Raw genomic sequence first — 57,450 nt, forward strand, 5'->3', positions numbered from 1 at the left:
ATATCGATACACTATCGCGGCTTAAGGCGGCGCATGATCCTTTGGTGATCACCCCATTGGGCAATGACGCGATCATCGCCAAAACCGGTTTGCGCTGCAGGGTGCTGGATTGGGGGCAATCGGTGCGCATTGGCGAGATGGGTATCCATTGCACCCCCTGCCATCACTGGGGCGCGCGAGGGGTGTCTGATCGCTCTATGGCGCTTTGGGCGGGTTTTATGATGGAGACTTCACAGGACAGGCTGCTGTTCATCGGGGATACTGGATTTGATCAGGGTCGGCCCTATCACCATCTGGCCAAAAACTTCGGTAAGATCCGCTTGGCGATGTTGCCGATCGGAGCCTATGATCCGCGCTGGTTTATGGCCGATCAGCACCAAAACCCTGCCGAAGCGGTGACCGGTTTTCAGATACTGGATGCGCAATATGCAATCGGTCACCATTGGGGCACGATCCAGTTGACCAACGAGGGCCGTAACGATCCTAAGCTGGATCTGGCAACCGCCCTTGCGGCTGCGCAAATTGAGTCAACTCGGTTTTGGGCAATGGAACCTGCCGATACGTGGAGCATCCCGGCTTAACGTCGACCCAATTTGAGGCGGATCTTGACCCTTAGGGCAATGGCATGGTGAGCGGCGGGTCAGGGCCAAGACCAACCGTTCCAGACGGTGGTCTCGGGTTCTTGTCGCCGCATTACAGATGGTCCGCTCCCAGTGCTCTGTGTACCACCAGCGGTCGAAATTCCTTCAGCGAGCACGTGCCGGATCAAAAGTCCGAGCGTAACTCCATCGTAACCGCTTGCGCGCCCGTTGCATCCGTGCCGCCGCCGATACGGATTGATCCGTTGATTGCATCAATCCTACGTTCCCATGACAGCTGTAGCGAAGCAGTTTTGCCGTGACGTGTCGCCGTTCCGTCGATCTCGGCCGCCCATGCGGTATCTCCATCGCGGCTGGTCGCTGTCAGCGCCATGGCCAAGCCAATCCCGCACTCTGCCTGTCTGTCGCCGAACGTACCTTCGCACAGAAGGGAAGGTCGGAATTTGAAGTCGGACATCCAGTCGGCCGCGACCGTAGCGGGATCGTCGGTACCAAATGGTCGGCGATATTCCGTTTCGAGAAACACGTTCCTCGTTCCGACATCGTCCAAGGCAAAAACATCATTCTCTGTTTTCGATCCTTGAGTGGCTGTAACAGACACATGCGTTCCCGGCGCATAGGCCAGATCGAAACCGAAGCGTGGCGTCAACGATCCGGATTGCAGCTGATATTCACGGGATACTGATGCGCCGGCGAACAACGCCTTGTATGAATAGTCGCCCTTTGCCTTGATTGTGATCGCGCGTGGGAAATCTAATGTGAAACTGTGACGTCCAACGGCACCCGCGAGGTAGTAGTCAAACATGCCTTGCCCCGACAGCCGCTGCGCACCGTAGATGCCCCCGTATAGCCCAATGCCGTCGATGCGACCCGTTGCGGTTCCGGTATCTACGTCGCTGCGAGAGCTGTAGCCGCCCCAGAAGAAGGCGCTGATCGCGTCCTCGCCGACAAGCCGTTCGCGGCGATGCGTAAAGCTCAACATGGCCTGCGTGCCGGTGTCGTTTGCCCGCGCATAGGACGCTTCGAGATTTTCAATGCGCCATTCGCGACGCATGCAATTGTAGGTTTCACGGTGATATGTACCATCGGCGCTGACGGCACTATCCTTGATGGTCAGTCGCGCAGAGCCGTCTGATGAGACCGTGTCGTCACAGTCGTCAGGGTTACCGTCTTGCAGGCGCCTCGCGGCATCTCGGCCGTATCCTGAAAAGCTGTTTCCGAGGCGGCGCAGAACCAATTTCAGGTCATCTTCAAGGATGGCCTCCAGCTCTGGTCGGATCTGATCGATTAGCCCGTCCAGCTTGACCACGGTTGGCGTGCCGTTGCCCGCGCCGGTCCTGGCGTTGCCGGTCGGGCTGCTTTCAAGTGTTAGCCGCGCGTTCCACGCGTCCGTGGCCGACAAAGTGGCGAGGTTCGCGATGCTGCCGCTGTTCGCGCTGTTTGTGTCGAGTGTGATGCTTGCGGTCCAGATCCAGCTTTCGCCAGGATCAAGCACGCCATCGTCAGTCACGCCGGCGACAGCTTGCAAGGTTTCGTCCGGTGTTAACGGGTCGTCCAGCGAAACGGATGTGAGCGGCAACGAACCGGAATTCTCAGCCGTGATCGTGTAGCGGATCACGTCGCCCATCCGCGCCGGGCTGGAAAGTCCACTCGTGTCTGCAATCTTGGTCAGGGAAAGCTCGGTCGAGATTCCAACTGGATCCATCGGAACATGGTTGTGGACGACACCCTTCGAAAGACTTTCGGCATCGGTCCAGTCCGGAAAGCGCATGTCAAAGTAAAGATAGTGCGTCGTGTCCTGACCGGCTGCAGGTGCCGTTGCGAAAGGCACGACTTCGACAACCCCAAGACCTGTCTCAGGGGTCAAGGAACCGGGCTGAGCTGGGATAAGTGTCGACGCCGTGTAGCCTAAGGCCGTGATGCTCAGGCTGTAGGTGCCGCTTGGGGTAGGCGGTGATGTCCCTGTCGCCGCAGACGTCGATCACGTAGCCGCAGGAGCGTTCAGCTGCCCTGTGGAAGGTGACGGGACGTCCCTGGCCTTTCAGGCGTAGATAGATGGCTACAGCTTCTGACAGCTTCACCGCCGAGGTGGCAGGCCCTGCGAACGCGACTGCAGAAGGTGCAGTGTTGGCGTTCTGCGCCATGCGAAGCATGTGCTTCCCAGGCAACTCGCAGTCGTTGATCCTGAGAAAATACCAGTGCTCGTCGAGCCGTTGCGCCGCTCTAATGGCGCGAGAGGTAGCGACCGAAGCTGACCTCGTCCGAAGCGAGAACGAGATTTTCCGTGAGGTGTAGTGGTGTAGCAGGTCTTTGGGGACGCGCCTCACGAAGTAGTAGACGCCGTCTTTCAAGAATGAGTGGGGTGCAGTTTTGTTCTCCGCCATGTTCTACGCTCGCTCCATCCTGAGATAAAGCTGAGGCGTTACAGTAGCTTAGCGGGTTCTATGGTGCCCGGGGGCGGAATCGAACCACCGACACGAGGATTTTCAATCCACTGCTCTACCCCTGAGCTACCCGGGCACGGGTGAGGGTGTCTCCCTCGGGTGGAGGCGGAATAGCCGACGGGGAATCCGGTGTCCAGAGGGGTTTTGAATAATTTTTCACTTCTTTTTTAAAGCGCTGTCCCATCGGCAGGGTTTTGGTGTGACGACTTGGCTTTTCCTTTGGTCATTCAACAGCTAAATCAGCCAGATGGCCTTTAAACCGACATCGCTTCGCGACCTAATCGCTCATGGTTTTGACGACATCATTGATGTGCGTTCGCCGGCAGAGTTTGCCGAAGATCATGTGACCGGTGCGATCAGCCTTCCTGTTCTTGATAACGAGGAACGGGCGCGGGTCGGGACGATCTATAAACAGCAGTCTCCTTTTCTGGGCCGTAAGATTGGCGCGGCATTGGTGTTCAAAAATGCGGCCAGACATATCGAAGGTCCTCTGGCGCAGCACGAGGGTGGGTGGCGGCCCTTGGTTTACTGCTGGCGGGGAGGGCAGCGGTCGGGATCGTTTGCGTGGATGCTGTCGCAGATCGGCTGGCGGTCCGAGGTGTTGGACGGTGGCTACAAGACGTTTCGGCGTCTTGTGACAGCAATGCTTTATGACACGCCGCTGGAATACCGTTTGATCATGCTGGGTGGCTACACCGGAACCGCCAAGACAGATCTTCTTGCGCGATTGGCTGCGCGGGGCGTTCAGATTCTTGATCTTGAAAAACTGGCCGGACATCGCGGTTCATTATTGGGCGAGACCAAGGAAGGGCAGCCATCGCAAAAGATGTTCGAAACCCGTCTGGCCATGGCGCTGTCACAGCTGGATCCGGCGCATCCTGTGGTGGTCGAGGCGGAAAGCAGCAAGATCGGTCGCATTTTGTTGCCACCGTCGTTGTGGGCGGCGATGTGTTCTGCACCCTGGATCGATATCAGCGCGCCGATCGAGGCGCGCGCGCGCTATCTTGTGCAGGCCTACGACGACATTTTGTCTGACACGGATCGCTTGACGGAAAAGCTGAATGTGGTCCGCAGACATCGTGGTCATGCAATTGTTGATGGTTGGATGGCGCTGATTGCCGAGGGCGACAAAGTGGGGCTGACACGTGCGTTGATGCAGGAACACTACGATCCGTCCTACAACACGTCGATGAAGTCAGTTAAACGCGATTTCTTGGCGCAAATCAGCGTTCCCGATTTGAGTGAGCGCGGGCAGGAAGATGCGGCCGATCAGATTGCAGAAATCGTCGCTCAGGCCAATTCGATCTGATCTGGATTTTCTGTGATTTCCCCAATGATTGCGGCCTGATAGCCTGCGATCTTCAAGGCATTGAGCGTGCCTTCGGCGCTTTGTGCATCGATGACCGCCAGCAATCCTCCGGCTGTCTGTGGATCAAACAGAAGCGCTGTTTCGGGCGTGTCCGGAAGTTCCGGAAATGCGGCTTTGTTTTGGGGGTAGAGCGAACTGCGAACGCCGTTTTGCGCCAGCTCTGCCGCGCCTTCCATTAACGGGATGTCGGCTATCCGCAGAACCGCGCCGGTGCCGGATGATTTGCAGATGTTGCCAATGTGACCGGCAAGGCCGAAGCCTGTGACATCCGTCATCGCTTGGGCCTGTTTCAGGATGTCGGCAGCGCGGGCTTGTGACTGGCACATGAGGTCCAGTGCTTTGGTCACGATGTGCCCTTCTGCCTGACCTTGCATTTCGGCGGCCATAATGGTGCCCGACCCGATGGGTTTCGTCAGAATGATTGCAGCGCCGGCCTTGGCACCGGCCACGGTGATTGGCGGTTGGTGGCAAAGTCCGGTGATCGAAAATCCGATGGTCAGCTCGTCGCCAACGGAACTGTGCCCACCCACGATGGCAGCGCCTGCGTCGCTCAAAACCTCATGCGCGGTTTGCATGATCTCGTGCAGTGTGCGGCCCATCAATGTGTCGGACAGGCGGGGAAGGACAAGATTGACAGTGGCGCCCTGCGGTTCGGCCCCCATGGCCCAGATGTCGCCAAGCGCATGATTGGCGGCGATGCGGGTCATGACGACCGGATCGTTTGTAAAAGCTCGCAGGTGGTCTGTGGTCAGTACTTGTTCAACGCCGCCGACCACCATTGTTGCGGCGTCATCGCCGATGGTGCTGCGAATGTCTGTGCGCAGGGGGGCGGGCAAGTGGGATAGCACGGCGCTTAGCGTTGTCGGCCCGACCTTGGCCCCGCAGCCGCCGCACATCGGTTTGTCACCCAGGGCGTCTTTCATGCCGTGGGCGATCTCGGCTGGCACCGTGGGCTGTTCCATTTGGGGCAGGTCACGGAACTTCTCCATGAATTTCTGGTCGATCCGGTTTTTCCATTGCCAAAGTAGCGGGCCGGTAAACGTCAGTCCGAACTTTTCAGCGAGCGCCGATTTCTGTCCGAGCGAGACCAGCTTCAAATAATCGCTTTGCGGTTTGTACTCTGCCCACTTGTCCGTGCCCAATGCCGCGCGCAGGTTCTGGAACAGCACGGGCGCTTGTCTGACGGCAAAAACGCCTGCCTTGGGGCGAGGTGTGTCGATCATATGGGCGCAGTCGCCGGTGGCAAAGACGTTGTCGACCGATGACTGCAAGCGCGGATTTACGGAGACAAAACCATTGTGCAGGTTCAATCCGGATGTACCCAGCCAATCGTAGGCCTTCGCGCCCGCGGCCCCTGTTATGAACGATGCCTGAATTGTGGTGCCATCAGCTAGAACAAGCGCTGTGGCATTAATCTCCGAGATTTGCACATTCTCATGTAGTGTGATGCCCAAGTCCGCCATAGATTTGCGGATTTTGCGCTGTGCGCTTTCGCTGTTGTCGGACAGCAGGATGCCGCGTTCCAACAAATGTACTGGCGCGTCCGAACCTTTGACGCGCAAGGCATGGGCCATCGCCATAGATAGTTCACAGCCCGCAATACCCCCGCCGATGACGGCAACTGGTTCAGACGGGTTGAACGCCAGATGCTTGGTCCATGCATCTGCAAAAGGGCCAAGGGGTTTCGCGGGAACACCATGTTCCGAAAAGCCTTTGAGCGCGGGCATCGCGCTGGTGATGCCAATGTCGATCGAAGCCACATCGTAGGCGACAGGCTCGCGGCCTGGAACGGTGACGGTCTGGTCGACCGGATCAATCGCAACAGCCGGTCCGGTGATCAGACGCGCACCGGCAAAGCGGGCCAGTTTGACCAGATCAATATCCAGTTCGCGGCGACTGTAGTGTCCTGCCACAAAGCCCGGCAACATGCCGGAATAGGCCGTTGCTGGCACCGGATCGATCACGGTGACACGCACACCGGCCAAAGGGTTCATGCCCCACATGCGCAGAACCAGCGCGTGGGTGTGTCCTCCTCCGATCAGAACCAGATCACGGGTCAGGGGCAGGGGGCTGGAATGCATGGTGTCCTCCGGTTGCCCCAACAGGGGTACGGAGGCCGCGTTAAAGGCTCAAGCCCAAAGCGACGGGATCACAGAAATGCTAGCGCGTCAGATCGACACTTTTTCAAGCAGGGCTTCCTTGGTGACTTCGCCCTGTTTGCCCTGCAACGACACCGCACCGCGTGTGATCGCCGTAAAGCTGTCGGCCAGACCCCATGTGAAATCGAAATATTGCTCGACCAGCACAATCGCCATGTCACCCTGATCGCGAAGTTGGGCAATGACACGCCCGATCTGCTGGATGATGTTCGGCTGGATGCCTTCGGTTGGTTCGTCCAGCAGCAAAACTTTGGGTCGTGTGATCAGGGCGCGCGCAATCGCTAACTGCTGCTGCTGACCGCCGGAAAGGTCCCCGCCACGACGATGCAGGAAATCCTTCAGGATCGGGAAGAGATCCCAGATGTGATCGGGGATTTTGTGATCCGCTTTGGGCAAACAGGCAAACCCCGTCATCAGGTTTTCTTCAACCGTCATCAACGGAAACACTTCGCGCCCCTGAGGGACATAAGCGATACCCGCCTGCGCCGCGCCATGTGCGCTAAGGTGATCAAGCTTTTGGCCGTCCAGAACAATGTCGCCGCCTGTGTAGGGATGGCGACCGGCGATGGCCTTAAGAAGCGAGGTTTTGCCCACGCCATTTGTGCCCATCACGGCAGTGACCTTGCCCTTTTCGGCTGAAAAAGAAATGCCGTGCAGGATTTGGCTTTGACCGTAGTGCAGTGTCAGATCGCGAACGTCGAGCATGGCTTATCTTCCCAGGTAAACGTCGATGACGTCTTGGTTTGCGGTCACATGTTCAAGGCTGCCTTCGGCCAGAACCGATCCTTCGTGCAGAACCGTCACGCGGCAATCCAGACGACGGACAAACTCCATATCGTGTTCGACGACAACGACGGCGCGGGTTTCGGCCGCGCGGCGCAGCAGGTCTGTGGTGTGTTCCCGTTCAGCAGGGGTCATGCCCGCCGCCGGTTCGTCGACCAGCAAAAGACGCGGATCTTGCGCCAGAAGCATGCCGATTTCCAACCACTGTTTCTGCCCGTGGCTGAGTTCACCTGCCACGCGGGTCAGTTCGTCGGTTAGCCCGATTTCTTCGGCCAAGGCCTCGATCTTCTCGGCACCTTCCTTGGTCTTGCGGTAGAACAGAACGCTGAACGGGCTGCGTTCGTTCTTCAACGCCATGGCCAGATTTTCGCGCACCGTTTGTGCCTCGAACACCGTCGGTTTCTGGAACTTGCGGCCGATGCCCGCGCGGGCGATCTGGCTTTCGGACAGTTTCAGAAGCGAGACCGATTTCTCACCCCAGATCACGCGGCCTTCATCGGGGCGCGTTTTGCCTGTGATGATGTCCATAAAGGTGGTCTTGCCTGCACCGTTCGGCCCGATGATCGCGCGCAGTTCAGGTTCGCCGATCTGGAAGCTGAGGTTGTTGATCGCCTTGAACCCGTCAAAGGACACCGAGACGCCGGAAAGCTCTAGAAGCGTGTTCATCATTTCGCGCCCTCGGATTTGGATTTCTTGCCGATCAGATCAAAGAGCCCACCGATACCCTGAGGGGCCAGCAAGGTGACCGCAACAAAGGACAGGCCCAGCAGTACCAGCCACCAGTCGGTCCACTGGATGGTGTAGAAACCCAGCGGAATGGACGGCGCGCCGCCGCCTGTAAACCAACTGGACAGAAGCGAGACGAAGGCCGCCCCGATCACAGCCCCATAGAGACGGCCACGTCCGCCGATGGCCACCCAGACCGCCAGATAAATCGAGGCGATGGGGGCAATTTCGGCGGGGTTGATGATGCCTGCTTGGGGGTAATAGAGCGCGCCGGCGATAGCGGCGATAACCGCAGTCAGGGTGAAGACAAAGAGTTTGTAGCTTTCAACATGGTAGCCGAGGAAACGCACGCGGCTTTCATTGTCGCGAATGCCGCGGATCACGCTGCCCATCTTGCCAGACACAACATAGGCGCAGAGCACGTAGCCCAATGCCAAAGCAAGCGCTGAAGCCCAGAAGAAGGCGATCGAGATCATGCTTTGCGGGACATCGCCCAGATAGGGGATGTTCTGAAGGCCGGAGAGGCCGTTGTTGCCGCGCAGGCCACTGTCGTTCTGGAACAGGTAGAGTGACAGGGCAAGCGTCATGGCTTGGGTCAGGATCGACAGGTAAACGCCCGTCACACGGCTACGGAAAGCGAGCCAGCCGAAGACCAGTGCCAGAAGGCCGGGGACGAGGATCACAAAGGCCAGTTGCATGAACAGGCTGTCGGCGAAAGCCCAGATCAGCGGGAATTCATTGGTACCGACGACACCGAAAATCTGTGTGGCGACCGCGTCATGGATTTCTTCCGGCGTTGGCGGGATGGCTGCGGCCGAGAGGCTTTCGGTTACGATGATCTCGGTCCGGGCGTACATCAGCCACATGCCGATGGCATAGCCGCCGAGACCGAAAAAGGCGAAGTGGCCGAGGCTGAGGATACCGCAATAGCCCCAGACAATGTCCATCGCGACGGCGATCAGGCAGAGGCAAAGGGTTTTGCCCAGCGTCTTGATGAAGGAGGTGGATACAACCCCGATGCCTGCGGCTTCGGACATCGCGGTGACAAAGATTGTGAACAACGCCAGCGCGGCGAGGAACCACAGGATCGAAGGGTTTTCGGCGACAAAGCTTTTGCGTTTCATGTCAGGCTCCGACCGGTGTGGATTTTGGCTGCGCGGGGCATTTTCGAGTATTTCTGGACAGATGAAGGCATAAGGGCGTTCATGATCAATCTCCTGCTGCGCGGCCTTTGAGGGCGACGATGCCGCGCGGCCGGAACTGGATGAACAGGATGATGAAGAGGATCATGTAGGTCTGTGCCGCCAGTGTGTTGGACGGGTTGAACCATTCGATGCCTTTTTGCAGGCCGCCGATCAGGGTCGCACCGGCGAGGGTGCCCCAAACGTTGCCGACGCCGCCCACGACCACTGTCATGAAGCTTTGGACGATATAATCGGCGCCCATTTCCGAAGTTACTTTGGCATAGAGGCCGATGGCGACGCCTGCGATGCCTGCGATGCCCGAGCCTAGGCCGAAGGTCAGCATGTTGATGCGGTCGGGGTTGATGCCCATGGAGGCAGCCATTCCGGGGTTTTGTGTTACAGCGCGGACCTCAAGTCCCAGGCGGGTCTTGTTGAGGACGAACAGGATGAGGCCAAGGAAGATCAGTGCGAGGACGAAGATCGCGATGCGGATGTTGGCGATCTGGACGACGTCGTTAATGACCCATGCACCGTCCAGCCAACCGGGCGAGGTCAGGGGGCGGGCTTGGGTGCCGAAGATGTTTTTGGCCAGTTGTTGCAGGGCAATCGAGATGCCGAAGGTTGCAAGCAGTGTTTCCAGCGGGCGGTGGTAAAGCCAGCGGATGACCAAACGCTCCATCGCGACGCCTGCGGCGAAGGTGACTGCGAAGGCCAGTGGCAGGGCCACGACCAGCGAGAGGGTGTAGTCGGGGATGATCTGCTGGACGACATAGCCTGTGTAGGCCCCCATCATGATGAATTCGCCATGGGCCATATTGATGACGCCCATCACGCCGAAGGTGATGGCAAGGCCGATGGCTGCGAGGAAATAGATCGACGCGAGTGAGATCGCATCAAGCGAGACGTCGAAAATCTGGTTGCGGGCGACGCGGGCTTCGACTTCGGACAGAGCTGTTTCTGCGGCTGTTGTGATTACCGCATCACTCTCGGCGTAGGTTTCAAAGAAAGCGTGTGTGGCGATTGCAGCTTGGACGGTTTCGTCTGTGACCAGCGGGGGAACTGTGCCGGCTTGGGCCAGAGCGGCATAGGCCCTTTCGCGGTTTTCTTCGCTTGAGAGCTGCCCCACAGGGATACCACCGACACGGCCATCGACGATATTGTCGCTGAGGCGGGCTTTGATGGTGTCTGCGGTTTGTCGTTCGGGGGCCAGACCTGCGTCGACCAATTGCGCATAGGCGTCCTGTTGCGAGATGTCCTCGCCAACTGTCAGAACGCGGGCGATATTGGCGTCTTGCGGCAACTCGGGAGCGACTGAGGCAGATTTGGTCAGAATCTGGTTCAGCGCCGCGCGGCTGTCGACGTCAATGGTGCCGGAAAGGGCATTGATGGCGGTGATACGGTCATCTGTCGAGGCACCGAAGCGGGCGGTCAGCAGATTTGCCAGACGTTCCTTGCGAGCGCGAAGCGCATTATCGGGTTCACCTTCGATCGAAGCACGCAACGGTTCGATCTGGCTTGCATCGGGGCTGCGCAGGATCGCGTCTAGCGCTGCGGTACGACGTTCTTTGTCGGGGTCGGACAGTTGGAACTGGACCAGCGCGCCGCCGATCACACGGCGCACGCCGCCGTTGGGTCTGATTTCGGTCAGCTCGTCTTTGGTGGCTGTGCCGACAGGGGTATCTGTGGCGATGTCGAACAGTTCGTACCCGTCACCTGATTTCTGGGCGTAGTAGAACAGACCGTCGGTTTCGTTCAGAAAAACGCCTTTGTTCTGCCAGCGTTCTAGGAAAAGGGCGGTGCCTTCGGGCGTTTCGGCAACCAGTGCGTCAATGACGACACCTACGGATCTACGACCGGGTTTGGCAACTTCGCCAGCTTGGCTTTGAAGAAGGGTTTGCAGGGGGCTGTCTTGTGCGGTGGCCATCTGGGCGGGCAGGGCAAGACAAAACGCGATCACGAGTAGGGTTGCGCGTAGCATAAGACAGGGCCTGTCATTTGGGGGAAGTCGGTAGAAAAAGGGCGCGGCCGGAAAAAGGGAGGACTGGCCGCGCCCCGTTTAGGTCAGATTAGTAGTTGGACTTGATCTGAACACATGTGCTGGTTTCGGTGTTGTACATACCGCAACCAAGGTCTTTCCAATCGGACTTCAGAACCGCGGATTCCGGCAGGAAATCTGTCCATGCATCGCCCGGAACTTCTTCTGTCTGGCTGATGATGTCGAACTGGCCGTCTTCGCGGATTTCACCGATCAGAACCGGCTTGGACAGGTGGTGGTTCGGCAGCATTGTCGCTGTACCGCCTGTCAGGTTCGGGAATTCCTGACCGTACATTGCTGTGCGAACTGCATCAACGTCGGTTGTGCCAGCGTCTGTGACCGCGTTCACCCACATGTTGAAGCCGATGTAATGTGCTTCCATCGGGTCGTTTGTCACGCGCTCGTCACCCATGCGGGCTTTCCACGTTTTGATGAACTCGGCGTTGGCTTCGCCTTCTGCGGACTGGAAGTAGTTCCAAGCTGCCAGGTGACCAACAAGGTTGGATGTGTCCAGACCAGACAGTTCTTCTTCACCAACCGAGAAGGCTACGACAGGGATGTCGTCAGCGGACACGCCAGCAGCGGCCAGTTCTTTGTAGAAGCCGATGTTCGCGTCGCCGTTGATTGTCGAGATGACACCAACCTGTTTGCCGTCCGCACCCAGTGCAACGACGTCAGCAACGATCGTCGCCCAGTCAGAGTGACCGAAAGGCGTGTAGTTCACGAAGATGTCTTCTTCCGCGATGCCTTTGGACTTCAGGTAGCTTTCCAGAATGTTGTTTGTTGTGCGCGGGTAGACATAGTCTGTGCCCAGCAGAGCAAACTTTTCGACGCCCAGTTCTTCAAGGAAGTAATCTGTTGCAGGGATCGCCTGCTGGTTCGGAGCGGCACCTGTGTAGAAGACGTTCTTGGAGCTTTCTTCACCTTCGTACTGAACCGGGTAGAAGAGCAGCCCGTTCAATTCTTCGATAACCGGCAGAACGGATTTACGGGAAACCGATGTCCAGTTGCCAAAGATGACGTCAACTTCGTGCACCGTCAGCAGTTCGCGTGCTTTTTCAGCGAACAACGGCCAGTCGGATGCAGGGTCAACAACAACGGCTTCCAGTTCGCAACCCAGAACGCCACCTTTTGCGTTCTGCTGTTCGACCAGCATTTCCATTGTGTCTTTAAGTGTGGTTTCCGAAATCGCCATAGTGCCCGAGAGCGAGTGCAGAACGCCGACTTTAATCGGGCAGGAAGCGTCCTGAGCGAAAGCGCCGGATGCGCCTGCGATCAGAGCCGAGGCCGCAACGCCGGCCAGCTTCAAGGTTTTGGTCATTTTCATTCGTTCGGTCCCTGTCTAGATCGGCACTCTAGTTGGTAGGCGGTCATCCTCCCCCCTTGGGCGGAATGGCGGCCAGGTGCCACGTTGGATTTGTTAGCGATGCTGACCGGAGGATGATCAGTGCGCTGTTGGGTGCCCGTTTCGGACAGGCCAATTTTTTGTCCAGCCCGACGCCAACACGTGAGTCCGCCCATAAATTCGAGCGACAAAATGCAGAAATTTGCCTCAATTATGGGCGAAAAAATTGGATGAGTTTAATTTTTGAGCGAATTTGGGCGTCACTTGCGACGCATTCTGCAGCATTGGCGTCATCCAGAATCAAAGTCTGCTCAATCTATGGGCGAATTCTGATTCAACATGAATCTATCCTAAGCTCTAGGGAACCACTGTGTATGCTTCTTCGTTAGGAAGGGAATGGATTGGGTGGGCCTGCAGCATCGAGCCGGTTGCTGAAAATAACGTCGCTTTTGGTTTGTGTGTTGAAAAAACATGCGCATGGGATTGTGCTTTGCGCTTTTGCCCAGTCTGATCAGGGATGGGACTGAGTGGGAGCCAAAAGAATGAATAACGCCGCCCCGAACTATTTTAACGAAATGCTACACGGTGCCGAGGTCCGCCAAGCCTACCAAAGCCTTGAGCGCTGGCATCGCGATATGCCTGACGATCTGCGCAGCCTGAAGCAATCCGAAGCCGAAGCCCTGTTCCGCCGTGTGGGCATCACATTCGCGGTCTACGGAGAAGGTGGCGATCCGGAACGCCTGATCCCCTTTGATATGTTTCCGCGCGTGTTCACCGCCGCGGAATGGCGCAAACTTGAAAAAGGCATCCGCCAACGGGCTATGGCGCTGAACGCGTTTATTGCCGACGTCTATGACCGTGGCGAAATCATCCGCGCAGGGATAATTCCGGAACATCTGGTGACGCGAAACGACGCCTATGAAATTGCCATGGTCGGGATACGCCCGCCCCGCAATGTCTGGAGCCACATTGTCGGCATCGATCTGGTGCGCACCGGTCCGGACCAGTTCTATGTACTGGAAGACAACTGCCGGACGCCGTCTGGCGTTAGCTATATGCTGCAAAACCGCGAAATCATGATGCGGATGTTCCCGCAGCTTTTCCACGAAAACCGGATTGCGCCGGTGGATGGTTATGCGGACCTTTTGAAAAAGACGTTGGCGTCGGTCGCGCCGCAAAAATGTTCTGGCGATCCGACTGTGGTGATCCTGACGCCGGGGCAGTTCAACTCGGCTTATTACGAACATTCTTTCCTTGCTGACCTTATGGGCGTCGAATTGGTCGAAGGGCAGGACCTTTTCGTGGAAGGTGACTTTGTCTGGATGCGCACCACGGAAGGCCCACGCAAAGTAGATGTGATCTATCGCCGTCTGGATGACGCCTTTATCGATCCGCTGTGCTTTCGTCCGGACTCTATGCTTGGCGTACCAGGATTGATGAATGTCTACCGGTCGGGCGGCGTGTCGATCTGTTCGGCTCCTGGGGCAGGGGTCGCGGACGACAAAGCGATCTATACCTATGTGCCCGAGATGATCCGCTTCTATCTGGGCGAGGCGCCGATCTTGGAAAACGTACCTACATGGCAATGCGCCAAGAAGGACGACCTGAAATACGTTTTGGAAAATCTGGGCGAACTGGTTGTGAAAGAGGTGCACGGATCGGGCGGCTACGGCATGTTGGTTGGCCCGAAATCCACCAAGAGCCAGATCGAGGCCTTCCGTTCGAAGATCGAAGAGAAGCCTTGGAATTACATCGCCCAGCCAACGCTGGCGCTGTCGTCCTGTCCGACCTTCGTTGATGAAGGCATCGCACCACGGCACGTGGATTTGCGGCCCTACTGTCTGGTTGGTGAAAAGGTCGAACTGGTGCCCGGTGGTCTGACGCGGGTTGCGCTGACGGAAGGGTCACTGGTTGTGAACTCGTCGCAGGGTGGCGGGGTCAAAGACACTTGGGTTCTGGCGGAGTAAGAGCATGCTAAGCCGTACAGCTGATCACCTTTACTGGATGGGCCGCTATATCGAGCGTGCCGAAACAACAGCGCGCTTGCTGGAAGTGGGCGCGCGCAACGCTTTGCTACCGGACGTCGCCGGTGGCTTCCGGAATGACTGGGACGCGGTGCTTCGGGCGCTGGGCGTCTATGACAATTTCATCGAGAAGTTCGGCGAATTGGTCGAGCGGAACATCACGACGTTCCTGTTCTTTGATGCGGACAACCCGACCTCGGTTCTGTCCTGTCTTAGTGCGGCGCGGGAAAACGCCCGTGTTGTGCGGACTGCACTGACCGGCCATACATGGGACGCGATCAACAGCAGCTTTCAGGAACTGAAGGATTTCCAGAGGATCGAAAGATCCAAACTGTCGCTGACCGATCTGGCGGAATGGACACTGCACACGGTCAGTTTGATCCGTGGCGCAATCGACGGAACCCAGCTTCGCGATGACGGGTATCGCTTTATCGGCCTTGGTATGGCGATCGAGCGTGGGGACAACACGGCACGTTTGCTGGATGTGAAATACTACGTGTTGCTGCCGTCATTGTCTTATGTGGGCTCTGCACTGGATCAGACGCAGTGGACCGCTTTGTTGCGATCCATGTCCGCCTATCGGGCATTCAAATGGGCCTATCGCGGTGACATCACCGCCACCAAAATCGCCCACTTCGTCATTCTGAACGAAGAGTTCCCAAGGTCTTTGTTGTCTTGCACGCGGGCCATCAACGAACATCTGGATATGCTGTCCCGCCGATACGGGCGACCGTCGCAGGCGCAAAGTGTCGCGCGATCGATGCTGGCCGAATTGGCCGAGGCGCAGGTAGGTGAAATTTTCGATGAAGGTCTGCACGAGTTCCTGACACGCTATATGCGGCGGAACGCCGAGGCAGCGGTGATCATCCAGAATACATATTTGGCAGGGGTACCCGCATGAAGCTGCATATCCGTCATGTCACGCACTACAAGTTCGACACCCCGGTAAAACGCCTGATCCAGAGCCATCGTTTGACGCCGGCCGATCACGAAGGCCAGAAAGTGCTGGAATGGTCGGTGTCCTGCGAAGGGGCCATTCGGGGGTCTTCTTTTCTGAGTGGTGCAGGGGATTATACCGAAACGGTCTGCGTGCAGGGCCCTGCAGAAGATATCGAAATCGTTGTCGAAGGTACGGTTGAGACCCAAGACTGCGCCGGTGTCCTGCGTGGGCATCGTGAAAAGGTCCTGCCATCAGCATACCTGCGCCCGACACAGCAAACACAGCCCGACGCGGCCATCCGGTCACTGGCTGAAACGGCGGTTGAGGGGTTGGATGTTTCTGCCGGTCTGGATCGTGCCCATGCACTCGCCGCCGCCGTCAATGACGCCATCGCCTATGTCAGCGGCGAAACAGAGCCTGCCACCACAGCGGCCGAGGCCTTGGCCGGAGGGAAGGGGGTTTGTCAGGACCACACCCATGTTCTTATGTCGGCGGCCCGATGGGTGGACATGCCTGCGCGTTACGTGACCGGATATCTTTATTCGGATGCGAACGGTCAGGCGCATGGTGAATCACATGCTTGGGCAGAGCTTTACGTAGACGGACTGGGATGGGTCGGATTTGACGCCGCAAACCGTTGCTGCCCGAACGATCTGTATGTGCGCTTGGGGTCCGGTCTGGATGCCCAGGACGCCGCCCCCATCCGTGGTCTTATTGAAGGGCAGGCCACCGAAGACCTGACGGCCAAGGTGGTTGTGACGGATGTCGCCCAACAGCAGTAGCCCCTGTCCTTTGGCATATCTTGTGCAGTTCAAAAGGACGGGATAGCCAAGGGTGAAAGAAGGAAAACGGTTATGACCTATTGCGTTGGTTTGCTGCTGGATGAAGGCATGGTGATGTTGTCCGATACACGGACCAACGCCGGACTTGATAACATTGCGACATATCGCAAGTTGTTCACCTTCGAAGAGCCGGGTGAAAAGGTCATCATGATTGCAACAGCGGGCAGTCTGTCGGTGACCCAAACCGTGCTGGCGCGTCTGACAGAAGCCATCGACGATCCCGAAGCTGACGAACACACGTCGATCATGAAGGCGCCCAGCATGTTGGCCGTGGCGCAGCTAATCGGTGACACGCTGGCCGACGTCCGTCAGGATGTTGCGCAAAAGCTGGATCGCATGAACCAGAGCGCGAGTGCTTCCTTACTTGTGGCTGGGCAACGCAAAGACGGCGCGATGCGTCTGTTCCTTGTCTATCCCGAAGGCAACTTTATCGAAGCGACGCCAGATACGCCGTATCTGCAAATCGGCGAACACAAATACGGCAAACCCATTCTGGATCGCGTGATCCGAAGCGAGACACGGTTGGAAGATGCCGAAAAGGCCGTGCTGCTGTCGATGGATTCGACGCTTCGGTCTAATTTGTCGGTGGGGATGCCGCTTGATCTGGCTGTGATCGAACGTGACGGTCTGTGCATTGCCCGCGAACGCCGCATCGAAGCCGATGACACCGCTTTTCAGGCGCTAAGCCGCGCATGGTCAGATGCCCTGCGCGACTCGTTCCAGAAGATCGAACCGATCTAAACCTGTCAGACGTGATAGGCCAGACGTACGCCACCCCAATGGCGACCTTCGACAAAGATCGGGGCAGATAGATCTTTCATCAAAGCAAAGCGTCCGTTGCCCATGTCGCGGCGATAGGCCTGCAACAGGAACGGACGTTCGCTGTTGCCCGCTGCCAGACCGACGCGGTCGTTAAAGATGCGGCGATTGCGCGAGTTTGCGGCATTCCACTCAGGTTGGCCCGCAACCTGCGGCATGCTGAATTTGTCGTTATGCGTGGGCAAGAAACCCTTTTTGTCGACGCAGGCACAGAACACCACACGATCCGAGAAAAGCAGCATCGGTTCCTGAAATTCGGGAAGAACCGCATCGGTAAAGCGCACAAAGCGCGTCATATACTGCACAGGGTCCGAGCCGGGGATCGGTTTGTGGTTGGTGTCGAACAATTCGTGCAGGCCGATTTCACCCAGACGGACACCCGTTTCAAAACGTTCGCCAATGCGCTTGGCCAAATCCTGAACCGCACGGATAAACGGCGTATCCACGGTTTCGACGCCCAGACGGGACGTCATGCCGATGATCGCCTCCGAGCTTTCGATGATCTCGCGCATCTGGTTGCCCGCTTCGGCAAGGTTGCTGGACGACTGGGACATGCCAGAAGACATTTCGATGATCCGAGTCTGGATTTCCGAAATATCGTTGTCCGTTTTGCTGGACGCAGACACGATTTCGCGCTGGGCGGTGTTCAGATCCGACATCACCACGGGCATCTGTTCAATCAGGGAACCGACCAGATCAATCTGGGTGCGGATGCCACCAGCCTTTTCAAGGGCACTGGTGGTTTCGGTTTTCACCGCCATCAACTCTTTGCCCAGCTTTTCCAGCGTGTCGGAAATTTCCGAAGTCGCCTCGGATGTCAGGCCGGACAGATCCTTGACCTCTTTCGCAACGATCATAAAGCCACGGCCATGTTCGCCAGCGCGGGCGGCTTCGATGGCGGCATTCAGGGACAGCAGGTTTGTCTTGCGGGAAATCGCGTCAATCTCGCTTGAGAAGCGGCCGACCAGAGCAAGGGACTCTTCCAGTCGGGACAGTTGTTCGGCCATGCGACGGACGTCATCGATCAGGCCACCGACGGATGTGACCATCTCGGACACGTTTTGCTGTGACTGTTGTGCGGTGTTTTCCGCGTCAGCAGATGTCTGCAGTGCTTTTTGCGCCGAATTCAGAACTGTCGATGTGGCATCGGTCATGTCCTTGGCGCGGGTCGCGATGTCTTGGAACAGTTCGGACTGGCGTTTGACCTGAACAGAGGTGTCCTCGATATTTCCCGAAACACCGGCAAACGAAATGCTCAGATCACCGATGCGACCGGCGATATCTGTGATTGCTTCTTGTTGATCATTCGAGGCCATGATTGGTGTCGCTGTCGCATTGTCCTTCGATGGCATTGAGTGTTGCACTGGGTTCGCCCTTTAAAGTTCATTGTCCACAATGACAGCCGACCCATGTTGGCGACGTTTGAAACGTTACCAATGAGTCACCGCATGTCGTTCCTGCACGTCGCGTTCCAACCAACGGAGGCAGGGCGAAATTTTTTAGGAGATTTTCAACCGCTGCTGGCGAGGCTGGCCAACGCTCGGACAATCAACACCGAAGGTGCATTTGTGTATTGCTCCAGTTCGCACAGCGATATCCACCGGACATCAATCGCTTCGCTATTGGGCAAAAGCGGGCTTTTCATATCCGCAACGAACAGAAAACGGACGTCGTGGTGGTCGTGCGCAGGCATATCACCCCGCGCGGGGATCGTATGAACATCAACGTCGCAGGGACGATCTGATATCAGATGCACATCCGCCAGTCCGGTTTCTTCTGACAGTTCCTTCAGCGCGACGGCTTTGAAGTCGGTGTCGCCGTCACAGTGGCCACCCGGTTGCAGCCACCTGTCCAGTTTCCGGTGGTGCATCAAAAGAACGTGGCTTTGGTCATGTGACACGACAAACGCCGACGCGGTCATGTGACCGGGAAGGTGGCTACGATCAAAGGCAGCCAATCCACTGTTTTCCAGAAGGTTTTTTGTGGCCAGCGCCGCTGTGGCGCTGCGCTGGTCCAAGGGGATAAAGCCGCCGATAATCGGAAGTTCGAGTTCGGCGGCCTTGAAGGTCACTTGAAGTTCCGGCTGTCTTTCAGCTGTTCCCAAGCCCAGACGACTTCCTGAAGCTGCTCTTCCTGTGAACGGTCGCCGCCGTTCATGTCAGGGTGCAACACCTTGATCAGCTTCTTATAGGCCTTGCGGATATCCGCTTTGGTCGTGACGCTGGCCTCGACCTCAAGGATTTCGATCGCACGCTTTTCAGTCGGCGGCAGGCGGCGGCCACCATCAGCAGCGCCCTTGCCGGGGTTGCGCGTGGCATTGGCACCCAGAACCTGATGGGGGTCTTCGATACCCAGACGGGCCCAAGCCCGCGCTTCTGGATCGCGCCATTCCTTTGTCTTGCGTTCCCAAACCTTGTCCGCGCTTTCCTGCGCGTTCATTTCGGCTTCGGTCTTGCCGTCAAAGAAGCTCCACTTGGCGTTATATTCGCGCACGTGGTCCTTGCAGAACCAAAAGAAGTCATCCAGCACGTCAGGTGCTTTTGGTGCACGGAACTTACCGGGCTCTTCGCAACCCTCGTGTTCGCAAATGCGTACCGATGTTTCGGACTCACCGGTCATTCCACGTCGACCACGTGTTTTCTTCTTCTTCGCAGAAGAGATAGACATATCAAAACCGAAGGGGTCTGGTCTGCTCATGTGCTTCACCTTTTCGACTCGGACGCCAGAGTTTAGACGAATGGCTGGCAGTGTGTAGGGGCTTAAGAGGGAAAAATGTCTAAGACTACTGAAATAGAAGAAAAATTAATCTCGGCTTTCTCGCCTCGGGAACTTCTGGTTCGCGATGACAGCGAACGCCATCGTGGTCATGCCGGATATCAGGAGGGCGGGGAAAGCCATTACCATGTGGTCATCCGCTCGGACGTGTTCAAGGACCTGAACCGGATCAAGCGTCATCGCGCTGTACATGACGCTTTGGGCAAGGATCTAATGGGGCGTATCCACGCCCTGTCGATGGATCTGGACGTTTAAACGTCTTTCTGCTTGTCGTCAGAAGCCGCGTCCATGTCGGGCGCGGTTTCTTCCCCGGCGGCGGTCTCTGTTTCAGCGACACCTTCGCCGTCAATGTCGCCGGTGTCAGCATGCTCTGTGGCTTCTGGCGCGGTGGGGGCGGCTTCGATCAGACGGGGTTCGAATTCCGCGTCACCGGTTGTTCCGGTCGGGCGGCGGAAGACCAAAACAGTACGCCACGTCGTAACGGACGTTGCAATGCCGGACCGTTCATCAGACGGCAGAGTATCCGAGCGAAGATATTCCCAGCCGTCGGCTCCGTGTTCGCATAGCACCTGCTCTAAGCCGTTTGCGAAACGTCCTTCGACACCTTTGATGCCTTTGTCTTTCACGCCTTTGCGCGGGGCGGGGACCACTTTGTATTCATACGTCGTCATAACGGCCTGCATGTCATTGATCGGCAAGGATCATATCAGCCCTGCGGCCATGTGCCAGAGCGAATGAGCATCAGGTGGGGAATACCCTTAACGCCCATGAAAAAACCCGCCGGAAACTGGCGGGTTTGATCGAATTCTTATCGTTGGGTCGGGTTACAGGCCCAGCTTGGCCATGACGATCTGGTTCACCGCGGCTGGGTTCGCCTTGCCGCCTGTGGCTTTCATCACCTGACCAACAAACCAGCCTGCCAGTTTCGGGTTCTGCTGGGCCTTTTCGACCTGTGCAGGGTTCGCCGCGATCACGTCATCCACGGCCTTTTCAATAGCGCCGGTGTCTGTGACCTGTTTCAGGCCTTTGGCTTCTACGATCTGGGCGGGGTCGCCGCCTTCGGTGTAGACGATCTCGAACACGTCTTTCGCGATTTTGCCCGAAATATCGCCCGCTTTGATCAGCTTGATGATGCCTGCCAGTTGTTCCGGCGAAACGGGGCTGTCTGTAATGTCGCGGTCGTCTTTCTTAAGACGGCCGAACAGTTCGTTGATCACCCAGTTTGCGGCCAGTTTGCCGTCACCTGCCGCACCAGCCACTGCTTCGAAATAGGATGCGTTCTGAACCTCGGCTGTCAGAACCGAAGCATCGTATTCGGACAGGCCAAAATCTTTGACGAAACGTGCTTTTTTCTCGTCCGGCAGTTCGGGCAGGGATGCCGCGATGCCGTCTACCCACTCTTGCTCGATCTCCAAAGGCAGCAGGTCGGGATCGGGGAAATAGCGGTAGTCGTGCGCTTCTTCCTTGGACCGCATGGAACGTGTTTCGTTCTTGTCCGGATCGTAGAGGCGTGTTTCCTGATCGACGGAACCGCCGCTTTCCAGAATAGCGATCTGGCGGCGTGCCTCGACGTCGATGGCCGCCTGAATGAAGCGCATGGAGTTCATGTTCTTGATCTCGCAGCGTGTGCCGAGATGCGAGAAGTCCTGCGTTTCCTGATACTTTTCGTATGCGCCCGGACGGCAGACGGAAACGTTCACGTCAGCGCGCAGGTTGCCGTTCTGCATGTTGCCGTCGCACGTACCCAAATAGCGCAGGATCTGGCGCAGCTTGCCCACATAGGCCGCCGCTTCTTCGGGCCCACGAATGTCAGGGCGGCTGACGATCTCCATCAGCGCAACGCCGGTCCGGTTCAGGTCAACAAAAGACATCGCCGGATCCATGTCGTGGATCGACTTACCTGCGTCCTGTTCGATGTGGATGCGTTCAATGCGCACAAGGCGGGCGATGCCCGGCTCCATATCAACGATTACTTCGCCTTCGCCCACGATGGGGTGGTACAGCTGGGAAATCTGGTAGCCCTGCGGAAGGTCGGGGTAAAAATAGTTCTTGCGGTCAAACGCGCTGAACAGGTTGATCTGTGCCTTCAGGCCCAGACCGGTGCGCACAGCTTGTTCAACACAGAATTCGTTGATCACGGGCAACATGCCGGGCATGGCGGCGTCAACGAAAGCCACGTTCGAGTTCGGTTCGGCACCGAATTGGGTCGAGGCACCGGAAAACAGTTTCGCCTTGGTCGCGATCTGGGCGTGAACCTCCATCCCGATCACAAGTTCCCAATCATGCTTCGCCCCGGCAATCACCTTGGGTTTCGGAGACTCAAAGCTCAGATCCAGCATCCTGTGTTTTCCTTATCCGCTTGAACGTCTGCGGGTTTAAGCGAGCCGTGCCAGAGGGGCAAGAGGCAGAGCAGCGCTTAGGGTGCGTTTCAGGGGGTGGAAGGGTGGTTTTGGCTAGCGATTGGACAGCCAAGCCTGTGCCAAACGCGCGAGCACACCTTTTTGCGCCGGAGGCGTGGGCACTGCTGTGTTGGGGTGCTTGGGTTGTTCGGTTCCGATGATGCCGTGCCAGATGTCGGGCTGGACCTGACGGATGTGGTTGTCCGACACCCACTCGGCGCATTCGGACAGAACGGTTTGCGCACGGCTGTTTTCCGGCATGGTCCGCGCGGCTTTGGCGCAGGCCGCAGCAAGGCGGTTCGCCGTTACCTGCGACGTGCGCCCCGACAGAACCTTTCGGACACCGATGACGAATTTCTGGACGTTCAAGGAACTGACGATCATCGCATCCTGCGCCAGGGCACCGACGTAAATCCATATGTACGCCTGCAGGTCATAAAGATCGGCCATATCAGCCGCGATATCCTCTGGCGCGATCCCGCGTGTGACAAGGCTGCGGCCATAGTGGCGTAGATGGCGGGGGTTTTGAGGATCAGCGGCAATCAGCGCGTCATACGCAGGGGCAAGGTCCTTGCAGTGATTGGGGCGTGCATCAATCAGCGCGCATCGGAGCAGCGCGATCAGAAGCGAGCTGTCTTTCTGGTTGCCAAAACATTGAAAGATCTCTTCGGCGCGCTTGAAGTGCTTTTTGCTTTCGGGGCTGACCGCGTCATCGGTCGGGGTGGCAAAGGCCCGCGCTGTATCCAGATGGGCCATGGCCAGAACAAAGCCGCAGGCGGGGTCAAGGTTGTCTTCGGAATAGACATCTTCAAGCTGTTGAAGGCAGGCCGCAGCATCATCACATTCGCCGCGGCGCGCTGCGGATTGCGCGACCATGATCGCATCGGCACGTGCGCCTTTGGCCAGCGCCTCGCACAACGGTGTTCCTTCGCGCGTAGCGTTGCGCCCTTCATCGGCGTCCATCATCAGCGCAGACAGCAGATCCCAGTCATCCTGACGCGCGAGCTTGCGTCCCGTGTCAAAGGCGTCGCGATCAGACCATGTGTCATTGATATTGCGGGGCAGGGAAGACGTAATGTTCCGGAGCCGCGATTTGGCTTTCGCTGAAGGATGCATTTGGGACCGCTTTTATTGTTTGTTGTAAATGATCCTATTGCCAGCATGCGGCATGACTATGGCGGAACCCGCGCTTCTCCGTGCCAGTTTGAAGAAATTTTCGCTGCAGTGTCCCTGAAGACTGAACAAACGCGCGGGCATGATTTGGCCAACAGGCTGATATAGCGAGGTGTTCAAACTTGCGTTGAGTGTGGATTGTTGCCACAACTTTTCCTGATGTTCAGAGTTGTTGTGTTCATATTGGTTGCCTGCGGTGCCTTTGTCGGCGCTACGACAACACGGGCCCAAACGCCCGAAACCGGCGCGACCGAGAGTGTTGCGGAGCCGGTTGAAACCGCGCCACCTTATCGCACATTTTCCGCCGATCGGCAGGCCGTGGCCAAGTCCCTGCGCCCTGTTGCCCGCGACAGCTTTCTGCCTGCGGCCCGTTGGGGCAACAACGGCGCGTCCGCGCTCTGGACGCGGGTTGTCCAGTCGTCTCTCAGGGCGCATGCCTCGAACCTGCCAAAGCTGACGCCGCAGGATATCGCGGATTGGTGCCCCGCCTATCCGACAGCGTCGATCAAACAACGCGAAGCGTTCTGGGTTGGTCTTGTGTCTTCGCTGGTTAAACACGAAAGCACATTCCGCCCGACGGCGGTTGGCGGCGGTGATCTGTGGTACGGATTGATGCAGATTTTTCCATCGACGGCACGGCTTTACAAATGCCGTGCGACAACGGGATCGGCCTTGAAAAGCGGTCCGGCAAACCTGTCATGCGGCTTGCGGATCATGGCAAAAACTGTTGCACGTGATCAGGTGGTGTCGCGGAAAATGCGGGGCGTTGCCGCCGATTGGGGCCCGTTTCATAGTAGCAAAAAGCGCAACGATATGATGGCTTGGACGCGCAGCCAGAGCTATTGCAAGCCAGTTGGTTCTGTACGGCCCGTGGCACGGCCCGCAACACTGCAACCACCTGCGAACACCGAAAAAGGTTAGGTCGGCTTCAACGCCTTAAGCCAGAAAGGGCGGCGCGAATTTTCGACCAGCGACACCGCCGGTGCCCGATGGCCACCCAGCGCCAATGTCGCCTCGCGCAACACCTCGATCCCTTCTTCGGACTTCGCCGGAAGCCCCTTGGCCGAGATAGGTTCGCCGACCGTCACGCGGAAAGGCTGACGATCTTTGTTCAGCGTTTCGTGGAACAGGGTGATGTCCCGCAGCGTCGGGTGGATCATATCGAACAGATAGAACAGGGCCGAATTGCGTGCGCGGATATTCAGCGGCACCACCGGCAATTCATACTTGCGCGCGATCATTGCGGCAGAAGCCATCCACGGACGTTCATGCAGGCTGAGGCCGCGGCGCTTGGCCAGACGGCCTGATGGGAAAATGATGCCAAGACGGCCTTCTTCCACCGCTTTGCGGGTGTAGGCCATGGTTTCGCGTGTCTTGCCGTGGCTGCGCTTTTCCTGACGCCATTCGACGGGGGCGATCATGTCTTCCATCTGCGGCATGACGCGCAAAATGTCGTGGTTTGCAAAGAAGTACAGATCAGGCCGGATCGTGTGCAGCAGGTGAAACAATATGATCCCGTCGGCAATGCCGGTCGGATGGTTTGCCACCAAAAGAGCAGGGCCATTGCGGGGGATGTTTTCCAGACCGGTCGCTTCGACATCTTTCGCCAGAAGCTCGCCCATAATCTTCATAAGATCAGCCGAGGGCATGTCGCGGAAGGTCTGCGCCAAAGCGACGGTCTTCTTGTATCCCAACATGAAATCAAGAACGCCACGGGCATATTTCGTGCCCGGCCGACTGGCAAACAGCCACGGCGCGCGTTCTTGAATCAGTGGATCAATACGGTCTCTCATGGCCCGTCACTTAATAACTTATATTCAAAACTTCCATGACATGGATACGATATAAAGAAAAGTATGCGCTGTGTGAACTTTAGGCCAGATTTTGCCGCTTATTTGATGCGAAACGCTGACTGCAGATCATCCAGAGCTGTTCTTTGCTGGCTGCTGAGCGTGCCAGAGCCTGCTTCCGCGATGTCCTTGATCACAGCCATCATGGGGCCGAACCCTTCGGAGCCGGAAAGTTTGTAAAGTTTCCGGCTGAGCCGTGGAACCGCCTGCTGGGCCCCACCGCATTCGCCCATCATCCAACGCCCGAGAACGCACAATTCGTCCGCGTCCGTGGTGGCCAAACCGGTAGAGCGGGCCAGAGAGTTGATCAGGGCGCTGCGCTGTTCCTTGGTGGGCATCCCGTCCAGTTCCAGAAAGGATGTGCCGATCCCTGCCATCGCGACATGCGGGTCTTCGATGGTTTCGGCAGGGTGGATATTGGCCTTTCGCTTAAAGCCAAAGCGGCGGGCCGCCAGCCGCACATCATTCGCCGCATCAATAAGTTCGCCGGTCATCTCGGCTGTGTTGCGGGCGCGGATGAAAAAGAAATAGGCGGCGGCAATGGCGCCAACAATTGCGATCAGAATATGCACAAATCAACTCCCTCGTAACGACCGCAAGGGTCGATCAAGCGAGGGAGTTTTGCAAGCTTTGATTGAGTTAACCCAGAAGGCGCGAAACCATCTCGGTTGTGTCCCGGCTTAGGCCCGGTGTTTCGCTGATCCGCGTCAGGCAGGCGCGCATCTTGGCTTGGCGATCTGCGTCATAGCGTTTCCATGTCTGGAAGGCCGTGCACATGCGGGCGGTTGTTTGCGGGTTCTTGGCATCCAGCTTGATCAGCCAGTCCGCCAGCAGTTCGTACCCCGATCCGTCGGCATTGTGGAAACCGGCGTGGTTCATGGCCAAGCCACCAAAAACGGCGCGGAAGCGGTTCGGGTTTTTCCAATCGAAATCAGGGTGTTCTGTCAGTGCCTTCGCGCAGTTTGCCGCGTCGGCGGGCTTGGCCGCTCCGACCTGAAGGCCGAACCATTTGTCCATTACCAGACGGTCGTCCTTCCACTGGTCGTAGAAGGCTTTCAGCGCGTCCTCTGCCGCGTCCGCTTGGATCAGGCAGGTCAGGGCGGACAGTTGCAGGGTCATGTTGTCGGCGGTTTCGAACTGGGCCTTGGCAACGGCACCTCCGTCCAGTCTGGTCTGCATGGCCAATACTGAAGCCGCCAAGGCGCGTTTGCCGGATTGTTCCGCGTCGGGTTTGAAGGCTTCAGTGACCTTAGTTTCCTCGACCAAGGCAGGCAGGATGTCCGCCCAGCTTTTTGCCATGTCTTCCCGAAGCGTGTCTGTCGCTGTCCAGATGGCCATCGGATCGGGCGTGACGCCTTGTTCAAACAGGGTTTGCGCCAGTTCGGACTGCGTTGGCAACGACAGCAACAGAGCACGGTAGGCCGGATCAAGCGTGCTATCGGCCACAGCGGTTTTCAGGGCGTTCAGCCAGAGCGTATCGGACCCCACGCCGTCGGTGATCATGGCGATCAGCCCTTCACGCGCCAAAGTGCGCGACGCTTCCCAGCGATTGAACGGGTCGGTGTCGTGTTCCAGCAGGAACAGGTTTTCTTCCCGTGATGTCGTCCGCTCCAACACCACAGGGGCCGAGAAACCGCGCAGGATAGACGGGATCGGTTTCGCGTCCAATCCGCTGAACTCAAAGCTTTGTTCGGCTTCGGTCATTTCCAGAACGGTTGTCGGCGTCACCTCGGTCCCGTCTTGAGCCAGCAGACCAACAGCGATGGGCAGTACCTGAGGTTCCTTCACGTCCTGACCGGGTGTCGGGGGCGTGTGCTGCTTGAAGGTCAGCGTATAGGTGCCGTCTTCGAATTTCTCAGACACGGCAAGGCGCGGCGTGCCCGACTGGGAATACCAACGCTTGAATTGGCTCAGGTCGCGACCTGTGGCGTCCTCGAATACCTGTAGCCAATCCTCGATCGTGCAGGCCTGACCGTCGTGGCGATCAAAGTACATGTCCAGCGCTTTGGCATAGGCGTCATCCCCCACGAGCAGCTTAAGCATGCCAATAACTTCGGCGCCTTTTTCGTAGACCGTTGCCGTGTAGAAGTTGTTGATTTCCTGAAAGCTTTCAGGTCGCACAGGGTGGGACAGGGGGCCTTGATCCTCGGGGAACTGGCGACCGCGCAGTTCGATCACATCGGAAATCCGTTTCACCGGAGCCGAGCGCATGTCCGACGTGAACTGGCTATCACGGTAAACGGTCAGACCCTCTTTCAGACACAGCTGGAACCAGTCGCGGCAGGTGATGCGGTTGCCTGTCCAGTTGTGGAAATATTCATGCGCGATGATCGCCTCGATCCGTTCGAAGTTCGCATCGGTGCTTGTTTCTGGCGAGGCCAGAACGCAGGACGAGTTGAAGATGTTGAGGCCCTTGTTTTCCATCGCACCCATGTTGAAGTCGTCAACGGCCACGATGTTGAAGATATCCAGATCGTATTCCCGACCGTAGACCTCTTCATCCCAACGCATCGACGCTTTCAGCGCCTCCATACCAAAGGCACATTTGTTTTCGTCGCCGGGGCGGACCCAGATGTTCAGTTCCACATCCTTGCCGGATTGCGTGACGAAACGGTCGGGGTGGTTGACCAGATCACCGGCCACCAGCGCGAACAGATAGGCGGGCTTGGGCCACGGATCGTGCCATTCGGCCCAGCCTTCGCCTTGGGCCACAGGGTTGCCGTTAGACAGCAGCACCGGCAAGTCACTTTCGATCCGCACGGTGAAGACGCTCATGACATCGGGACGATCCGGATAGTAGGTGATCTTGCGAAAGCCCTCTGCCTCGCACTGGGTGCAGTACATGCCGTTCGACATATATAGCCCTTCCAAGGCAGTGTTCGCCTCGGGCGCGATTTCGACCTCGGCCTCCCACACGAATGTTTCGTTCGGCGCATCCACCAACAGGCCGTCGTCCAGCATGACGGGGCTTACATCCGACCCGTTGATTTTAGAGCTGATCAGTTTCAACTGTTCGCCATGCAAACGGAACTGGCGGTCAGTCGCATCGGGGTTCGGTGAAAAGGTGATTTTGCTGACGACCCGCGTGCTGTTCGGCGCCAGTTTGAAGGTCAGGTGCACATCATCAACGACGTAGCCAAAGGGTTTGTAATCTTTCAGATAAATGGTCTGCGGGCTGGCGTCCTTCACGGGGACCTCCTGTATCAGGTGACTGCTGTCGCGCGATGCTTCGCGGCGCTTTGTTGGAACAATAGGCCGGGTTCAGCGGTTGTTAAAGCAGATCGGGCTTGAATTTTTCGGGTCCAAAACCAGTTAACCGAACCGACGAGTGAGGATACAATGTCTGCACCGAATACAAATATCGAAACCCAAGAACACGAACACAAGACACCGCTCTTCGGGATCAAGGCGGCATTGGTTTATGCGGCGATCCTTTTGGCGGCTTTCGTGACCTATGTGGTGTACCAAGGCGGCGAAGAAAGCACGACACCAGCCGAAGTGGGCACAAGCGTTCTTGAGAATTACGACGGCGGCAATTACGCGCCAGGCGGCAACGCGACAGGGTCCGTTTCGGGCACCCCTGACAACTAAACATGACGACAGCGGTTCTTTGGTTCAAACGGGATCTGAGATTGGCTGACCATCCGGCGCTGATGCGCGCTGTCGAGATTGGCGATGTCATACCGCTGTACATTTTCGAACCGGACTACTGGCGGCTGAGCGACACTTCAGGCCGCCAGTTTTCCGTTTTTGCCGAAGCGGTCGCCGATTTGCGGGGGCAACTGCGCGCTGTTGGGTCGGATTTGGTGATCCGGTGTGGCGATGCGGTTGACGAACTGGCTAAGGTTTTGTCCGAGGTCGGTGCGACCCACCTGATCAGTCACGAAGAAACAGGTAACGATTGGACTTACTCCCGTGACAAACGGGTTGCCGCATGGGCGCGGGGCGCGGGCGTCATCTGGCAAGAATTGCCGCAAAGCGCTGTCGTCCGGCGATTGGGTGATCGTGATGATTGGTCGAAACATCGTAACGCATTTCTTACCAAAGATGCTCTGCCTGCGCCAAAGGCGTTAAACCCTGTTTCGATTGAAAGCGATCCAATCCCTGATGCGCCGCATGATCATTGTCCGCAGCGGCAGCGTGGTGGGCGCACTTCGGCGTTGGCAACCATGGAAAGCTTTCTGGCCGAGCGCGGGCATAGCTATCGCAAGGCGATGTCATCGCCTGTCACTGCCGAACATGCCTGTTCTCGCCTGTCGGTGCATCTGGCCACCGGTGCTGTGTCGATCCGCGAGGTGGTGCAGCGCACAGCGCATGAGCAGCAAATGCGCCGCGGCACGCGGGACGGTTGGCTTGGGTCGCTCCGCAGCTTTCAAGGGCGGCTCGCGTGGCGGGATCATTTTACCCAAAAGCTCGAGGACGAACCGGAGCTTGAACATCACTGCCTGCATCCAGCTTTCGAAACCCTAAGGCCGCGCCCGGCTGATAGGGCCACTTTGACCGCATGGGAAAATGGCGAAACAGGCGTGCCGTTTGTAGATGCCTGTATGCGCTATTTGAACGCCACGGGATGGATCAATTTCCGGATGCGCGCAATGTTAATGAGCTTTGCGTCCTACCACCTCTGGATCGATTGGCGGGACAGCGGGCAGCATTTCGCCCGCGCGTTTACAGACTATGAACCGGGCATTCATTGGCCGCAGGTCCAGATGCAGTCAGGCACGACGGGCATCAACACGTTGCGTATCTATAATCCGGTCAAACAAGGGCTTGATCAGGACCCGGCCGGCGTCTTCACGCGCCAGTGGTGCCCGGAACTGGCCGAGGTGCCAGACCGGTTTCTGCAAGAGCCTTGGCGCTGGGATGGCGAGGGCAGGGTGATCGGGCGAACCTATCCGCGCGCCATCGTTGATCTGGCGCAGGCATCAAAACAGGCGCGCGATCGTATCTGGGCAGTGCGACGGGACCCGTCATTTGGGATTGCTGCGGCTCGTGTTGTGGTGAAGCATGCCAGCCGCAAGGATAAAGAGAGACACTTCGTCAACGACCGTGCCCCACGTAGAGGGCGGGCGGTTAAGCCAGACTCCCGTCAGCAAAGTTTTGATTTCTGATGCCGAGGGGAACACGCAAATCCGACTTGCCGCAAAAAACCTGCGCAACCTGCGGGCGGCCATTTACTTGGCGAAAGAAGTGGGAAAAGGTCTGGGATGAGGTGCGCTACTGCTCTGACAGATGTCGCAACGGGCGGAATGTGACCCGAACCAAGGTTGATACCAAAAGCCGCTGATCCAGTGTTCGGCTTGATTTGAAAAAGTTTCCTGCTTTTCTGCCTTGTTTCCCATCGGAAACAACGTATCTATTCGCATCGGGGCAACCGCACACAACGGCATACTGACTGAGGGAGGCTTATATGTCTGATCGGATCGAAAAGTTTGGGCTTCAGATCGACAAGACCCTTTTCGACTTTATTGAAACCCAGGCATTGCCCGAAACAGGCGTGTCTTCGGATGATTTCTGGAAGGGCCTATCTGATCTGGCACATGAGATGGGGCCAAAGAACAAGGCGCTTCTGGATAAGCGCGAGGCGCTTCAGCAGAAGATCGACGAATGGCACATCCGGAACCGCAACGCGCCGCATGATCACGAAGCCTACAAATCATTTCTGGAAGAGATCGGTTATCTTTTGCCCGAAGGCGGAGCGTTCGAAATCGATACTGCCAATGTCGATCCTGAAATCGCGTCCGTTCCCGGCCCGCAGCTTGTCGTACCGATCACCAATGCCCGCTACGCTTTGAACGCTGCGAACGCCCGTTGGGGCAGCCTGTATGATGGGTTCTATGGCACCGACGCAATGGGGACCCCCGCGCCGAAAGGCGGCTATGCCAAGGGGCGCGGTGCGCGCGTTGTTGCACGGTCGCGCGTGTTCCTTGATGGCGCTTTCCCGATCAACGGTGGGAGCCACGCGGATGCACAGCGTTACTACGTCCATCAGGGTGTTCTGCTTGTTGATGATAACCCGCTGGAATCGCCGGAAAAGTTCGTTGGCTACAAAGGCCACCCCAAAGCGCCCGATTCAATCTTGTTGAAAAACAACGGCTTGCATGTCGAGCTGGTCTTTGATCGCACGCACCCGATCGGCAGCCGCGATCAGTGTGGTCTGGCAGATGTTCAGATCGAAAGTGCGATTTCCGCGATCATGGATTGCGAAGATTCCGTCGCCTGTGTGGATGCTGAAGATAAAGTTCAGGCCTATTCCAACTGGCTGGGCCTGATGAAGGGCGATCTGGTCGATACCTTCGAAAAGAACGGCGAAACGGTTACCCGCCAGCTGAATGCCGACCGCGTTTACACGTCGCCGGACGGGTCGGGTGAAGTTGTTTTGAAGGGCCGCGCGCTGATGCTGGTGCGCAATGTGGGCCACCTGATGACCAACCCTGCGATCCTGACCAAAGATGGCGGCGAAATTTACGAAGGTCTGATGGATGCGATGGTCACCGCCCTGATTGCGAAACACGATCTGGGTCGTGAAAGCGGCAACTCGGTCACCGGTTCCGTCTACGTCGTTAAGCCCAAGATGCACGGGCCGGAAGAAGTGGCCTTTGCCAACGACATCTTCACCCATGTGGAAAAGGTTCTGGGCTTGCCGCAGTATACGGTCAAGCTGGGCATTATGGACGAAGAGCGCCGCACTTCGGTGAACCTGAAGGAATGCATCCGCGCCGCGAAATCGCGCGTGGCTTTCATCAACACAGGCTTCCTTGATCGCACTGGCGATGAAATCCACACCTCGATGGAGGCAGGTCCGTTCAGCCGGAAAGACTTTATCAAGCGTAAGGCGTGGATCGGTGCGTACGAGGACCGCAACGTCGATATCGGTTTGGAATGTGGTCTGTCCGGTAAGGCGCAGATCGGCAAAGGCATGTGGGCGATGCCCGACAAGATGGCCGCGATGCTGGAAGCCAAGATTGACCACCCGAAGTCCGGTGCGAACTGTGCTTGGGTTCCGTCACCGACCGCTGCGACACTGCACGCGCTGCATTACCACACCGTTGACGTTTTCGCCGTACAGGAACGTCTGCGCAAAGGGGGCCGCCGTGCCCATGTGGATACGGTTCTGGATATCCCGACCGCCAGCTACCGCAAATGGAGCAAGGATCAGATCACCCGCGAAGTTGAAAACAACGCACAAGGCATCCTTGGCTATGTGGTGCGTTGGGTTGATCAGGGTGTCGGCTGTTCCAAAGTGCCGGACATCAACAACGTCGGTCTGATGGAAGACCGCGCGACTTGCCGGATCTCGGCCCAGCACATCGCAAACTGGCTGCATCACGATGTGGTCAGCGAAGCCGAGGTGATGGAGATCATGCAGCGCATGGCCGAGGTCGTTGACGGCCAGAACGCGGGCGACGCGCTTTATACCCCAATGGCACCGGGTTTTGACGGCATTGCGTTCCAAGCGGCTTGCGATCTGGTGTTCAAGGGTCGTGTACAGCCGTCCGGTTATACCGAACCGGTTCTGCACCAGCGTCGTCTTGAGTTGAAAGCAGGCTAAAGCCGCGTCACAACATCACCAATCAGGGGGCGGTTCTTCCGCCCCTTTGCACATGAGGAGGAAACACATGGCAAATCTGTCCCTGCGCCGCGCGCGCACCATCATCCGCAAGGCAATCGAGCATGGCCGCGCGAATGACATGAAGCCGCTGTCCGTTATCGTTCTGGACGAAGGCGGCAATGTGCAGGCTTTCGAACGCGAAGACGATGCAGCCCCCGGACGTTTCCAGATCGCCCACGGCAAAGCCTATGGCACTGTGATGCTGGGCATGGCCGGCACGGCCCAGATGGCGCGTGCCGAAGCGCAGGCCTATTTCATCGCGGCCGCCAACGGCGCTTATGGCGGTAACCTTATTCCCGTACCGGGTGGCGTTTTGGTGCGTGATGCTAAAGGTCGTGTTCTCGGGGCCGTCGGGGTCACAGGCGATACGTCTGACAACGACGCGGCTGCCGCAAAAGCAGGCATCGAAGCGGTGGGGTTGGTCGCTGAAATCTGACGGGGCTTTTATGTCCCCTGCGATTGCACTACCTATTGAGGGAAAGAAACAACAAAGGCACCCGTCATGGCCCGTCCGGTCGTCGGCATTATCACGAACCACCACTTGATCAACGAAACCTACTGCGTTCAGGCAGGGGGTGCGATGGTCAATGAAGCGGTGGCAGAAGTGTCCGAAGCGGTGCCTATGTTGATCCCCGCTGACCCACGCTTGGTCACGGTCAATGAACTGCTGGATCTATGCGACGGTTTCCTGTTGCCGGGTGGTCGCCCGAACGTCCACCCCGAGGAATACGGCGAAGAAGCCACAGAAGCGCACGGCACCTTTGACCGGTGCCGTGATGCTTTGGTTCTTCCGCTGGTGCGCGCCTGCATCGAACGCGGTCAGCCGGTTTTTGGTGTCTGCCGCGGTTTTCAGGAAATCAACGTCGCCATGGGCGGAAGCCTTTATCCGGAGATCCGCGATCTTCCGGGCCGGATGAACCACCGGATGCCCCCCGATGGCACGCTTGAGGAAAAATTCGCCCTTCGCCACACCGTCACGTTCACAGAAGGCGGGCCGTTCCATCAATTGATGGGATCACGCGAGGTGCTGACAAACACGCTTCATGGTCAGGGTATCAAGAAACCGGGAAACCGGATCGTGGTCGACGGCCTTGCACCTGATGGCACTCCGGAAGCGATCTATGTTGAAGGCGCGCCGGGCTTTACGATGTCCGTGCAATGGCACCCGGAGTGGCAAGCGGGCATCGACCCAGTTTCCCGACCGCTGTTTCAGGCCTTTGGCGAAGCCGCGCGCGAGTGGTCTTTGGCGAAATCCCTTCCGGGCCGTAAAAGCGCATAAGTCTTTTTTATCAGGCAGCTACGGTCTGATTTTCATCCGTTGCGTGAATGCTGCCAGTCAGGGCCGCGGTTTCATAGCTGCGCAGGCAACGGCGTGCTGTCGGGCCGTATGCATCAGGATTAAAGCGCAGATGCGGGAAGGCATCGAACAGGTCTTCTTTGGCCTCGGACGACAGCGACTTCAGACCCATTTTGCCGACATGGAAGCTTTCTGTCGGGGCGCCTTCGGCATAGATCACCTCGTGCTGGGGCAGCATCAGGTGGATGTATGTGACCATGCCACCTTCTTCACGGCGAATGGTGTCGCCGTTAACCAAGTGCGCCGCGGGGGCGAAGACTTCGTCGGTGCCAAAGTGCAGGTCAACGTCACCACCGGACAGCAACATTTTGTGCTGGGGCGAGACGACCAGATCGTTTTCCAAACCGGGCAGCGCACTTTTGGTGATGCGGATCGGGGCAAAGTTGGCCACCGCCGGAACCGACCGCGAGCCGATCCACGCCAGCGTCTGAATGCCGTTGTCCATAGTAACCAGACCATCGCCGACCTTCAGGTCTTCGATAGAGCGGAAGCCGGTTTCTGTCAGGATTTGCGTGCCCGGCGTAAAGCAGATGACCTGATCGATGTTGCTGAAGGTGACAATTGTCCCGTCCAGCAACGTGACCGAGCCTGATGTTTCGCCGGTCACCTCATCCACATTGCGGATCAGGGTCGAGCGGTCGGCAAGGCCGTTCAGATCAAGCGTGTCGCCTGTTGTCTGGTTGCTGGTACCACCGTCGATGGTGATCGTGCCGCTGCCAGCTTCGCCCAGATCCTCAAGCTGGATGTAGTCGTCGCCAGTGCCGCCAAGGATCGTGTCGTTTTCCGAGCCAACGATTGTATCGTTGCCATCGCCACCACCCAACAGGTCAGCGCCGGTGCCGCCGATGATCGAGTCAGCGCCGCTTTCACCATAAAGCGTGTCACTGCCAAGACCACCATCAAGGAAGTCGTCGCCGTATTCACCATAAAGCGTATCGTTGCCGTCGCCGCCCAGCAGGGTGTCGTTTCCGCCCGCTGTCGGGACAGTTTCGTACTGGATGTTGGTCAGCCAGATACCCTGTGTACCGCTTTGGCCGTTCGAATAGTCGATCTCGATCGACGATACAGGGCCCGCGATTTCAACAAGGACAGAACCATCCGCGTCATAGGTCGCGTTGGCGACAGTGTTTGCGGTGATCGTGTTGCCGCTGACCGTATCGCCACCGCTTGGCGTTAGCGTGACAACGATTTCATTGCCAAGCGCATCATAGGCACGAACGGTAACGATATCGGTGTGGTTTGCATTGCCCCAGTCGATATCGTTGATACGGAAGGTGACGTTTTCGACTTCACCGGAAACAGTAGAACCTGCCGCCGCTGCGAAATCGATCGTTGTGGTGGACGTATAGGCAGCACCCTGACCAAAGATAAACAGTGACGAGTTTTCGACAAACGGTTCGCCCGCTGCGGAATATTGGTCATTCCGTGTGTCGACTTCGAAATCGGAGTTTGCCGGATCGGTTGTCGAGAAGCTGACCGAAACGTCGATGTCGCCGGTATTCTGGGTAAAGCCAGCCGTCAGATCGGTGCCGTGATCGCCTTCAAAGACCCAGTTCAGCGTTTCGACGCTGCTGTCACCATAGATAACGTCATCACCGGCATCGCCGGAAAGCGAGTCGCTTCCGGTCGCGCCATAAAGGCTGTCGTTTCCGTCGCCGCCGGACACGGTGTCATTGCCTGTGCCTGCAAAAATCTGGTCGTTGCCCGCTTCGCCATAAAGCTGGTCGTTGCCCGCGTCGCCGTGAATGGTGTCGTCGCCGATGCCTGCGAACACGGTATCGTCGCCAGCACCCGCAACAACACTGTCAGCGCCTGTTGCGCTTTCGGGTTCGTCGATGCGTTCATTTTCGGCGTCGGAGTAGTTCGCGTCGATGTAGTCGTTGCCCGAGGTACCTTCGACAATGTCGTCGCCAACGACGTAATCGGCATAGGTAAAGGCCGCGTCGCCGGCAGCGGCGTTAGGGTTCGAGTCGTACGCGTTTACTGTGTAGGAACGGCCTGCGACGAGCGGAACTTCGGACAGGGTATACATCCCGCCGCCGGCGCCTTCGACCTCGAACTGGACGATCTGGAACGTCCGACCCGTCACGTTGTCGGTGACGGTCCAAACCATTTCCGCGTCAACGGTGGTGCTGACCTGATTTGTTCCAACGACAACTGTCGCTGTCGCGCTTTCACCACCAGCACTGTCGTCGTCCAGATAAAGGTCGCCGCCGTTGATTTCGTTGTCGGTGATGATGGCATAGCCGCCATAGTCGGCAGTGGTCCAGGTGAACTGTCGGCCGGTACCGGTCGGAATAATCCAGTAAGGATCAACCGTGTAAAACTGGACTTCGTACGTTGCCAACTTTGTTACCCTAATTCAGCAGGCTAAGCTGCCGATCCTCATACCGTTACCCATCCACGCACTGCGGGACGATCACGTGTGTATCTAAAGATACATTGAGGCAACTTTAGGGAAGCATCTGGCGACAATGCGGCTGAATTGTGATCCGGGACGGTTTTCTAGGGAAAATCCGGTGAAAACCGCTGTTTACGGTGCATTTTCAGGGGGAATTACGCGACGAATTTCACCGTATTGCCCAGCGGGAAAGACCGGATTCGGACGCCTATCAGATCGAAAATGGCGTTTGCGAGGGCAGGGGCCGCAGGGGGTGTTCCGGGCTCTCCGACACCGCCTAGAACGGGGTTGTTCTGTAAGATTTCCACCATGACGTCCGGCGCGGAATTTATCCGCATCAGCGGGTACGCCCCATAGTTTCGCTGGTCGACCTGACCGTCTTTAAATGTCACTTCCTCGCCAACAGCAGAGGACAGACCCATCAGACATCCACCCTCCATCTGCGCGCGGATATTGTCCGGATCAAGCGCAGTCCCGACATCGCAGGCGATCCAAACCTTGGCGATTTTGATGCCTGCGTCTGTCTGGTGCACCTCAACGACCTGCGCGACGGGTGTCCCGAAGGAATGGCAAAACGCCACGCCGCGTCCGACACCGTCGGGCGTCTGACCGGTCCAGCCGGACATGTCCCGAACCGCTGCCAGAACCTTGGCCGAAACCGGGTCCTCTGGCTGCATCAAATCCAGTCGCGCTTGTAGCGGATCGGCTCCAGCTGCGATGGCCAGTTCATCCAGAAAACATTCATGGAAAATGGCATTGTGGGAATTGCCGACAGATCGCCAGAATCCCACGGGGATATCCAAATCTGCCAGATGTCCGGTGACGCGGTAATTCGGGATGGCGTAGGGCTGGTTGAACAGCCCTTCGACAGCCACTTTGTCCGGACCTGATGGCGCAAAACCAAGCCAGCGTTCCATCACTTGCTGCGTACAGGACTGCACGGCGACCGAGGCGTCAAACAAAACAGGTTTGCCGTCCTGAACCGCCCCACGCAGCCGCGCAACCGCGCCCGGACGATAGAAGTCGTGGGCCAAGTCCTCTTCCCGGCTATAGACCGTTTGAACCGGAACACCGGGCAGGGCCGTGGCGATCTGGGTGGCGGCGACCATAAAATCAATCTCGCCGCGTCGGCCAAAGCCACCGCCCATCGGGGGTGTGTGAAGGGTTACGCGGTCTTCATGCAGTCCAGCCACCTTTGCGCAGGCTGCCCGTCCGAAAAGCGGGGCCTGATTGCCCGCCCATACTTCAAGCCCGTCTGCAGTGACCCAAGCCGTGGCGTTCATCGGCTCTAACGTCGAGTGAGCCAGATAAGGCACCTGATAGTCGGCTGTAATTTCGGTCGCACCATTCGGCAGGCTGTCAGCTTCTCCGTCGTCCCGCATCTTGGAATTGGGCTTTGTATCAAGCGCTTGGGTCAATGCCGCAAAGGCCGTGTCGGTGTCGATTGATCCGTCGCCCATGTCCCAGTCGACGTCGATCATGTTGACGGCCTTCATTGCCAACCATGTGTTCGATGCGATGACAGCAAGGCCGCTGTCCAGTTCGACAACCTTGTCCACCCCATCCAGCGCAAGCGCCGCGCTCGCGTCATAAGACGCAACGCCACGCGCGCCGAACGGTGCTTTGCGAAGGCTTGCGAAGCGCATGTCAGGCAAACGGATGTCCAAGCCGTACTTCAACGTTCCGTTTGTTTTCGCGGGCACATCCAGGCGCGGCATCGATGTGCCCACATAGCGCCATTGGGATGGATCGCGCAGAATAACATCGTCCGGTTCCATCTGCGCGGCCTCGGCGGCGAGATCGGGGTAGGGAATGGCGGTGCCGTCTGGCGCGATGACCTGTCCGTCTTGCGTCTTTAATTGACCTACAGGCACCGACAGCCTGTTTGCCGCCGCTTTCACCAGCAACTGACGGGCGGTCGCGCCGACGATGCGCATTCTTTCGAATCCGTCCTTCATAGCGGTCGAGCCGCCAGTGACCTGCAAATCCAGAAGTTTGCCGACACCGCCAAGCGCGTCGCCAAAGGCGCGCGCCCAAGCAGAGTGTTCGTATGCTTTGCCCGGCAGACCATCGGCCAACAAAGCATGATTGTAGTAAACTTTTGACGGCGGGCCGTGGATGACGCGGATGTCCCCCCAAGCGATATCAAGCTCTTCCGCGACAAGGGCGGCCAGAGTGGTTTGTGTGCCTTGGCCCATATCAGCGCGCGGCGTGACAATGATCACGCCGTCGCTGTCGATGACAATGAAGGGGGATAAGGCGGTTTCGCCCTCGGCAAGTTGCAGGGGATTGGGGCGGTCCTTTTTGACCTGCCAGACACCAAAGGCGATCCCGCCCGCCACAGCGGCTGCGCCAAACAGAAATGTCCGGCGTGCGATTGTACCGATGCTTGCCACTGTGCTTGCCCCCTGTTTTGTCTGTGCGGCCTAGACTTCTCCGCCCGCGATCTGGATCGCCTGACCATTTACACTGGCCGACCCATCGCCACACAACCACAACGCAGCGTCAGCTACCTCGGATGGGGCGATCAACCTGCCGTGGGGGTTTAGACCCACCATCATGTGACGTGCCTTATCTTCATCGACGCCGGTACGCTCCATGATCGAACTCACATTCCGCGTTATGATCTCGGTATCTACATAGGCGGGGCAGAGCGCATTGAAAGTCATGTTGCGTCCGGCATAGTCCGCAGACAGCCCACGGATCAGTCCGATCATCGCGTGTTTCGAGGCCGAATAGGCGGGCGCACCCTTCAGCCCCTTCACGCCGGCAATAGATGACACCGCAATGACACGGCCCCAGCCGGTGTCTTTCATCGATTTCAGGCATTCACGGATCGTCAGAAACGCCCCGTCCAGATTGATGGCCATCATGTTGCGCCAGAAATCCAGATCGGTCTTGAGAATGCTGCGACCTTCGGCAACGCCTGCGTTCGGCACGCAGATCTGGATCGGACCGCGTGCGGCGACGGCCTCGGCGCATCCGCTAACCACTGACGCTTCGTCGCTGACGTCCATGGCCAAAGGATGAATGCGGTCGCTGGCGGCATCTTGTAGAACTTCGATCCTGCGCCCGGTGATCGTGACCTCGGCGCCCGCATTGGCCAGTGCCTGTGCAATAGCCAGCCCGATACCTGTTCCGCCGCCTGTGACAAGCGCGTGTTTGCCCGACAAATCCATGGTGTTCCTCCCTCATGTTCCGGCAGCGTATCGCAGGGGGAAAACACTGCAAGTAGAGCGCGAAGAGATTCGCCAATTTGGCGATTTGAGTGACGCAACGTTGTGAAAATCCGGATTTGCAGAAAAGTTTTTGCCCGCAGGTCCGCGACTTTTTGTCAGTGCCCGGAATGGCATGCAATTGTACACACTTGTATATCGTTATCTATTTGAAACCGCGAAATAAATTTGTTTGGCCCGCCAAATTTTGGTGTAGAAAGGCAGGGCGAACGGTGGAAAACGAAACAATTCTCGGGGCTTACCGTGTAAGGCGATTGGCTACACTTCGGACTTAGTTCGCTTACGGATTGCTGACTTTGCCTCTGCTCGTTGCCGTAGTTTCAACCGCATTGCGGGCCAAAAGGTCCGATCCGGACCTAAGAGGTAAGACGTTAAGGTACATTTATTGCGGCGCAGCATGTCGTTACGCAACAAAGCGCAATGTGGCTTTTGCTTTGCTGTTTGTTATGGTCTATGGCTGCATCGCATTGGCTGTGGTAGGTCAGTATCACGGACCCAAAAGGGTTGGTGGTGCAGTGCATCAATAGGCTTGTTCTGACACGAGAGGGGACAGAGACCGTGAAAATAGGGACGCCAAAGGAAATTCTGGAGGGCGAAGCGCGTGTAGCGATGACCCCGGATTCGGCGAAGATGCTTCAGAAACTGGGGTATGACTGCGCGATTGAATCCGGCGCGGGTGCTGCCGCTGGGTTCTCCGACGAGGCATATGCCGAAGCGGGCGTGGAAGTTATCGCCAAGGCTGCTGATCTTTGGAAAACGGTTGACGTCGTTGCCAAAGTTCGCCCGCCGACCGAAGACGAAGTGAAACTTCTGACAGCTGACAAGCTGCTGATTTCGTTCTTCTATCCGGCTGCAAACGAAGCGCTGATGAAGCAGGCCGCCGATCTGGGTGCCTCTGTCATCGCGATGGACATGGTTCCGCGTATCAGCCGCGCGCAGAAGATGGACGCGCTGTCGTCCATGGCAAACATCGCCGGTTACCGCGCGGTAATCGAAGCGGGTAACAACTTTGGCCGTTTCTTCACCGGTCAGGTGACGGCTGCTGGTAAGGTGCCGCCCGCCAAGGTTCTGGTTGTGGGCGCCGGTGTTGCCGGTCTGGCCGCCATCGGTACATCCACATCGCTGGGCGCAATCACATTGGCGTTCGACGTTCGCCCCGAAGTGGCCGAGCAGGTTGAATCCATGGGCGCCGAGTTCGTCTATCTGGACTTTGAAGAAGAACAGCAAGACGGCGCAGCCACAGGTGGCTATGCCTCTGTTTCTTCGCCGGAATTCCGCGAAGCACAGCTGAAGAAGTTCCGCGAACTGGCACCGGAAGTGGACATCGTGATCACCACAGCGCTGATCCCGAACCGCGAAGCGCCGGAACTGTGGACCGAGGACATGGTTAAGGCCATGAAACCCGGCTCGGTTATCGTCGACCTTGCGGCTGAAAAGGGCGGCAACTGTAAGATGACCGTGATGGACGAGAAGATCGTCACGGAAAATGGCGTGACCATCATCGGTTACACCGACTTCCCGAGCCGTATGGCCACACAGTCGTCCACACTGTACGCGACTAACATCCGTCACATGATGACAGACCTGACGCCTGAAAAAGACGGTCAGGTAAACCACAACATGGAAGATGACGTCATTCGTGGCGCGACCATCACCCATGAAAAGGCTGTGACCTTCCCGCCGCCGCCGCCGAAAGTTCAGGCGATTGCTGCGAAGCCGCAGGAAAAAGCCAAAGAACTGACGCCGGAAGAAAAGCGCGCGCAAGAAATTGCGGCGTTCAAGGCCCAGACAAAACAGCAGGTGACCCTGTTGGGTGTCATGGCGGCGCTGATCCTTGGTGTTGGTCTGGTTGCACCGGCCAGCTTCATGCAGCACTTCATCGTGTTCGTTCTGTCGGTCTTCGTCGGCTTCCAGGTCATCTGGAACGTGTCGCATTCGCTGCACACACCGCTGATGGCTGTCACCAACGCGATTTCGTCGATCATCATTCTGGGCGCCCTGATGCAAATCGGGTCCAGCTCGTTCCTTGTGATCCTGTTGGCCGGTCTGTCGGTCTTTATGGCAGGCATCAACATTTTCGGCGGCTTCCTTGTGACACGGCGCATGCTCGCCATGTTCCAGAAATCGTAAGCTGAGGGGTAGAAACAATGGAATTCGGTTTCACAACAGCGGCTTACGTTGTCGCAGCGGTTCTTTTCATTCTCTCGCTTGGGGGATTGTCGGGCCAAGAAAGCGCGAAACGCGCTGTATGGTATGGCATCGTGGGCATGGCTTTGGCCGTGGCAGCGACGCTGGTCGGTCCGGGTTCGGGCCTGTGGTATGTATCGCTGATCCTGATCGCGCTGGGTGGCGTGATTGGCTTCCAACTGGCGCAGCGGGTTCAGATGACCCAGATGCCGGAACTGGTTGCGGCGATGCACTCTCTGGTTGGCCTTGCGGCTGTGTTCGTTGGTTTCAACGCGCACATCGAGCTGGGCAACGTGATGTCTATGGACGACACGGCCAAGAAATCGCTTGAAGGCTTTGCAGCACTTCTGGCGAAGAAAGATGGTGTCGAGATTTCGATCCTGCGGGTCGAGCTGTTCCTTGGTATCTTCATCGGTGCTGTGACCTTCACAGGTTCCGTCATTGCCTATGGCAAATTGGCGGGCAAGGTGAACTCGGCTGCGATCAAACTGCCCGGTGGTCACCTGCTGAACGCAGCTGCCGCACTTCTGTCGGTCGTCTGCTTGGTCTGGTACTTCCAGACAGGTGGCGTGGTGCCGATGGCACTGATGACACTGGCGGCTTTGTTCATCGGCTATCACCTGATCATGGGTATCGGTGGCGCGGACATGCCGGTTGTTGTGTCTATGCTGAACTCGTACTCGGGTTGGGCCGCGGCCGCGATTGGCTTCAGCCTTGGCAACGACCTTCTTATCGTTGTTGGTGCGCTGGTTGGTTCGTCCGGTGCGATCCTATCCTACATCATGTGTAAAGCGATGAACCGTTCGTTCATCAGCGTTATCCTTGGTGGCTTCGGTGGTGCGGCTGGTCCGGCTATGGAAGTGGAAGGCGAACAGATCGCAATCGACGCTGATGGCGTTGCTCAGGCTCTGGAAGATGCAGACAGCATCATCATCATCCCGGGCTACGGTATGGCGGTTGCCCAAGCTCAGCAGAACGTCGCGGAACTGACCCGTCGTCTGCGTGCCAAAGGCAAGAATGTGCGCTTTGCGATCCACCCCGTTGCGGGTCGTCTGCCGGGCCACATGAACGTTCTGCTGGCCGAAGCGAAGGTACCTTACGACATCGTTCTGGAAATGGACGAGATCAACGAGGACTTCCCGGAAACAGACGTCTCGATCGTTATCGGTTCGAACGACATCGTGAACCCTGCGGCGCAGGAAGATCCGAACTCGCCCATCGCCGGCATGCCGGTTCTGGAATGCTGGAAATCCAAGCAGGTGTTCGTATCGAAACGTGGTCAGGGCACAGGTTACTCGGGCATCGAGAACCCGCTGTTCTACAAAGACAACACGCGCATGTTCTATGGTGACGCGAAGAAGTCTCTGGATGACCTGCTGACCAAGATCTCTTGATCCTGATCTCTCGCTAAAAAGAAAACCCCGCGGCAACGCGGGGTTTTTTGTTTGTAAGTGGTGCGCGGGCCTGTGGCCCACGCGCTTGATATCTCGGCCTGTCGCCTCTGGCTTATGGCCTCGGGCCGCGCAGATGGTTAGTTGGACGCTTTGTCCAGGGCTTGGCCGAGATCTGCGATCAGGTCTTTCGCGTCTTCGATCCCGATTGAGATACGAACCACGTTGGGTGCCGCACCGGCCGCGGTTTGTTGTTCCGGTGTCAGCTGGCGGTGTGTGGTTGAAGCCGAGTGGATCACGAGGCTACGGGTGTCACCAAGGTTGGCCACATGGCTGAACAGTTCGAGGCTATCTACGAATTTGACGCAGGCGTCATAGCCGCCTTTCAACGCCACAGTGAACAACCCGCCTGCGCCGTTCGGGCAAATGCGTTCGACGCGGTCATAGTAGGGCGACGAGGGCAGGCCCGCGTATGTGACGCCCTCGACGGCTGGGTGCTGTTCCAGCCATGAGGCCACGGTGTTCGCGTTTTCAACATGGCGTTGCATCCGCAGGGACAGGGTTTCGATCCCCATCAGCGTGTAGTGCGCAGCTTGCGGGTTCAGCGTCATACCCAGATCGCGCAGCCCGATGGCGATGCCGTGGAAGGTAAAGGCCAAGGGTCCGAACGTTTCGTGGAACTTCAGGCCGTGATAGGCCGGTTCCGGCGCGCTGAGCGATGGGAATTTGTCGGATGCGGACCAGTCGAAATTGCCCGAGTCCACAACGACACCACCCGTTACTGTGCCATTGCCCGTCAGGTACTTTGTCATCGAATGAACCACCAGCGTCGCGCCGTGTTCGATCGGGCGGCAGAGGTAGGGCGTGGCCGAGGTGTTGTCGACGATCAGGGGCAGGCCCGCATCGTTGGCGACCTTCGAGATTGCATCGAGATCGGTGATGTAGCCGCCGGGATTGGCGATGGATTCACAGAAAATCGCGCGCGTGTTGTCGTCGATGGCGGCGGCAACGGCATCTGTATCGTCAAAGTCTACGAACTTGGCCGACCAGCCGAAACGTTTGATTGTCTGGCTGAACTGCGTGACTGTGCCGCCATAAAGACGGGTCGAGGCAACGACATTACAGCCGGGCTGCATCAGCGGGAACAGTGCCATGATTTGCGCTGCGTGACCGGACGAACAGCAAACCGCGCCTACGCCGCCTTCAAGGGCTGCCATACGTTCCTGAAGCACGGCAACAGTGGGGTTCGTCAGGCGGGAATAGATGTAGCCGACTTCCTGCAGGTTAAAGAGTGCTGCTGCGTGTTCGGCATCGCGGAACACATAGGCTGTGGTCTGGTAAATCGGGGTCTGGCGAGCGCCAGTTGCCGGATCGGGGCGGGCGCCCGCATGGATCAAAAGCGTATCGAATCCGGGTGTGGAATCTTCAGTCATCAATGCCTCCCATTGGTTACGGAGGACATTAGCAACGCGTGATGTCTGACTTGCAAGCCCTAGCGCATCCAGAAACCGGCGGATTTGATCCGGTTGCGGATCGCCTGTTCTTTGCGCGGCAGGTCATTGCGGTCAAACATAGCACGCACTTTGTCGCCGCGTCCCTGATAGATCATTCGCTTGTAGGGATCGTAATTCTTTAGGATTTTCTTGATTTTATTGGGCGCTGTAATCGCCTGAAGTGTATTCACAACCTTGTCGTCTTCGCGGGCGTAAAGCAGCGGGATAACGCGGTAGTGACAGGTGACGCTGCCGTCCAACAGCCCTTCGGGCAAAGCATCGCGCCCGCCACCGAATGCATGGATAACCAATGGCAGGGCGACCTGATCGAGCCATGGATCAAGGCTTTGGCAGACCAGTTCACGTGGCGGGTCTTTCAGGATGGCCAGAGCGTATTCGAGGAATTTATCGCCGAATTCGTGCGGGCAGCGGTAGTAGAAAAAGCCCGCGTTGAAATAGAGGTAGCGGCGCCAGTATTCGTCGGGCTGGGACAGATCCAGCGAGCTTTCAAACTTTAGTCCGAACTTGTCATAAAGCGATTTCCAGATGTCCGTGTAGCCCGGACCATAGAGTTCCAGAACAGGCCAAGTGCCTTCACGGCGGAGCGAGGCTGTGGGTTTGTCGAAATCGAACGGCACCTTGTCCAGCGCATCCAGAACCAGCGTGTCTGTGTCGAAAAAGATGAAAGGTTCGCCTTTGGGCAGCGCCTTAAGCGCCTCGATCTTGTTGCCATAGGGATAGGTGGGGCCGAAGTGATGGGTTTCAAAGGTGACAAATGTTGCGCCCAACTCGGTCAGCATCTCGCGCAATTCGTTGTTCCGGATGCCTGGCTCTCCGGGCCATTTGAACCCTTCTGCAGGTTCGGCGATGAACAGGCGGAACCGCTTGGAAGTGCCGCTTTGCGCAAAGGACAGGGCGAACAGGGCTGCTTCCCATTGCAGACGTCCAGCCTGAGCGACGATCATGACGTTCACATGGTCGGGAACTGCGGATTTTGCGGCGGCTGTGGCTTTGGGTTTCGCCGTGGTTTTCTTACGCGCCATGGATGCCTGTTCAACGTATTGTCTTTGTTGCGGCAACTATAGGCGCAAATGATCCCCACGGGAAGAACCCGTTCGATAAAGCAGTGAGTTAGCGGCTTTATAGCGTGATTGGCACCAGCACCTCGGGTTCGATCACGTTGGTATCGGGCAGGGCCTGCACCAAAAGTTCCGCCGATTGTTCAAGAAGTGGAAACGTTTTGTAGTGGCAGGGGATCAGTGTTTTGAAATTGAAGAAGGTTTTCGCGGCAAATGCGGCGCGTTTCATATCCATCGTGAAATGCCCGCCAGCCGCCAGAATGCCGATATCCGGTTCATGAAGCGCGTTGAACACGCCCATGTCGGCGGTCACATCCGTGTCGCCCGATACATAGATCGTGTGTCCTTCGCCCGAGATCATAAAACCGCATTCGCTACCAGGCGCAACGGGGCCGTCTGCCGTCTGGAAGGTCGAGGAATGGACGGCATGCACCATCGTGACCTTGATGCCGTTCAAATCGACAGTGCCGCCTTTGTTGAAACCGATGGTTTCGATTTTTTCGTGCTCGGCCCAATAGCCCATCAGGTCGTATTGCCCGACGACAGGCACCGATAGCGCGCGGGACAGGTCGACTACCTCGGACACGTGATCGAAATGGGCATGCGTCAGCAGGATATGCGTCGCGCCTTTGGTGGCCTCTTGGGCGCGTTCGGTCGGAAAGCTGGGGTTGCCGTTCAGCCACGGATCAACCAGCAAAACGGCTTCGCCGATTTCGATGCGAAACGATGCGTGTCCAAGCCAGATAATGTTCATTGTAAGCTCTCCCTGAAAGGTTTTGCATGATCGTAGTGCCAAAACACGCAAAAGCGATACTGTTTCTGCGGGTAAGGGGGCCGCAAATGCCCCCATGCGCTTGCGGGTTTTGCAACGCGGGTTTAAACGCGACTGCAAGAAACCCAAAGACAGACAAGGTATGGCCCATGTCCATTGATACAGAGACCGCACGGCGCGTGGCGAAACTGGCCCGCATCAAGGTCGAAGACGATGCGCTGCCCGCGTTGGCGCAAGAATTCAACGACATTCTCGGGTTCATCGAGCAACTGAACGAAGTCGATGTTGAAGGTATCGAGCCGATGACCTCGGTCACCCCGATGCGTTTGAAGCGCCGCAAGGATGGTGTCACGGACGGAAACCAGCAGGACAAGATCCTCGCAAACGCGCCCGACGCGCGTGAAGGCTTTTTTGCGGTTCCGAAGGTGGTTGAATAATGTCTGATCTGAATAAACTGAAGCTGGCCGAGGCACGCGACGCGCTGCGCAAGGGCGACGTCACATCTGTTGAGCTGACCGAGGCCTGCCTGTCTGCCATCGAAGGCGCGGATGCGCTGGGTGCTTACGTTCATAAGACCCCTGAAATCGCGATTGATATGGCCAAGGCCGCGGACGCGCGCATCAAGGCGGGCGATGCGCCGGACCTGTGCGGTTTGCCCTTGGGCATCAAAGACCTGTTCTGCACCAAAGGTGTGGCATCGCAGGCCGCGTCGCGCATTCTGGAAGGCTTCAAGCCGGAATACGAATCCACTGTCACCACGCAGCTGTTTGATGCTGGCGCGGTTATGTTGGGCAAGCTGAACATGGACGAATTCGCCATGGGCTCGTCCAACGAAACATCCGTTTATGGCAATGCGGTGAACCCGTGGAAGGTTGACGACCGTCAACTGACACCGGGTGGTTCGTCGGGTGGTTCTGCTTCGGCTGTTGCGGCTGATCTGTGTCTGGCGGCAACCGGCACAGACACCGGTGGTTCGATCCGCCAGCCAGCAGCCTTTACCGGCATTACAGGTATCAAGCCGACATATGGCCGTTGTTCCCGTTGGGGCATCGTGGCGTTTGCGTCCTCTCTGGATCAGGCTGGCCCGATGACCAAAGACGTGCGCGACGCAGCCATCATGCTTGAAGCGATGTGCGGTCACGACCCCAAAGACTCGACCAGCGCCGATCTGGCTGTGCCGAACTTCGAGGCGATGCTGACAGGCGATATCAAAGGCAAAACCATTGGTATTCCGAAAGAATACCACATGGATGGCATGCCTGCCGAAATCGAAAAGCTTTGGGCAGACGGCACCGAAATGCTGAAAGCCGCTGGCGCGAAGATCGTCGATATCTCGCTGCCGCACACCAAATATGCGCTGCCGACGTATTATGTGATCGCTCCGGCCGAGGCGTCTTCGAACCTCGCACGCTATGACGGCGTTCGCTACGGCCGCCGCGCGCAAATCGGCAAAGGCGACGGCATCACCGAGATGTACGAAAAGACCCGCGCGGAAGGCTTCGGTCACGAAGTACAGCGCCGCGTTATGGTCGGCACATACGTACTGTCGGCAGGCTTCTACGATGCGTACTACAACCGCGCCCGTAAGGTCCGCACGCTGATCAAAAAGGATTTCGAGGATGTCTTTGCCCAAGGCGTCGACGCGATCCTGACACCGGCGACACCGTCGGCGGCCTTTGGTCTGGGCGAAATGCAGAACGCCGATCCGGTCCAGATGTACCTGAACGACGTATTCACCGTGACTGTGAACCTTGCCGGTCTGCCGGGTATCTCGGTGCCGACGGGTCTGGGCAGCACCGGCCTTCCGCTGGGTCTGCAACTGATCGGTCGTCCGTGGGAAGAAGGTGATCTGCTGAATACCGCCTACGCTCTTGAGCAGGCTGCAGGCTTTGTGGCCAAGCCCGAGAAATGGTGGTAATCCGGCTGCGTTTTACCTGTTAGGGACATGACCATGCGGTTCTTGGTTGCTTCATTTTTCGCACTTTCTGCTGTGGCGGCATGTTCGCCCTCGATCCCCGATAGTGCGGCTGGCGTTGGTTTTGACAACGTGGATGGCAACCGCCGCGCAGCGGTCGATGCGCGACTGGAAGGTCGCGCACCCAGCACGGCGGTGATCCCGCCTGCGGCCTCTGTCAGCACCTCTACCTTGGGCCCACAGGGAAGCTTTACCTCTGCCGCAGCAACGGCAAGTGCGGCCGATGACAGCCTTGAGGCCGACGCCATGGCAGCATTGCGGGCGGCGAACTCGGGTGAAGAGCCTTTGCAGGCATCGCCGTCTAACCCGCCCCCGCAGGTCGTGTCGAACTCGGTCGGGATATCCAACGAAAACGACTTTAATGCTGTGTCTGACGAACGCAGTATTCAGGCCGACGCCGCTTTGCGTGCACAAAACCAAGCGGCCTATCAGGTGATCCAGCCCACAGCCTTGCCAACTCGCGAAGGCGCGACAGGCCCGAACATCGTTGATTATGCGCTGCGCACCACAAACGTGGTGGGCCAGTCGCTGTACCGTCGGTCTACCTTTGCCAGCAAGGCCAAGGAAGAACGCAACTGTGCTGCCTATGCCAGCCCCGATCTGGCGCAAGAGGCGTTTCTGGCCAGCGGCGGCCCCGAGAAAGACCGCGAAGGGTTGGACAGTGACGGCGATGGCTTCGCCTGCACATGGAACCCTGCACCATTCCGCGCCGTGCGGAGCGGCAACTGAGTATCATCTGGCATCCATCGCCCAACTTCGGGCCGCGACGTGATAGCGCGCGGCCTGACCACATCGTGCTTCACTACACCGCCATGGATTGCGCCGAAAAAGCGCGTGACTGGCTGTGCAACGAAGAAGCGCAGGTCTCGGCCCACTACGTGATTTCCGAAACCGGCACGGTCTGGCAGCTTGTCAATGAGGCCGACCGCGCTTGGCACGCGGGCGCGGGTCAGTGGGGTGGCATCACCGATATGAACTCACGCTCTATCGGGATCGAGATTTCCAACACCGGATCACAGCCCTTTTCCGAACCGCAGATGACTGCGCTTGAGGCGCTGATGACGGGTATCATGGAGCGCTGGTCGATCACGCCTGAACGGGTGATCGGCCATTCCGACATGGCACCGGGTCGCAAAATCGATCCTGGTAGGCGCTTTGACTGGCGCCGTTTGGCTTTGCGCGGATTGGCGATCTGGCCTGAGAAGGCCGACGACGCAGATGATTTTTATCAAAACGCGACGCGTTTTGGTTTTGGCGTTACGGACGACAATCGCGAACAGGTGCTAGATGCCTTCCGCATGCGGTTTCGGCCCCATGCCGAAGGGCCGTTGACCGATGACGATGCCAAGGTCATGGCGGCCTTAGCGCGTGACTGGCCGAACCAGACCTACTGCACGTCGTAAGGCAGGATATCGCGGCGGTCGGGCGAGATTGTCAGCTTGCGTTCAAGTGGTGGAACCGATCGCTGATGACAGTTTTTACGATCGCAAATCCGGCAGGAAATCCCGATAGGCTCGAACGCATCGTCGCGGGCCAAATCAAGACCATCGCCGTACACCAGCGCGCCCGCGTGCTTGATCTCGCAGCCCAAAGCGATGGCAAAGCGGCGCACTGGCGCACCGTATTGACCGCCAGTTTTGGAAACGTCCCGCGCCAAAGACAGATAGCGCACGCCGTCGGGCGTTTCGCACAGCTGGCGCAGAAAACGACCGGGCGTTTCAAATGCGCTGTGTACGTTCCATAGCGGGCAAGCCCCCCCGAAACGGGCGAATTGCAGGCGTGTGGCCGAATGGCGTTTCGTGATCGTGCCAGCCTGATCGACGCGGACAAAGAAGAACGGAATACCTTTGGCGCTGGGGCGTTGCAGCGTGGACAGACGGTGTGCAACCTGTTCGATGGATGCGCCGAACCGTGTCGACAACCGTTCCAGATCGTGCCGCGTTTCCTGTGCCGAACTCAGGAAGGCGTTGTACGGCATCAGAACCGCACCGGCGAAGTAGTTGGCCAAGCCGATTTTCGCGATGATCCGTGCCTCTTCGGTCTGAAAACGGGCAAGGTCCAATGTCGCATCCAGCAGCTTTTCCTGCTGAAGCAGGGCGACCTGCAACAGGATCTGGAAAGTCTGCGTTTCGTGCGTCGCGTATTCCGACAGGGTCAGTGTTTTGTTCAAGGCATCGTAGTTGCGCAGGCCCCGGATCGGGCCGATGGTCACGCGGATGCCGTGGTTTTCCAGATGGCTGATGACAGCCCTGCGCACGTCGCCGCGGCCTTCCAGGCTTTGGGCAAAATGCTCGGCCGCGCGGTCGACGGCATCGATGTAGTTGTCGCAATAGTGGAAGAAATCACGCACTTCTTCCCACGGGCTGGGCTGAAGCTGCGATCCTTCGCGGCCCAATGCTTCGTCGAGTGATGCCAGACGTTCATGGGTCTGGCGATAGGCACGGTGCAGTTCCAGAAAGGATCGGGCAAGGGCAGGGGCGTTTGACGCCACCAGCCGCAGGTCTGCCAGTGGGGGCGTGTCGGTGAACACTGGGTCGGCCAAAGCCTCGCGCATGTCGGTGATCAGGCGTTCCGTGTCGCCGTGGCCAAGCTCGGTGACGTCAAAGCCGAACTCTTGCGCCAAGGCCAGAATAACCGCCGACGATACGGGGCGGTTGTTGTTCTCCATCTGGTTCAGATAGGGCAGGGATACGCCCAACTTGGCTGCAAAGTCCTTTTGGGTCAGCGCAAGGCGCGACCGGAATTCACGTAGCTTTGCACCGACATAGAGTTTCTGGACAGCCATTTTGCGCCTTTGCAATTTTCTTTGCAAAGGTTTGCAAAATTTAGCTCGTGGCGTCCAGTGCTGAAATCTGACGTTCGCGGCGAATGACCCACACAATGGCAAGCACACCGCAGATCGAGGTGCTCAGCATGATCCAGAGCAGGGGCCACGCGCCTGCCTCTGGCGACAGCAGCATGCCAGCCAAGGCCGACAACAGCGCGCCGCCTCCAATCATGATCGCGCCAGACAGGCCAGAGGCCGTGCCCGCCAGATGTGGGCGCACAGACAAGGCGCCGGCGGTCGCGTTGGGGATGGTCATGCCATTGCCCAAACCTACGAAGGTCATAAAGCCAAAGAAACTGATCGCTGATCCCAACCCCAGTCCGAACAATGCCAGCGACATGGCGATGCCCACACCGTTGATCAACGCGCCCCACAGGACCATGCGGTTCACGCCAATGCGCACCGAATAGCGCCCTGAAATGAAGTTGCCCATGAAGTAACCAAGCGCGGGTGCACCAAAATACAGGCCCAGCATCGCAGGGGGCAGGGAAAAGACCACGGATCCGACAAACGGCGCGCCGCCAAGGTAAGCAAAGAACGCGCCTGACGAGAATGCAGAAGACAACGCATAGCCCCAGAAACGCTGGCTTTTCAAAAGTTCGGGGTATTCGCCGAACTGCTGGCCAAGGCTGAGCGAGGACTTAGCAGCGGTTTCCCCCAGATCATGCCAGACCAGTGCCAGTAAAAGGACGCCGCAGGCAAAGAAGGCCCAGAAATTCGCCTGCCAGCCAAACGCCTGATCCAGAACGCCGCCGATGGCGGGGCCGATCATGGGGGCCACGCTCATGCCCATGGTGACATAACCGATCATTGAGGCCGCCTGATCCTGTGGGACCATGTCACGTACAACCGCACGGCTTAGGACCATCGCGGTCACGATGGTGGCCTGCATCATACGAAATGCCAGAAAGACCCAAACATTCGTGGCAAAGATACAGCCCAGCGCCGCAATCAGAAAGACAGCGATCCCGCCAAGGATCACGGGCCGACGGCCCAATTTGTCGGACACGGGGCCGATGAAAATCTGGAACACAGCGTTCACGCCCAGATAAACCGCGACCGACAGCTGGATCAGCGCGTAATCGGCATCAAAGTACTCAGCCATCTTTGGCAGGCTGGGCAAAAACATGTTCATGACCAGCGCGGAAATTCCGGCCAGCAGGATCAGCGTCAAAATATGCGGTGGTGTTGACCGGTCCATAAACCGGACATCAGGGGCGTTTTCCATGCTATAGTGGTAGGGCGGCACATGGGGGCTGTCCATTGCCAGAATGATTTGCAACAGCGCGTTTGCGTATTTGCGATTTTGCAATATTCGATTTTGGCATTATTCAAACTTTGCAAATTTGCCGAATTTTCCTTGAGCCAGCCCCTTTGCTCTGCGATGCAGCATAGAACAGCGAAGGGAGCCGTCCGATGAAAGATATTCTGCAAGAGCTTGAGGATCGCCGCACCGAGGCCCGACTGGGTGGTGGTGAAAAGCGTATCGCCTCGCAACACGCCAAGGGCAAACTGACAGCGCGCGAACGCATCGAGCTGCTGCTGGACGAAGACAGCTTTGAAGAGTTCGACATGTTTGTCGCCCATCGCTGCACCGAATTCGGCATGCAGGATAACCGCCCGAAAGGCGACGGTGTTGTGACCGGCTGGGGCACGATCAATGGCCGTATGGTTTATGTCTTCTCGCAGGACTTTACGGTTTTCGGCGGGTCCCTGTCTGAAACCCACGCGCAGAAGATTTGCAAAATCATGGATATGGCGATGCAAAACGGCGCGCCTGTGATCGGCATCAACGACTCGGGTGGTGCGCGTATTCAGGAAGGCGTTGCGTCGCTTGCGGGTTACGCGGAAGTGTTCCAGCGCAATATCATGGCTTCCGGTGTGATCCCGCAGATTTCTGTCATCATGGGCCCCTGTGCGGGCGGCGCGGTGTATAGCCCCGCGATGACAGACTTCATCTTTATGGTGAAGGATTCGTCCTACATGTTCGTCACCGGTCCTGACGTTGTGAAGACCGTGACCAACGAGGTCGTCACCGCAGAAGAACTGGGTGGTGCATCCACACACACCAAGAAATCGTCGGTTGCCGATGGCGCGTTTGAAAACGATGTCGAGGCATTGGCCGAGGTTCGTCGTCTGGTCGACTTCCTGCCGCTGAACAACCGCGAAAAGCCGCCTGTTCGTCCTTTCTTTGATGAACCGGGTCGTGTGGAAGAGTCGCTGGATACGCTGATCCCCGACAACCCCAACACGCCCTACGACATGAAAGAGCTGATCACCAAAATCGCGGACGAGGGCGACTTCTACGAGATTCAGGAAGATTACGCGAAAAACATCATCACCGGTTTTGTCCGTCTGGAAGGGCAGACCGTGGGTGTTGTTGCGAACCAGCCGATGGTTCTGGCGGGCTGTCTGGACATCGACTCCAGCCGCAAAGCCGCGCGTTTCGTGCGCTTCTGTGACTGCTTTGAAATTCCGATCCTGACGCTTGTTGATGTTCCTGGCTTCTTGCCGGGCACATCGCAGGAATACGGTGGTGTTATCAAACACGGCGCGAAGCTGCTGTTCGCTTATGGCGAAGCAACAGTTCCGAAAGTGACCGTGATTACGCGTAAGGCTTACGGTGGTGCATATGACGTTATGGCGTCCAAGCACCTGCGTGGTGACTTTAACTACGCATGGCCCACAGCCGAGATCGCGGTGATGGGTGCGAAGGGTGCGACAGAGATTCTCTACCGCTCCGAATTGGGCGATCCCGAGAAAATCGCAGCACGCACGCAGGAATACGAAGATCGCTTTGCGAACCCCTTCGTGGCTGCTGAACGTGGCTTCATCGATGAGGTCATCCAGCCGCGCTCCACGCGTCGCCGTGTCAGCCGTGCCTTTGCATCCTTGCGTGGTAAGCAACTTACCAACCCCTGGAAAAAGCACGACAATATCCCGTTGTGATCCGTTGCGCGCGGCGTTTGTCGCGCGCGCCAATCTTGTTCTGAAGGAACCGGAATGTCGACTTGGCAGTGCAAATATGACATGCGCGAACAGGCGCTGAATGCAGGGGTTTTCCGGCATTCAGATAACCTGTTGCGTAATGTTTGCAATCTGCTAATGATTCCAGCACCGAGAGCGTCGAACGACCGCAACTCGGGCACAGAGTTAACGACAGCGGATAAGATCCGCAGTCACGCGGCCCCGGCGGGAGGAGCACCATCAGGTGGTCGGGGCTGCGACTTTCTCAAAAATTTCAAAACAATTCCCAACGTAATCGCGATCTTCGCTGCCGCTGTGTTTGCGGCCTCAGCCTCTGCGCAGTCCATTATTCTGCCGTCTGACCGGAAAGCTGATTTGCAGGAAGTCCTGAAGGACATGGACCTGCTGCGCTACCGCTTTGTTGTGCCGGAACTGTCCAACGCCACGGATGATCTGGCCGTTTCGACGGGCGATCTGGAATTCTTGTGTTCGGATTACGTGTTGCAAGACATCAAAGGGCAGGGCCTGAGCGCTGCTCAGGTGGTGATCAGTATGGGTGACAGGCCAACTGAATTTGGCGTTGCCGATCCTGATGCCTTGCAGGTTTTCGAACTTTTCAGCATCTCTGATGGTCTCTGCATCTGGGAGGCATTTTAATGCGAACACAATATCTTGCGCGGCGTCGTTACTTTGAACCTGCTTTTGCGGCTTTCGAGTCACAAGTCACGGATTGCGCTGGCAAAACGTATCTTTGCGACACGTCTTCCTGTATTCCTAAGGACGGTTTCCTCCAGGGAGCCACCTCAAAAACGGGGCAGTCGGGACCCAAGGCCCGCGACGCCCATAATAATGGATACAGGAGAAGAGCATGTCCAAGAGCATCAAGTTCTTCGCGCTGTTCGGCTTTGTCGCGACCCTCGCGGCATGTGGCGGCAGCTCGACAGAAGAAGAGTTTGTCATCATTGATCCGGAGCCGATCAGCGTCGAGCCGGAATACACAGGCAAATTCAAATAAGTTTTCGTCGGGACGGCCCGCTGAGGCCGTCCTGACACCCTGCCGCGCGATGTCCTTTACTTTGGTGGAGGGCGGCACATGCTGAAACATCGCGGTTTCCCGGGGCGCCTTCCCGGTACAGATTTCCAATTCACCATCCGCCGTCCGAACCCCAAAGGGGTTACGCCGATCACACGTCGCGAACGCTTTGCCGATCGCCGCTCGCCTGATCGCAAGGCGGACTTGTGGTTCATGAACGCGCTCTGGCTGCATTTTGGCACCGAACCGTTCGAACGGGGCAATCTGGATGCAGGACGTCTGAGCTGGCTGTTCGGTCGCGAAGTTTTGCCGGTGGACGATCCGTTCGATCCGGAAAGCTATGAATCTTTGCTGGTCATCGACGAAAAGGCTGCGCGTCACGCGTTTCCCGAAGCGTTTGAGCAGGATTTATGGGCATGATCCTGCTTAGGGCATCCGATAAGAGGCGGGATCAAGCCGATCCGCGCGCAAAAGCATTCAACCTCTTGGAAGGTGGGAATGTTTTTGTCAGCCTCTGGATGTCCCTTAACGGGTCATTGACGGCGCAGGCAGGCGATCTGCTGCGCGATTACCGTTACCCTTCCCCTAAAGGGCGGCTTGGCGCATCCCCGAGCCAGCCGCCCGTTTTTTCCTCTGAATTCATGCAGCTCGGGCAAAAATCTGCCGATCACGCAGGTGTGCGCACGAATTGTTGGAACCTTTTGGCTTTTTTCGCGCTATTCCAACAGCACAGGGCGAGAAATCAAAAGGAGCATTCCAAATGCGTAAACTCACACAAATCTCTGCTATCGTGGCGTTGTTCGGCCTTGCGGCTTGTGGCGACACGCTTGGCGAACAGGCACTCATCGGCGCGGCCGCGGGTGCAGGTACAGCTGCAGCGGTTGATGGCGACATCGCGACCGGCGCAATTGTTGGCGCAGGCGGCAACGTCGCTTATTGCCAATCCTATCCGGAACGCTGCTGATCTGAACAGCCGGTCCCTTCTGGGACCGATCATTATTGAAACGCCGTCAAAGCCGTCTGGCTTTGGCGGTTTTTTCATGCCTTGCCCCAGCGGGAGAGGACCCGCAGGAGCCATGACTGGAAAGGGACGGATATGTTTAACAAGATCCTGATCGCGAACCGCGGCGAAATCGCCTGCCGTGTGATCAAAACTGCGCGCAAGATGGGCATCCAGACGGTCGCGCTATATTCGGATGCTGACAAAGCCGCGCTTCATGTGCAGATGGCCGATGAAGCCGTACATATCGGCCCGCCGCCCGCAAACCAGTCTTACATCGTGATCGACAAGGTCATGGACGCCATCCGCCACACCGGCGCACAGGCCGTTCACCCGGGCTATGGTTTCCTGTCGGAAAACCCCAAGTTCGCACAGGCGCTGGAAGCCGAAGGCGTGGCATTCGTAGGCCCGCCGGTCAAAGCGATCGAAGCGATGGGCGACAAGATCACGTCCAAGAAGATCGCGCAGGAAGCAGGCGTAAGCACCGTTCCCGGTTACATGGGCCTGATCGAAGACGCCGACGAAGCCGTCAAAATCTCGAACGAGATCGGCTATCCGGTGATGATCAAAGCCTCTGCCGGTGGTGGCGGTAAGGGTATGCGGATCGCGTGGAACGACGAAGAAGCGCGTGAAGGCTTCCAGTCGTCCAAGAAC

At 57.6% G+C, this 57,450-nt stretch carries 51 protein-coding genes and 1 tRNA gene (2 of these 52 cut by a window edge); 26 read left to right on the forward strand and 26 right to left on the reverse strand.

The genetic code is table 11. The features are described 5' to 3' along the window. Positions 1-581, forward strand: the 3' portion of a protein-coding gene (locus C4S59_RS05360) for an MBL fold metallo-hydrolase (RefSeq protein WP_234994688.1). The gene continues 400 nt to the left of window position 1, outside the view; the window shows 581 of its 981 coding nt (coding positions 401-981); the start codon falls outside the window, past its left edge; it ends in the stop codon at positions 579-581. Between the two features lie 184 nt (positions 582-765). On the opposite strand, the gene C4S59_RS05365 is transcribed toward C4S59_RS05360, so the two are convergent. The 3 genes from C4S59_RS05365 to C4S59_RS05375 form a co-directional block, all read right to left on the reverse strand. Beyond that, entirely contained in the window at positions 766-2,466 is a 1,701-nt protein-coding gene (locus C4S59_RS05365) for a DUF7507 domain-containing protein (RefSeq protein WP_103909474.1), read from the reverse strand. Next, on the reverse strand, positions 2,456-2,983 hold the full coding sequence (locus tag C4S59_RS05370) for a DUF6538 domain-containing protein (RefSeq protein ID WP_103909475.1): 528 nt from the start codon (positions 2,981-2,983) through the stop codon (positions 2,456-2,458). Before C4S59_RS05370 ends, C4S59_RS05365 begins: the two co-directional genes overlap by 11 nt. A 61-nt stretch (positions 2,984-3,044) precedes the next feature. Beyond that, a tRNA-Phe gene (locus C4S59_RS05375) sits at positions 3,045-3,119 on the reverse strand. Positions 3,120-3,290: 171 nt separating this feature from the next. On the opposite strand from C4S59_RS05375, the gene mnmH reads away from it, so the two are divergent. Then, positions 3,291-4,352, forward strand: coding sequence for a tRNA 2-selenouridine(34) synthase MnmH (gene mnmH / locus C4S59_RS05380; protein ID WP_103909476.1), 1,062 nt, complete (start codon positions 3,291-3,293; stop codon positions 4,350-4,352). Here the strand turns inward: mnmH and selD are convergent. The 6 genes from selD to urtA form a co-directional block, all read right to left on the reverse strand. Beyond that, the gene (gene selD / locus C4S59_RS05385) at positions 4,334-6,493 is read right to left on the reverse strand and encodes a selenide, water dikinase SelD (protein WP_103909477.1); all 2,160 of its coding nucleotides are present in this window, start codon (positions 6,491-6,493) and stop codon (positions 4,334-4,336) included. The genes mnmH and selD overlap by 19 nt on opposite strands. An 87-nt stretch (positions 6,494-6,580) precedes the next feature. Beyond that, a complete protein-coding gene (gene urtE, locus C4S59_RS05390) occupies positions 6,581-7,276 on the reverse strand; it encodes an urea ABC transporter ATP-binding subunit UrtE (RefSeq protein ID WP_103909478.1) in 696 nt (231 codons plus the stop codon). A 3-nt stretch (positions 7,277-7,279) separates the two neighbouring features. Beyond that, positions 7,280-8,020: an urea ABC transporter ATP-binding protein UrtD gene (gene urtD, locus C4S59_RS05395; protein ID WP_103910276.1), complete on the reverse strand. Its 741-nt coding sequence runs from the start codon at positions 8,018-8,020 to the stop codon at positions 7,280-7,282. Further along, positions 8,020-9,204 carry an urea ABC transporter permease subunit UrtC gene (gene urtC / locus C4S59_RS05400; RefSeq protein ID WP_103909479.1) on the reverse strand — a complete coding sequence of 395 codons (1,185 nt, stop codon included), beginning with the start codon at positions 9,202-9,204 and terminating at the stop codon, positions 8,020-8,022. Before urtC ends, urtD begins: the two co-directional genes overlap by 1 nt. Before the next feature lie 85 nt (positions 9,205-9,289). Beyond that, positions 9,290-11,242, reverse strand: a complete 1,953-nt coding sequence (gene urtB / locus C4S59_RS05405) for an urea ABC transporter permease subunit UrtB (RefSeq protein ID WP_103909480.1) — start codon at positions 11,240-11,242, stop codon at positions 9,290-9,292. Between the two features lie 88 nt (positions 11,243-11,330). Next, entirely contained in the window at positions 11,331-12,620 is a 1,290-nt protein-coding gene (urtA, locus tag C4S59_RS05410; protein WP_103910277.1) for an urea ABC transporter substrate-binding protein, read from the reverse strand. 566 nt (positions 12,621-13,186) lie between these two features. Between urtA and C4S59_RS05415 the strand changes: the two genes are divergently transcribed. The 4 genes from C4S59_RS05415 to C4S59_RS05430 all read left to right on the forward strand — a co-directional run bounded on the left by C4S59_RS05415 (position 13,187) and on the right by C4S59_RS05430 (position 17,191). Beyond that, complete coding sequence (locus C4S59_RS05415) at positions 13,187-14,611, forward strand: circularly permuted type 2 ATP-grasp protein (RefSeq protein WP_103909481.1); 1,425 nt, start codon at positions 13,187-13,189, stop codon at positions 14,609-14,611. Between the two features lie 4 nt (positions 14,612-14,615). Then, complete coding sequence (locus tag C4S59_RS05420) at positions 14,616-15,569, forward strand: alpha-E domain-containing protein (RefSeq protein WP_103909482.1); 954 nt, start codon at positions 14,616-14,618, stop codon at positions 15,567-15,569. Continuing rightward, the gene (locus C4S59_RS05425; protein WP_103909483.1) at positions 15,566-16,390 is read left to right on the forward strand and encodes a transglutaminase family protein; all 825 of its coding nucleotides are present in this window, start codon (positions 15,566-15,568) and stop codon (positions 16,388-16,390) included. Before C4S59_RS05420 ends, C4S59_RS05425 begins: the two co-directional genes overlap by 4 nt. A 72-nt stretch (positions 16,391-16,462) precedes the next feature. After that, positions 16,463-17,191, forward strand: a complete 729-nt coding sequence (locus C4S59_RS05430; RefSeq protein ID WP_103909484.1) for a proteasome-type protease — start codon at positions 16,463-16,465, stop codon at positions 17,189-17,191. 5 nt (positions 17,192-17,196) lie between these two features. Here the strand turns inward: C4S59_RS05430 and C4S59_RS05435 are convergent, their stop codons facing one another. From C4S59_RS05435 to C4S59_RS05445, 3 genes are all read right to left on the reverse strand, one after another. Further along, on the reverse strand, positions 17,197-18,621 hold the full coding sequence (locus tag C4S59_RS05435) for a methyl-accepting chemotaxis protein (RefSeq protein ID WP_103909485.1): 1,425 nt from the start codon (positions 18,619-18,621) through the stop codon (positions 17,197-17,199). A 158-nt stretch (positions 18,622-18,779) separates the two neighbouring features. Then, the gene (locus C4S59_RS05440) at positions 18,780-19,340 is read right to left on the reverse strand and encodes an NUDIX hydrolase (RefSeq protein WP_234994689.1); all 561 of its coding nucleotides are present in this window, start codon (positions 19,338-19,340) and stop codon (positions 18,780-18,782) included. Further along, positions 19,337-19,966: a J domain-containing protein gene (locus tag C4S59_RS05445; RefSeq protein ID WP_103909486.1), complete on the reverse strand. Its 630-nt coding sequence runs from the start codon at positions 19,964-19,966 to the stop codon at positions 19,337-19,339. The genes C4S59_RS05440 and C4S59_RS05445 overlap by 4 nt, the downstream gene beginning before the upstream one ends. A 75-nt stretch (positions 19,967-20,041) precedes the next feature. Between C4S59_RS05445 and C4S59_RS05450 the strand changes: the two genes are divergently transcribed. After that, a complete protein-coding gene (locus C4S59_RS05450) occupies positions 20,042-20,299 on the forward strand; it encodes a BolA family protein (RefSeq protein WP_103909487.1) in 258 nt (85 codons plus the stop codon). Here the strand turns inward: C4S59_RS05450 and C4S59_RS05455 are convergent. The 3 genes from C4S59_RS05455 to C4S59_RS05465 all read right to left on the reverse strand — a co-directional run bounded on the left by C4S59_RS05455 (position 20,296) and on the right by C4S59_RS05465 (position 23,559). Further along, positions 20,296-20,715, reverse strand: coding sequence for a DUF4177 domain-containing protein (locus tag C4S59_RS05455; protein WP_103910279.1), 420 nt, complete (start codon positions 20,713-20,715; stop codon positions 20,296-20,298). The genes C4S59_RS05450 and C4S59_RS05455 overlap by 4 nt on opposite strands. Before the next feature lie 153 nt (positions 20,716-20,868). Then, positions 20,869-22,383 carry an Asp-tRNA(Asn)/Glu-tRNA(Gln) amidotransferase subunit GatB gene (gene gatB / locus C4S59_RS05460; protein WP_103909488.1) on the reverse strand — a complete coding sequence of 505 codons (1,515 nt, stop codon included), beginning with the start codon at positions 22,381-22,383 and terminating at the stop codon, positions 20,869-20,871. A 114-nt stretch (positions 22,384-22,497) separates the two neighbouring features. Next, entirely contained in the window at positions 22,498-23,559 is a 1,062-nt protein-coding gene (locus C4S59_RS05465; protein WP_103909489.1) for a hypothetical protein, read from the reverse strand. Positions 23,560-23,775: 216 nt separating this feature from the next. Here C4S59_RS05465 and C4S59_RS05470 point away from each other — a divergent pair, with 216 nt between their 5' ends. Continuing rightward, positions 23,776-24,537 carry a transglycosylase SLT domain-containing protein gene (locus C4S59_RS05470; RefSeq protein WP_103909490.1) on the forward strand — a complete coding sequence of 254 codons (762 nt, stop codon included), beginning with the start codon at positions 23,776-23,778 and terminating at the stop codon, positions 24,535-24,537. On the opposite strand, the gene C4S59_RS05475 is transcribed toward C4S59_RS05470, so the two are convergent. From C4S59_RS05475 to pepN, 3 genes are all read right to left on the reverse strand, one after another. Further along, on the reverse strand, positions 24,534-25,409 hold the full coding sequence (locus tag C4S59_RS05475) for a lysophospholipid acyltransferase family protein (RefSeq protein ID WP_103909491.1): 876 nt from the start codon (positions 25,407-25,409) through the stop codon (positions 24,534-24,536). The genes C4S59_RS05470 and C4S59_RS05475 overlap by 4 nt on opposite strands. A gap of 98 nt (positions 25,410-25,507) precedes the next feature. After that, positions 25,508-26,038 carry a hypothetical protein gene (locus C4S59_RS05480; RefSeq protein WP_103909492.1) on the reverse strand — a complete coding sequence of 177 codons (531 nt, stop codon included), beginning with the start codon at positions 26,036-26,038 and terminating at the stop codon, positions 25,508-25,510. Between the two features lie 67 nt (positions 26,039-26,105). After that, the gene (pepN, locus tag C4S59_RS05485; RefSeq protein WP_103909493.1) at positions 26,106-28,655 is read right to left on the reverse strand and encodes an aminopeptidase N; all 2,550 of its coding nucleotides are present in this window, start codon (positions 28,653-28,655) and stop codon (positions 26,106-26,108) included. A 150-nt stretch (positions 28,656-28,805) separates the two neighbouring features. Between pepN and C4S59_RS05490 the strand changes: the two genes are divergently transcribed. From C4S59_RS05490 to C4S59_RS05515, 6 genes are all read left to right on the forward strand, one after another. Next, positions 28,806-29,057 (forward strand): hypothetical protein, encoded by a 252-nt coding sequence (locus C4S59_RS05490; protein ID WP_103909494.1) that lies wholly within the window; start codon positions 28,806-28,808, stop codon positions 29,055-29,057. A gap of 2 nt (positions 29,058-29,059) precedes the next feature. Continuing rightward, complete coding sequence (locus tag C4S59_RS05495) at positions 29,060-30,577, forward strand: FAD-binding domain-containing protein (RefSeq protein WP_103909495.1); 1,518 nt, start codon at positions 29,060-29,062, stop codon at positions 30,575-30,577. Next, complete coding sequence (locus tag C4S59_RS05500) at positions 30,577-30,753, forward strand: DUF2256 domain-containing protein (protein ID WP_103909496.1); 177 nt, start codon at positions 30,577-30,579, stop codon at positions 30,751-30,753. The genes C4S59_RS05495 and C4S59_RS05500 overlap by 1 nt, the downstream gene beginning before the upstream one ends. A 123-nt stretch (positions 30,754-30,876) precedes the next feature. Further along, positions 30,877-33,018 (forward strand): malate synthase G, encoded by a 2,142-nt coding sequence (locus C4S59_RS05505; RefSeq protein ID WP_103909497.1) that lies wholly within the window; start codon positions 30,877-30,879, stop codon positions 33,016-33,018. Positions 33,019-33,085: 67 nt separating this feature from the next. Further along, on the forward strand, positions 33,086-33,514 hold the full coding sequence (locus C4S59_RS05510; RefSeq protein WP_103909498.1) for a GlcG/HbpS family heme-binding protein: 429 nt from the start codon (positions 33,086-33,088) through the stop codon (positions 33,512-33,514). A 66-nt stretch (positions 33,515-33,580) separates the two neighbouring features. Beyond that, entirely contained in the window at positions 33,581-34,357 is a 777-nt protein-coding gene (locus C4S59_RS05515; protein ID WP_103909499.1) for a gamma-glutamyl-gamma-aminobutyrate hydrolase family protein, read from the forward strand. A gap of 10 nt (positions 34,358-34,367) precedes the next feature. On the opposite strand, the gene C4S59_RS05520 is transcribed toward C4S59_RS05515, so the two are convergent. The 3 genes from C4S59_RS05520 to C4S59_RS05530 form a co-directional block, all read right to left on the reverse strand. Next, entirely contained in the window at positions 34,368-36,782 is a 2,415-nt protein-coding gene (locus tag C4S59_RS05520; RefSeq protein ID WP_103909500.1) for a Hint domain-containing protein, read from the reverse strand. Between the two features lie 209 nt (positions 36,783-36,991). Next, a complete protein-coding gene (locus tag C4S59_RS05525; RefSeq protein ID WP_103909501.1) occupies positions 36,992-39,232 on the reverse strand; it encodes a xanthine dehydrogenase family protein molybdopterin-binding subunit in 2,241 nt (746 codons plus the stop codon). A gap of 30 nt (positions 39,233-39,262) precedes the next feature. Then, complete coding sequence (locus C4S59_RS05530) at positions 39,263-40,015, reverse strand: SDR family NAD(P)-dependent oxidoreductase (protein ID WP_103909502.1); 753 nt, start codon at positions 40,013-40,015, stop codon at positions 39,263-39,265. Positions 40,016-40,630: 615 nt separating this feature from the next. Here C4S59_RS05530 and C4S59_RS05535 point away from each other — a divergent pair. Further along, positions 40,631-42,202, forward strand: a complete 1,572-nt coding sequence (locus tag C4S59_RS05535; protein ID WP_103909503.1) for a Re/Si-specific NAD(P)(+) transhydrogenase subunit alpha — start codon at positions 40,631-40,633, stop codon at positions 42,200-42,202. A 17-nt stretch (positions 42,203-42,219) separates the two neighbouring features. After that, positions 42,220-43,653: an NAD(P)(+) transhydrogenase (Re/Si-specific) subunit beta gene (locus C4S59_RS05540; protein WP_103909504.1), complete on the forward strand. Its 1,434-nt coding sequence runs from the start codon at positions 42,220-42,222 to the stop codon at positions 43,651-43,653. A 137-nt stretch (positions 43,654-43,790) separates the two neighbouring features. On the opposite strand, the gene C4S59_RS05545 is transcribed toward C4S59_RS05540, so the two are convergent. From C4S59_RS05545 to C4S59_RS05555, 3 genes are all read right to left on the reverse strand, one after another. Further along, the gene (locus C4S59_RS05545; protein ID WP_103909505.1) at positions 43,791-45,083 is read right to left on the reverse strand and encodes an O-acetylhomoserine aminocarboxypropyltransferase/cysteine synthase family protein; all 1,293 of its coding nucleotides are present in this window, start codon (positions 45,081-45,083) and stop codon (positions 43,791-43,793) included. Positions 45,084-45,142: 59 nt separating this feature from the next. Beyond that, on the reverse strand, positions 45,143-46,186 hold the full coding sequence (locus C4S59_RS05550; protein WP_407703030.1) for a hypothetical protein: 1,044 nt from the start codon (positions 46,184-46,186) through the stop codon (positions 45,143-45,145). Positions 46,187-46,283: 97 nt separating this feature from the next. Next, entirely contained in the window at positions 46,284-46,976 is a 693-nt protein-coding gene (locus C4S59_RS05555) for a metal-dependent hydrolase (RefSeq protein ID WP_103909506.1), read from the reverse strand. Positions 46,977-47,143: 167 nt separating this feature from the next. Here C4S59_RS05555 and gatC point away from each other — a divergent pair, with 167 nt between their 5' ends. The 4 genes from gatC to C4S59_RS05575 are packed head-to-tail and all read left to right on the forward strand — an operon-like array spanning position 47,144 to position 50,372. Next, positions 47,144-47,431 carry an Asp-tRNA(Asn)/Glu-tRNA(Gln) amidotransferase subunit GatC gene (gene gatC, locus C4S59_RS05560; RefSeq protein ID WP_103909507.1) on the forward strand — a complete coding sequence of 96 codons (288 nt, stop codon included), beginning with the start codon at positions 47,144-47,146 and terminating at the stop codon, positions 47,429-47,431. Beyond that, complete coding sequence (gatA, locus tag C4S59_RS05565) at positions 47,431-48,912, forward strand: Asp-tRNA(Asn)/Glu-tRNA(Gln) amidotransferase subunit GatA (RefSeq protein ID WP_103909508.1); 1,482 nt, start codon at positions 47,431-47,433, stop codon at positions 48,910-48,912. Before gatC ends, gatA begins: the two co-directional genes overlap by 1 nt. A 33-nt stretch (positions 48,913-48,945) precedes the next feature. Then, entirely contained in the window at positions 48,946-49,698 is a 753-nt protein-coding gene (locus tag C4S59_RS05570) for a hypothetical protein (RefSeq protein ID WP_103909509.1), read from the forward strand. After that, positions 49,656-50,372 (forward strand): N-acetylmuramoyl-L-alanine amidase, encoded by a 717-nt coding sequence (locus C4S59_RS05575; RefSeq protein ID WP_103909510.1) that lies wholly within the window; start codon positions 49,656-49,658, stop codon positions 50,370-50,372. Before C4S59_RS05570 ends, C4S59_RS05575 begins: the two co-directional genes overlap by 43 nt. Here the strand turns inward: C4S59_RS05575 and C4S59_RS05580 are convergent. After that, complete coding sequence (locus C4S59_RS05580) at positions 50,357-51,754, reverse strand: helix-turn-helix domain-containing protein (RefSeq protein WP_103909511.1); 1,398 nt, start codon at positions 51,752-51,754, stop codon at positions 50,357-50,359. The two genes, C4S59_RS05575 and C4S59_RS05580, sit on opposite strands and share 16 nt — an antisense overlap. Positions 51,755-51,794: 40 nt before the next feature. Then, entirely contained in the window at positions 51,795-53,024 is a 1,230-nt protein-coding gene (locus C4S59_RS05585) for a multidrug effflux MFS transporter (RefSeq protein ID WP_103910281.1), read from the reverse strand. A 188-nt stretch (positions 53,025-53,212) separates the two neighbouring features. On the opposite strand from C4S59_RS05585, the gene C4S59_RS05590 reads away from it, so the two are divergent. From C4S59_RS05590 to C4S59_RS05610, 6 genes are all read left to right on the forward strand, one after another. Then, positions 53,213-54,745 carry an acyl-CoA carboxylase subunit beta gene (locus tag C4S59_RS05590; RefSeq protein WP_103909512.1) on the forward strand — a complete coding sequence of 511 codons (1,533 nt, stop codon included), beginning with the start codon at positions 53,213-53,215 and terminating at the stop codon, positions 54,743-54,745. A gap of 81 nt (positions 54,746-54,826) precedes the next feature. Then, positions 54,827-55,420: a DUF6497 family protein gene (locus C4S59_RS05595; protein ID WP_146064510.1), complete on the forward strand. Its 594-nt coding sequence runs from the start codon at positions 54,827-54,829 to the stop codon at positions 55,418-55,420. A 211-nt stretch (positions 55,421-55,631) separates the two neighbouring features. Beyond that, positions 55,632-55,778 carry a hypothetical protein gene (locus tag C4S59_RS19635; protein WP_200813172.1) on the forward strand — a complete coding sequence of 49 codons (147 nt, stop codon included), beginning with the start codon at positions 55,632-55,634 and terminating at the stop codon, positions 55,776-55,778. Positions 55,779-55,856: 78 nt separating this feature from the next. After that, on the forward strand, positions 55,857-56,216 hold the full coding sequence (locus C4S59_RS05600; RefSeq protein ID WP_103909514.1) for a hypothetical protein: 360 nt from the start codon (positions 55,857-55,859) through the stop codon (positions 56,214-56,216). A 340-nt stretch (positions 56,217-56,556) separates the two neighbouring features. Next, complete coding sequence (locus C4S59_RS05605; protein WP_103909515.1) at positions 56,557-56,760, forward strand: hypothetical protein; 204 nt, start codon at positions 56,557-56,559, stop codon at positions 56,758-56,760. A gap of 132 nt (positions 56,761-56,892) precedes the next feature. Continuing rightward, positions 56,893-57,450, forward strand: the 5' end (the start) of a protein-coding gene (locus tag C4S59_RS05610) for an acetyl-CoA carboxylase biotin carboxylase subunit (RefSeq protein ID WP_103909516.1). 1,443 nt of this gene lie beyond the right edge of the window; only the first 558 of its 2,001 coding nucleotides appear in the window; its start codon is at positions 56,893-56,895; its stop codon lies off the right edge, out of view.

Source organism: Thalassococcus halodurans (assembly GCF_900108225.1).
In the GTDB taxonomy this organism is placed as follows: Bacteria; Pseudomonadota; Alphaproteobacteria; order Rhodobacterales; family Rhodobacteraceae; genus Thalassococcus; species Thalassococcus halodurans.

What these genes read in the sequence shown, in the direction of transcription:
- C4S59_RS05585 (WP_103910281.1), bottom strand. Translation starts at nt 53,024, where the DNA reads ATGGAAAACGCCCCTGATGTCCGGTTTATGGACCGGTCAACACCACCG.
- C4S59_RS05515 (WP_103909499.1), top strand. Translation starts at nt 33,581, where the DNA reads ATGGCCCGTCCGGTCGTCGGCATTATCACGAACCACCACTTGATCAAC.
- C4S59_RS05455 (WP_103910279.1), bottom strand. Translation starts at nt 20,715, where the DNA reads ATGACGACGTATGAATACAAAGTGGTCCCCGCCCCGCGCAAAGGCGTG.
- C4S59_RS05435 (WP_103909485.1), bottom strand. Translation starts at nt 18,621, where the DNA reads ATGCCATCGAAGGACAATGCGACAGCGACACCAATCATGGCCTCGAAT.
- urtA (WP_103910277.1), bottom strand. Translation starts at nt 12,620, where the DNA reads ATGACCAAAACCTTGAAGCTGGCCGGCGTTGCGGCCTCGGCTCTGATC.
- gatA (WP_103909508.1), top strand. Translation starts at nt 47,431, where the DNA reads ATGTCTGATCTGAATAAACTGAAGCTGGCCGAGGCACGCGACGCGCTG.
- C4S59_RS05505 (WP_103909497.1), top strand. Translation starts at nt 30,877, where the DNA reads ATGTCTGATCGGATCGAAAAGTTTGGGCTTCAGATCGACAAGACCCTT.
- C4S59_RS05575 (WP_103909510.1), top strand. Translation starts at nt 49,656, where the DNA reads ATGGAACCCTGCACCATTCCGCGCCGTGCGGAGCGGCAACTGAGTATC.
- C4S59_RS05550 (WP_407703030.1), bottom strand. Translation starts at nt 46,186, where the DNA reads ATGGCGCGTAAGAAAACCACGGCGAAACCCAAAGCCACAGCCGCCGCA.
- C4S59_RS05530 (WP_103909502.1), bottom strand. Translation starts at nt 40,015, where the DNA reads ATGGATTTGTCGGGCAAACACGCGCTTGTCACAGGCGGCGGAACAGGT.
- C4S59_RS05600 (WP_103909514.1), top strand. Translation starts at nt 55,857, where the DNA reads ATGCTGAAACATCGCGGTTTCCCGGGGCGCCTTCCCGGTACAGATTTC.
- mnmH (WP_103909476.1), top strand. Translation starts at nt 3,291, where the DNA reads ATGGCCTTTAAACCGACATCGCTTCGCGACCTAATCGCTCATGGTTTT.
- C4S59_RS05430 (WP_103909484.1), top strand. Translation starts at nt 16,463, where the DNA reads ATGACCTATTGCGTTGGTTTGCTGCTGGATGAAGGCATGGTGATGTTG.
- selD (WP_103909477.1), bottom strand. Translation starts at nt 6,493, where the DNA reads ATGCATTCCAGCCCCCTGCCCCTGACCCGTGATCTGGTTCTGATCGGA.
- C4S59_RS05445 (WP_103909486.1), bottom strand. Translation starts at nt 19,966, where the DNA reads ATGAGCAGACCAGACCCCTTCGGTTTTGATATGTCTATCTCTTCTGCG.
- C4S59_RS05465 (WP_103909489.1), bottom strand. Translation starts at nt 23,559, where the DNA reads ATGCATCCTTCAGCGAAAGCCAAATCGCGGCTCCGGAACATTACGTCT.
- C4S59_RS05540 (WP_103909504.1), top strand. Translation starts at nt 42,220, where the DNA reads ATGGAATTCGGTTTCACAACAGCGGCTTACGTTGTCGCAGCGGTTCTT.
- C4S59_RS05555 (WP_103909506.1), bottom strand. Translation starts at nt 46,976, where the DNA reads ATGAACATTATCTGGCTTGGACACGCATCGTTTCGCATCGAAATCGGC.
- C4S59_RS05510 (WP_103909498.1), top strand. Translation starts at nt 33,086, where the DNA reads ATGGCAAATCTGTCCCTGCGCCGCGCGCGCACCATCATCCGCAAGGCA.
- C4S59_RS05590 (WP_103909512.1), top strand. Translation starts at nt 53,213, where the DNA reads ATGAAAGATATTCTGCAAGAGCTTGAGGATCGCCGCACCGAGGCCCGA.
- C4S59_RS05580 (WP_103909511.1), bottom strand. Translation starts at nt 51,754, where the DNA reads ATGGCTGTCCAGAAACTCTATGTCGGTGCAAAGCTACGTGAATTCCGG.
- C4S59_RS05595 (WP_146064510.1), top strand. Translation starts at nt 54,827, where the DNA reads ATGCGCGAACAGGCGCTGAATGCAGGGGTTTTCCGGCATTCAGATAAC.
- C4S59_RS05500 (WP_103909496.1), top strand. Translation starts at nt 30,577, where the DNA reads ATGCCGAGGGGAACACGCAAATCCGACTTGCCGCAAAAAACCTGCGCA.
- gatC (WP_103909507.1), top strand. Translation starts at nt 47,144, where the DNA reads ATGTCCATTGATACAGAGACCGCACGGCGCGTGGCGAAACTGGCCCGC.
- C4S59_RS05490 (WP_103909494.1), top strand. Translation starts at nt 28,806, where the DNA reads ATGTCTGCACCGAATACAAATATCGAAACCCAAGAACACGAACACAAG.
- gatB (WP_103909488.1), bottom strand. Translation starts at nt 22,383, where the DNA reads ATGCTGGATCTGAGCTTTGAGTCTCCGAAACCCAAGGTGATTGCCGGG.
- C4S59_RS05495 (WP_103909495.1), top strand. Translation starts at nt 29,060, where the DNA reads ATGACGACAGCGGTTCTTTGGTTCAAACGGGATCTGAGATTGGCTGAC.
- urtD (WP_103910276.1), bottom strand. Translation starts at nt 8,020, where the DNA reads ATGAACACGCTTCTAGAGCTTTCCGGCGTCTCGGTGTCCTTTGACGGG.
- C4S59_RS05570 (WP_103909509.1), top strand. Translation starts at nt 48,946, where the DNA reads ATGCGGTTCTTGGTTGCTTCATTTTTCGCACTTTCTGCTGTGGCGGCA.
- C4S59_RS05475 (WP_103909491.1), bottom strand. Translation starts at nt 25,409, where the DNA reads ATGAGAGACCGTATTGATCCACTGATTCAAGAACGCGCGCCGTGGCTG.
- urtE (WP_103909478.1), bottom strand. Translation starts at nt 7,276, where the DNA reads ATGCTCGACGTTCGCGATCTGACACTGCACTACGGTCAAAGCCAAATC.
- C4S59_RS05370 (WP_103909475.1), bottom strand. Translation starts at nt 2,983, where the DNA reads ATGGCGGAGAACAAAACTGCACCCCACTCATTCTTGAAAGACGGCGTC.
- C4S59_RS05470 (WP_103909490.1), top strand. Translation starts at nt 23,776, where the DNA reads ATGTTCAGAGTTGTTGTGTTCATATTGGTTGCCTGCGGTGCCTTTGTC.
- C4S59_RS05450 (WP_103909487.1), top strand. Translation starts at nt 20,042, where the DNA reads ATGTCTAAGACTACTGAAATAGAAGAAAAATTAATCTCGGCTTTCTCG.
- urtC (WP_103909479.1), bottom strand. Translation starts at nt 9,204, where the DNA reads ATGAAACGCAAAAGCTTTGTCGCCGAAAACCCTTCGATCCTGTGGTTC.
- C4S59_RS05545 (WP_103909505.1), bottom strand. Translation starts at nt 45,083, where the DNA reads ATGACTGAAGATTCCACACCCGGATTCGATACGCTTTTGATCCATGCG.
- C4S59_RS05605 (WP_103909515.1), top strand. Translation starts at nt 56,557, where the DNA reads ATGCGTAAACTCACACAAATCTCTGCTATCGTGGCGTTGTTCGGCCTT.
- C4S59_RS19635 (WP_200813172.1), top strand. Translation starts at nt 55,632, where the DNA reads ATGTCCAAGAGCATCAAGTTCTTCGCGCTGTTCGGCTTTGTCGCGACC.
- C4S59_RS05415 (WP_103909481.1), top strand. Translation starts at nt 13,187, where the DNA reads ATGAATAACGCCGCCCCGAACTATTTTAACGAAATGCTACACGGTGCC.
- C4S59_RS05425 (WP_103909483.1), top strand. Translation starts at nt 15,566, where the DNA reads ATGAAGCTGCATATCCGTCATGTCACGCACTACAAGTTCGACACCCCG.
- urtB (WP_103909480.1), bottom strand. Translation starts at nt 11,242, where the DNA reads ATGCTACGCGCAACCCTACTCGTGATCGCGTTTTGTCTTGCCCTGCCC.
- C4S59_RS05420 (WP_103909482.1), top strand. Translation starts at nt 14,616, where the DNA reads ATGCTAAGCCGTACAGCTGATCACCTTTACTGGATGGGCCGCTATATC.